The 54,744-nt window shown below is 71.7% G+C and carries 57 protein-coding genes and 1 pseudogene (2 of these 58 only partly in view); 26 read left to right on the top strand and 32 right to left on the bottom strand.

Features of this window, described 5'->3' with window-relative positions:
* Both ACFQ9Z_RS19555 and ACFQ9Z_RS19550 read left to right on the top strand, forming a co-directional pair.
* Window positions 1-323, top strand: partial view of an SGNH/GDSL hydrolase family protein gene (locus ACFQ9Z_RS19555; RefSeq protein WP_383018982.1) — the 3' end only. It extends 3,706 nt beyond the left edge of the window; the window shows 323 of its 4,029 coding nt (coding positions 3,707-4,029); its start codon lies beyond the left edge, outside the window; it ends in the stop codon at window positions 321-323.
* Between the two features lie 73 nt (window positions 324-396).
* On the top strand, window positions 397-849 hold the full coding sequence (locus tag ACFQ9Z_RS19550) for a hypothetical protein (protein ID WP_383018975.1): 453 nt from the start codon (window positions 397-399) through the stop codon (window positions 847-849).
* Here the strand turns inward: ACFQ9Z_RS19550 and ACFQ9Z_RS19545 are convergent.
* From ACFQ9Z_RS19545 to ACFQ9Z_RS19525, 5 genes are all read right to left on the bottom strand, one after another.
* Window positions 748-2,100, bottom strand: coding sequence for an AI-2E family transporter (locus ACFQ9Z_RS19545; RefSeq protein ID WP_383018971.1), 1,353 nt, complete (start codon window positions 2,098-2,100; stop codon window positions 748-750). The genes ACFQ9Z_RS19550 and ACFQ9Z_RS19545 overlap by 102 nt on opposite strands.
* Window positions 2,101-2,250: 150 nt before the next feature.
* Window positions 2,251-2,949, bottom strand: a complete 699-nt coding sequence (locus ACFQ9Z_RS19540; RefSeq protein ID WP_235902256.1) for a transglycosylase SLT domain-containing protein — start codon at window positions 2,947-2,949, stop codon at window positions 2,251-2,253.
* Between the two features lie 399 nt (window positions 2,950-3,348).
* Complete coding sequence (locus ACFQ9Z_RS19535) at window positions 3,349-4,674, bottom strand: PhoH family protein (RefSeq protein WP_383018964.1); 1,326 nt, start codon at window positions 4,672-4,674, stop codon at window positions 3,349-3,351.
* A 385-nt stretch (window positions 4,675-5,059) separates the two neighbouring features.
* A complete protein-coding gene (locus ACFQ9Z_RS19530; protein ID WP_383018959.1) occupies window positions 5,060-5,833 on the bottom strand; it encodes an isoprenyl transferase in 774 nt (257 codons plus the stop codon).
* A 612-nt stretch (window positions 5,834-6,445) separates the two neighbouring features.
* Window positions 6,446-7,234 (bottom strand): methyltransferase domain-containing protein, encoded by a 789-nt coding sequence (locus ACFQ9Z_RS19525; RefSeq protein ID WP_383018953.1) that lies wholly within the window; start codon window positions 7,232-7,234, stop codon window positions 6,446-6,448.
* A 53-nt stretch (window positions 7,235-7,287) separates the two neighbouring features.
* Here ACFQ9Z_RS19525 and ACFQ9Z_RS19520 point away from each other — a divergent pair, with 53 nt between their 5' ends.
* On the top strand, window positions 7,288-7,794 hold the full coding sequence (locus tag ACFQ9Z_RS19520) for a DinB family protein (RefSeq protein WP_383018945.1): 507 nt from the start codon (window positions 7,288-7,290) through the stop codon (window positions 7,792-7,794).
* Window positions 7,795-7,828: 34 nt separating this feature from the next.
* Here ACFQ9Z_RS19520 and ACFQ9Z_RS19515 read toward each other — a convergent pair whose 3' ends face one another.
* Entirely contained in the window at window positions 7,829-8,305 is a 477-nt protein-coding gene (locus ACFQ9Z_RS19515) for a GNAT family N-acetyltransferase (RefSeq protein WP_383018940.1), read from the bottom strand.
* Window positions 8,306-8,509: 204 nt separating this feature from the next.
* Here ACFQ9Z_RS19515 and ACFQ9Z_RS19510 point away from each other — a divergent pair, with 204 nt between their 5' ends.
* Window positions 8,510-8,899 carry a DUF192 domain-containing protein gene (locus tag ACFQ9Z_RS19510; RefSeq protein ID WP_383018931.1) on the top strand — a complete coding sequence of 130 codons (390 nt, stop codon included), beginning with the start codon at window positions 8,510-8,512 and terminating at the stop codon, window positions 8,897-8,899.
* Between the two features lie 68 nt (window positions 8,900-8,967).
* On the opposite strand, the gene ACFQ9Z_RS19505 is transcribed toward ACFQ9Z_RS19510, so the two are convergent.
* From ACFQ9Z_RS19505 to ACFQ9Z_RS19440, 14 genes are all read right to left on the bottom strand, one after another.
* Complete coding sequence (locus tag ACFQ9Z_RS19505; RefSeq protein WP_383018928.1) at window positions 8,968-9,591, bottom strand: OmpA family protein; 624 nt, start codon at window positions 9,589-9,591, stop codon at window positions 8,968-8,970.
* Window positions 9,592-9,598: 7 nt separating this feature from the next.
* The gene (locus ACFQ9Z_RS19500) at window positions 9,599-10,183 is read right to left on the bottom strand and encodes a hypothetical protein (protein WP_383018924.1); all 585 of its coding nucleotides are present in this window, start codon (window positions 10,181-10,183) and stop codon (window positions 9,599-9,601) included.
* Window positions 10,184-10,217: 34 nt separating this feature from the next.
* Window positions 10,218-10,805, bottom strand: a complete 588-nt coding sequence (locus tag ACFQ9Z_RS19495) for a pilus assembly protein TadG-related protein (protein ID WP_383019896.1) — start codon at window positions 10,803-10,805, stop codon at window positions 10,218-10,220.
* Window positions 10,805-11,002, bottom strand: a complete 198-nt coding sequence (locus tag ACFQ9Z_RS19490; protein WP_383018920.1) for a Flp family type IVb pilin — start codon at window positions 11,000-11,002, stop codon at window positions 10,805-10,807. Before ACFQ9Z_RS19490 ends, ACFQ9Z_RS19495 begins: the two co-directional genes overlap by 1 nt.
* Window positions 11,003-11,115: 113 nt before the next feature.
* Window positions 11,116-11,871: a response regulator gene (locus ACFQ9Z_RS19485; RefSeq protein WP_383018915.1), complete on the bottom strand. Its 756-nt coding sequence runs from the start codon at window positions 11,869-11,871 to the stop codon at window positions 11,116-11,118.
* Window positions 11,859-13,346 carry a histidine kinase gene (locus tag ACFQ9Z_RS19480; protein ID WP_383018910.1) on the bottom strand — a complete coding sequence of 496 codons (1,488 nt, stop codon included), beginning with the start codon at window positions 13,344-13,346 and terminating at the stop codon, window positions 11,859-11,861. Before ACFQ9Z_RS19480 ends, ACFQ9Z_RS19485 begins: the two co-directional genes overlap by 13 nt.
* A 20-nt stretch (window positions 13,347-13,366) precedes the next feature.
* Entirely contained in the window at window positions 13,367-14,254 is an 888-nt protein-coding gene (locus ACFQ9Z_RS19475; RefSeq protein WP_383018904.1) for a DUF5936 domain-containing protein, read from the bottom strand.
* Window positions 14,255-14,267: 13 nt separating this feature from the next.
* Window positions 14,268-15,212: a type II secretion system F family protein gene (locus tag ACFQ9Z_RS19470; RefSeq protein ID WP_383018900.1), complete on the bottom strand. Its 945-nt coding sequence runs from the start codon at window positions 15,210-15,212 to the stop codon at window positions 14,268-14,270.
* An 8-nt stretch (window positions 15,213-15,220) separates the two neighbouring features.
* Window positions 15,221-16,558 (bottom strand): CpaF family protein, encoded by a 1,338-nt coding sequence (locus ACFQ9Z_RS19465; protein ID WP_383018896.1) that lies wholly within the window; start codon window positions 16,556-16,558, stop codon window positions 15,221-15,223.
* Between the two features lie 17 nt (window positions 16,559-16,575).
* The gene (locus ACFQ9Z_RS19460; RefSeq protein WP_383018889.1) at window positions 16,576-16,923 is read right to left on the bottom strand and encodes a TadE/TadG family type IV pilus assembly protein; all 348 of its coding nucleotides are present in this window, start codon (window positions 16,921-16,923) and stop codon (window positions 16,576-16,578) included.
* Window position 16,924: 1 nt separating this feature from the next.
* Complete coding sequence (locus ACFQ9Z_RS19455; protein WP_383018880.1) at window positions 16,925-17,308, bottom strand: TadE/TadG family type IV pilus assembly protein; 384 nt, start codon at window positions 17,306-17,308, stop codon at window positions 16,925-16,927.
* Window positions 17,309-17,315: 7 nt separating this feature from the next.
* Entirely contained in the window at window positions 17,316-18,566 is a 1,251-nt protein-coding gene (locus ACFQ9Z_RS19450; protein ID WP_383018875.1) for a CpaE family protein, read from the bottom strand.
* A 12-nt stretch (window positions 18,567-18,578) separates the two neighbouring features.
* Entirely contained in the window at window positions 18,579-19,286 is a 708-nt protein-coding gene (gene cpaB / locus ACFQ9Z_RS19445) for a Flp pilus assembly protein CpaB (RefSeq protein ID WP_383018870.1), read from the bottom strand.
* A gap of 61 nt (window positions 19,287-19,347) precedes the next feature.
* A complete protein-coding gene (locus tag ACFQ9Z_RS19440; protein ID WP_383019893.1) occupies window positions 19,348-20,175 on the bottom strand; it encodes a hypothetical protein in 828 nt (275 codons plus the stop codon).
* 358 nt (window positions 20,176-20,533) lie between these two features.
* On the opposite strand from ACFQ9Z_RS19440, the gene ACFQ9Z_RS19435 reads away from it, so the two are divergent.
* The 10 genes and pseudogenes from ACFQ9Z_RS19435 to ACFQ9Z_RS19390 all read left to right on the top strand — a co-directional run bounded on the left by ACFQ9Z_RS19435 (window position 20,534) and on the right by ACFQ9Z_RS19390 (window position 27,748).
* Window positions 20,534-22,147, top strand: coding sequence for a chitinase (locus tag ACFQ9Z_RS19435; RefSeq protein ID WP_383018867.1), 1,614 nt, complete (start codon window positions 20,534-20,536; stop codon window positions 22,145-22,147).
* Window positions 22,148-22,372: 225 nt separating this feature from the next.
* On the top strand, window positions 22,373-22,804 hold the full coding sequence (locus ACFQ9Z_RS19430) for a hypothetical protein (protein ID WP_383018864.1): 432 nt from the start codon (window positions 22,373-22,375) through the stop codon (window positions 22,802-22,804).
* A 68-nt stretch (window positions 22,805-22,872) separates the two neighbouring features.
* Window positions 22,873-23,517: a hypothetical protein gene (locus ACFQ9Z_RS19425; RefSeq protein WP_383018861.1), complete on the top strand. Its 645-nt coding sequence runs from the start codon at window positions 22,873-22,875 to the stop codon at window positions 23,515-23,517.
* Between the two features lie 245 nt (window positions 23,518-23,762).
* Complete coding sequence (locus tag ACFQ9Z_RS19420; RefSeq protein ID WP_383018858.1) at window positions 23,763-24,290, top strand: hypothetical protein; 528 nt, start codon at window positions 23,763-23,765, stop codon at window positions 24,288-24,290.
* Window positions 24,287-24,946: a hypothetical protein gene (locus ACFQ9Z_RS19415; protein ID WP_383018854.1), complete on the top strand. Its 660-nt coding sequence runs from the start codon at window positions 24,287-24,289 to the stop codon at window positions 24,944-24,946. Before ACFQ9Z_RS19420 ends, ACFQ9Z_RS19415 begins: the two co-directional genes overlap by 4 nt.
* Window positions 24,936-26,423 (top strand): annotated as a pseudogene (locus ACFQ9Z_RS19410) (putative T7SS-secreted protein); the annotation flags it as partial. The gene ACFQ9Z_RS19415 and the pseudogene ACFQ9Z_RS19410, both read left to right, overlap by 11 nt.
* Before the next feature lie 127 nt (window positions 26,424-26,550).
* Entirely contained in the window at window positions 26,551-26,721 is a 171-nt protein-coding gene (locus tag ACFQ9Z_RS19405; RefSeq protein ID WP_383019890.1) for a putative adhesin, read from the top strand.
* A gap of 13 nt (window positions 26,722-26,734) precedes the next feature.
* Complete coding sequence (locus ACFQ9Z_RS19400) at window positions 26,735-27,154, top strand: hypothetical protein (protein WP_383018846.1); 420 nt, start codon at window positions 26,735-26,737, stop codon at window positions 27,152-27,154.
* An 80-nt stretch (window positions 27,155-27,234) separates the two neighbouring features.
* A complete protein-coding gene (locus tag ACFQ9Z_RS19395) occupies window positions 27,235-27,651 on the top strand; it encodes a DUF1266 domain-containing protein (RefSeq protein ID WP_383018842.1) in 417 nt (138 codons plus the stop codon).
* A gap of 28 nt (window positions 27,652-27,679) precedes the next feature.
* Window positions 27,680-27,748, top strand: a complete 69-nt coding sequence (locus ACFQ9Z_RS19390; RefSeq protein ID WP_281296354.1) for a hypothetical protein — start codon at window positions 27,680-27,682, stop codon at window positions 27,746-27,748.
* 9 nt (window positions 27,749-27,757) lie between these two features.
* On the opposite strand, the gene ACFQ9Z_RS19385 is transcribed toward ACFQ9Z_RS19390, so the two are convergent.
* Window positions 27,758-28,165, bottom strand: a complete 408-nt coding sequence (locus ACFQ9Z_RS19385; protein WP_383018836.1) for an ATP-binding protein — start codon at window positions 28,163-28,165, stop codon at window positions 27,758-27,760.
* 207 nt (window positions 28,166-28,372) lie between these two features.
* On the opposite strand from ACFQ9Z_RS19385, the gene ACFQ9Z_RS19380 reads away from it, so the two are divergent.
* The 4 genes from ACFQ9Z_RS19380 to ACFQ9Z_RS19365 all read left to right on the top strand — a co-directional run bounded on the left by ACFQ9Z_RS19380 (window position 28,373) and on the right by ACFQ9Z_RS19365 (window position 32,317).
* Window positions 28,373-29,224, top strand: coding sequence for a helix-turn-helix domain-containing protein (locus ACFQ9Z_RS19380; RefSeq protein WP_383018833.1), 852 nt, complete (start codon window positions 28,373-28,375; stop codon window positions 29,222-29,224).
* A 2-nt stretch (window positions 29,225-29,226) separates the two neighbouring features.
* Window positions 29,227-29,436, top strand: coding sequence for a DUF397 domain-containing protein (locus ACFQ9Z_RS19375; protein ID WP_383018830.1), 210 nt, complete (start codon window positions 29,227-29,229; stop codon window positions 29,434-29,436).
* A gap of 36 nt (window positions 29,437-29,472) precedes the next feature.
* A complete protein-coding gene (locus ACFQ9Z_RS19370; protein ID WP_383018827.1) occupies window positions 29,473-30,729 on the top strand; it encodes a DUF1266 domain-containing protein in 1,257 nt (418 codons plus the stop codon).
* Window positions 30,730-30,958: 229 nt separating this feature from the next.
* Window positions 30,959-32,317 (top strand): M14 family metallopeptidase, encoded by a 1,359-nt coding sequence (locus ACFQ9Z_RS19365; RefSeq protein WP_383018825.1) that lies wholly within the window; start codon window positions 30,959-30,961, stop codon window positions 32,315-32,317.
* Between the two features lie 57 nt (window positions 32,318-32,374).
* Here ACFQ9Z_RS19365 and ACFQ9Z_RS19360 read toward each other — a convergent pair whose 3' ends face one another.
* The 5 genes from ACFQ9Z_RS19360 to ACFQ9Z_RS19340 form a co-directional block, all read right to left on the bottom strand.
* Window positions 32,375-32,926 (bottom strand): hypothetical protein, encoded by a 552-nt coding sequence (locus ACFQ9Z_RS19360; RefSeq protein WP_383018822.1) that lies wholly within the window; start codon window positions 32,924-32,926, stop codon window positions 32,375-32,377.
* Between the two features lie 74 nt (window positions 32,927-33,000).
* Entirely contained in the window at window positions 33,001-34,482 is a 1,482-nt protein-coding gene (locus tag ACFQ9Z_RS19355; RefSeq protein ID WP_383018819.1) for a GntP family permease, read from the bottom strand.
* A 182-nt stretch (window positions 34,483-34,664) separates the two neighbouring features.
* Window positions 34,665-35,075 carry a RidA family protein gene (locus ACFQ9Z_RS19350; RefSeq protein WP_383018816.1) on the bottom strand — a complete coding sequence of 137 codons (411 nt, stop codon included), beginning with the start codon at window positions 35,073-35,075 and terminating at the stop codon, window positions 34,665-34,667.
* The gene (locus ACFQ9Z_RS19345; RefSeq protein ID WP_383018813.1) at window positions 35,072-35,836 is read right to left on the bottom strand and encodes an IclR family transcriptional regulator; all 765 of its coding nucleotides are present in this window, start codon (window positions 35,834-35,836) and stop codon (window positions 35,072-35,074) included. Before ACFQ9Z_RS19345 ends, ACFQ9Z_RS19350 begins: the two co-directional genes overlap by 4 nt.
* Window positions 35,833-37,062 carry a sugar kinase gene (locus ACFQ9Z_RS19340; RefSeq protein ID WP_383018810.1) on the bottom strand — a complete coding sequence of 410 codons (1,230 nt, stop codon included), beginning with the start codon at window positions 37,060-37,062 and terminating at the stop codon, window positions 35,833-35,835. Before ACFQ9Z_RS19340 ends, ACFQ9Z_RS19345 begins: the two co-directional genes overlap by 4 nt.
* A gap of 112 nt (window positions 37,063-37,174) precedes the next feature.
* On the opposite strand from ACFQ9Z_RS19340, the gene ACFQ9Z_RS19335 reads away from it, so the two are divergent.
* Window positions 37,175-38,452, top strand: coding sequence for an amino acid deaminase (locus ACFQ9Z_RS19335; RefSeq protein ID WP_383018807.1), 1,278 nt, complete (start codon window positions 37,175-37,177; stop codon window positions 38,450-38,452).
* An 8-nt stretch (window positions 38,453-38,460) separates the two neighbouring features.
* The gene (locus tag ACFQ9Z_RS19330; protein ID WP_383018804.1) at window positions 38,461-40,071 is read left to right on the top strand and encodes an amidohydrolase family protein; all 1,611 of its coding nucleotides are present in this window, start codon (window positions 38,461-38,463) and stop codon (window positions 40,069-40,071) included.
* 48 nt (window positions 40,072-40,119) lie between these two features.
* Here the strand turns inward: ACFQ9Z_RS19330 and ACFQ9Z_RS19325 are convergent, their stop codons facing one another.
* Window positions 40,120-40,953 (bottom strand): trypsin-like serine peptidase, encoded by an 834-nt coding sequence (locus tag ACFQ9Z_RS19325; RefSeq protein WP_383018801.1) that lies wholly within the window; start codon window positions 40,951-40,953, stop codon window positions 40,120-40,122.
* A gap of 212 nt (window positions 40,954-41,165) precedes the next feature.
* On the bottom strand, window positions 41,166-41,795 hold the full coding sequence (locus ACFQ9Z_RS19320; protein ID WP_383018798.1) for a hypothetical protein: 630 nt from the start codon (window positions 41,793-41,795) through the stop codon (window positions 41,166-41,168).
* Between the two features lie 255 nt (window positions 41,796-42,050).
* On the opposite strand from ACFQ9Z_RS19320, the gene ACFQ9Z_RS19315 reads away from it, so the two are divergent.
* Both ACFQ9Z_RS19315 and ACFQ9Z_RS19310 read left to right on the top strand, forming a co-directional pair.
* The gene (locus ACFQ9Z_RS19315) at window positions 42,051-43,262 is read left to right on the top strand and encodes a pyridoxal phosphate-dependent aminotransferase (protein WP_383018795.1); all 1,212 of its coding nucleotides are present in this window, start codon (window positions 42,051-42,053) and stop codon (window positions 43,260-43,262) included.
* 127 nt (window positions 43,263-43,389) lie between these two features.
* Window positions 43,390-43,809 (top strand): hypothetical protein, encoded by a 420-nt coding sequence (locus ACFQ9Z_RS19310; RefSeq protein WP_383018791.1) that lies wholly within the window; start codon window positions 43,390-43,392, stop codon window positions 43,807-43,809.
* A gap of 293 nt (window positions 43,810-44,102) precedes the next feature.
* On the opposite strand, the gene ACFQ9Z_RS19305 is transcribed toward ACFQ9Z_RS19310, so the two are convergent.
* Window positions 44,103-45,935: a phosphoenolpyruvate carboxykinase (GTP) gene (locus tag ACFQ9Z_RS19305; protein WP_383018788.1), complete on the bottom strand. Its 1,833-nt coding sequence runs from the start codon at window positions 45,933-45,935 to the stop codon at window positions 44,103-44,105.
* Window positions 45,936-46,227: 292 nt separating this feature from the next.
* On the opposite strand from ACFQ9Z_RS19305, the gene ACFQ9Z_RS19300 reads away from it, so the two are divergent.
* The 3 genes from ACFQ9Z_RS19300 to ACFQ9Z_RS19290 all read left to right on the top strand — a co-directional run bounded on the left by ACFQ9Z_RS19300 (window position 46,228) and on the right by ACFQ9Z_RS19290 (window position 48,401).
* Entirely contained in the window at window positions 46,228-46,941 is a 714-nt protein-coding gene (locus ACFQ9Z_RS19300) for a hemolysin III family protein (RefSeq protein WP_383018785.1), read from the top strand.
* 61 nt (window positions 46,942-47,002) lie between these two features.
* The gene (locus ACFQ9Z_RS19295) at window positions 47,003-47,635 is read left to right on the top strand and encodes a TetR/AcrR family transcriptional regulator (protein ID WP_383018782.1); all 633 of its coding nucleotides are present in this window, start codon (window positions 47,003-47,005) and stop codon (window positions 47,633-47,635) included.
* 34 nt (window positions 47,636-47,669) lie between these two features.
* Window positions 47,670-48,401 (top strand): Mut7-C RNAse domain-containing protein, encoded by a 732-nt coding sequence (locus tag ACFQ9Z_RS19290; RefSeq protein ID WP_383018779.1) that lies wholly within the window; start codon window positions 47,670-47,672, stop codon window positions 48,399-48,401.
* Window positions 48,402-48,414: 13 nt separating this feature from the next.
* Here ACFQ9Z_RS19290 and ACFQ9Z_RS19285 read toward each other — a convergent pair whose 3' ends face one another.
* The gene (locus ACFQ9Z_RS19285; RefSeq protein ID WP_383018776.1) at window positions 48,415-50,445 is read right to left on the bottom strand and encodes a thioredoxin domain-containing protein; all 2,031 of its coding nucleotides are present in this window, start codon (window positions 50,443-50,445) and stop codon (window positions 48,415-48,417) included.
* Between the two features lie 267 nt (window positions 50,446-50,712).
* Between ACFQ9Z_RS19285 and ACFQ9Z_RS19280 the strand changes: the two genes are divergently transcribed.
* Window positions 50,713-53,916 carry a tetratricopeptide repeat protein gene (locus tag ACFQ9Z_RS19280; RefSeq protein WP_383018773.1) on the top strand — a complete coding sequence of 1,068 codons (3,204 nt, stop codon included), beginning with the start codon at window positions 50,713-50,715 and terminating at the stop codon, window positions 53,914-53,916.
* 29 nt (window positions 53,917-53,945) lie between these two features.
* On the opposite strand, the gene ACFQ9Z_RS19275 is transcribed toward ACFQ9Z_RS19280, so the two are convergent.
* Window positions 53,946-54,179 (bottom strand): hypothetical protein, encoded by a 234-nt coding sequence (locus tag ACFQ9Z_RS19275; RefSeq protein ID WP_383018771.1) that lies wholly within the window; start codon window positions 54,177-54,179, stop codon window positions 53,946-53,948.
* Window positions 54,172-54,744, bottom strand: partial view of a mycothiol conjugate amidase Mca gene (mca, locus tag ACFQ9Z_RS19270; RefSeq protein WP_383018768.1) — the 3' portion only. The gene runs 309 nt beyond the window's last position; 573 of the gene's 882 nt are visible here — the last part of the coding sequence; its start codon lies off the right edge, out of view — the gene reads right to left on this strand; it ends in the stop codon at window positions 54,172-54,174. Before mca ends, ACFQ9Z_RS19275 begins: the two co-directional genes overlap by 8 nt.

The following is a 54,744-nucleotide window of genomic DNA, read 5'->3' as shown; positions in this document are numbered from 1 at the left end:
AGAAGGACCACAGCTGCTTCCCCGGCGCCTACGAGACCGTGGAGAACGACTGGATCCGGGGCGTCGCCGACAGCCTGGCGACGGAGATGAAGGGAGCCGCCGAGCAGGACGGCGGCACGTGGGCGGTCTTCGCCGACCCGCGGGCCGACTTCGACGGCAAGGCCGCCTGCGGCAGCCCGGAGACCGTCAACGCCCTCGTGGAGAACGGGCGGGAGAAGGCGGACAAGGAGAGCCCGGACGTGTCCATGCAGTCCCTGCACCCCAAGATCGCCGGTGCCCGGATCTACGCGGACACCCTGGAACGGACCCTTCGGAAGCTGTGACCGATCGACCGGCCCGGGGGCCTGAGTACCTGTACTCAGGCCCCCGGGCGTCGTCTACGGAAGGCTGCAGGACATGACCACCCCCCGCACGCAGCCGGCGCCCGCCCTGCCACGGCTGCTGGGCGCCGCCGTCACCGGAGCCGTCCTGGCCGCCGGCGCCCTGGCCTACCTCTCCTGGACCGCCCGGCGCAGTGACCGGATCTGCGGTACGACCGACGGCATCTGCGTCACCGGATGGAACCTGACGGCCGTCCCGCTGCTGTTCGCGCTCTCCCTGGCCGTGCTGCTCTTCGTCTACAAGCGGCTGGGCATCGGGCCGCGGCTCGCCCTCGTCCCGCCGACGCTCCTGCCGGCGCCCGTCCTGCTGGCGGCGGCGCACGCGGCGGCGGGCTGGTGGGCCGTCGCCCTCACGGGCGGGGCCTGGTCATACTGCGTCGCGCTCGCCGCCTGGAACCGGTACCGCCTCCCGGCCGTCGCCGCCTGCGCCGGGCTGCTCCTCGCCGCCCTGGTCGTCCTCTACGGCTGACGGCTCGTCCGGGGCAGCGGCCACCTCCGCCGAGTACGCGCGCAGGTACCCCACCACCGTGTTCGTCACCGCCACCAGCGGTACGGCCACCACCGCGCCGCCGATGCCGGCCACCATGCCGCCGGCCGCCACCGTCAGGACGACGGCGAGCGGGTGGACCCGGACCGCGCGGCCCAGGATGAAGGGCTGCAGGACGTGGCCCTCGATCTGCTGGACGGCGAGGACGACCACGAGGGTCATCAGCGCGGTGAAGACGCCCTGGGTCACCAGCGCCACGATCACCGCGAGCGCGCCGGACGCGACGGCGCCGACCAGGGGGATGAACGAGAACAGGAAGATGAAGACGGCCAGCGGGACGGCCATCGGCACGTTGAGGAAGTAGATGCCGATTCCGATGAATATGGCGTCGATGAGGGCCACCAGCACCGTGCCCCGGACGTAGGCCGTCAGGGTGCGCCAGGCGCGCGGGCCGGCGCCGGCCACACCCGGACGGGCCGCGGAGGGCACCAGCTTCAGGAACCACTGCCAGATGCGCTCGCCGTCGTAGAGCAGGAACAGCGTCGAGAAGAACACCAGCAGGATGCCGGTCAGCGCCTCGACGACGACCTGAACGCCTTCCAGGCCCGCGGACGTTATCTGGTCGGTGTTGGCGCCGATGGCCTCGCGGAGGTTCTTGGCGATCTGGTTGATCTGTTTGTCGGTGACGTGGAAGGGGCTCTTCAGCAGCCAGTTGCGCAGGTCGTCGATGCCGCTCTGGATCTGGTTGGAGAGCGTGTCGATGTTCTCCATGACCTGCCAGGTCACGAACCAGCCCATCAGGCCGATGACGACGAACCCGAGGATCGCGGTCAGCGCGGTCGCCGGACCGCGCGGCACCCCGTGCCGGGTCAGCCGAGCGACCGTCGGCTGGAGCAGCGCGGTGATCAGCAGAGCGATGACGAAGGTGAAGACGACGAGTTGGACGGCGCTGATGACCCGCATCAGGACCCACACGGTGCCGGCCAGGACCAGCAGGCGCCAGCCCGCCTCGGCCGCGACCCGCACGCCCCAGGGCACGGCCTGGGCCGGGTCCGGCCGTGGTCCGGCCGGTGCGGCGGGCCGGGGGACGGGCGGCACTGGGTCGGCGATCCGCTCGGCCACGCGGTCGGACCCGGTGTCCTTCTCCACTTCGGCGCGGCGCTCGTCCAACCGCTCACTCATCTCGGTCAGTCCGGCACCCAGCCGGCCCAGCCACCCTGGCACTCGCGACATGATCCGTCCTCTTCCCCCGCCTCCCGGGTGTACGCCACCGCTCACCGGGGAGCCGTTCGCGTACGACCGTACAGTGCGAAAGCCCCTCCCCCTAGGACGGGGAGGGGCTGCGCGAGGTTGAGCTGGGGCCGGCCGGAGCCGGCGGCCGCTCTAGTACCAGCTGTTGGCCTGCCAGAACGACCAGGCGCCACAGGGGCTGTGGTACCGCTCGTTCATGTAGTTGAGGCCCCACTTGATCTGGGTCGCCGGGTTGGTCCGCCAGTCGGCGCCGGCGGAGGCGTACTTGCCGGCGGGGAGAGCCTGGAAGAGACCGTAGGCGCCGGACGAGGCGTTGACCGCCTGGTAGTTCCAGCTCGACTCGTGGTTCACGATGTTGCTGAAGCACTGGAACTGGTCGGCCGCCACCATCTGACGCGCCATCGCCTGGATCTGCGCCACGGTGTAGCTGCCCTGCACCGGGAAGCTGGAGGAGTCCCGGGTGGAGCGGGTGGCCGCGGCCTTGGCCTCGGCACGCGCCTTGGCGGCGGCCTCGGCCGCCTTCTCGGCGGCCGCCTTCTTGGCGACCGCGGTCTCGGCGGCGGCCTTGCGGGCGGCTTCCTCGGCGTCCTTCTTGGCGCTCGCGTCAGCGGCGATGGCCTGCGCGTCGGCCTGCTGCGTCAGGGACGCGGTCTGCACCTGGGCCTGCTGACCCGCGGGTATGTCCGCGAGGAGCGTGGTGTCGGCTACTGCCGTCGCCTCGGCGTCGTTGTTCTGCGCGGTGCTGCCCGAGGCCACACCCACGACGCTTCCGACGGCGGTGACCGCGGTGGCCGAGGCCACTGCGAATCCCCGGACCGAAATCCGGCTCACACGGTTTCCTTCCAGCATCGCCCGCTTCGGTGACCCTGGCGGACGCAATCGTGCCCCTTGGCACTGGCCTCCCAACTGCGGGGTCACGGGAGGCGCGGGCCCGGTGGGCAACTCCCCTGCGGGGAGCGCCGCGTGGTGCGCGGGCGGCATACGACGACGCTGTGGAGTTGGAGTGGTGCTGCTGTGGTGCCGTACCGCTGGGGGTACAGGTGTGTCGTATGCGGGGCCTGACAGGAGTGAGACTCTGCCGTAACCAGACACCGGGTGGCAATTCCGAGTTGCGTGTGAAAGCTCACACCTCGTTTGCCCCAGCGGTTTTCAGGAAATCCCCACACGCGAAGGCGCCGCCCGGCTAAGCTCATCGGCTTTGCCGGACGGCGCCCCTCGGGCTCATTCCCGTCAGATATGGCCCTCTTCGAGCATTTCCGTCACGAGGGCCGCGATCTGGGATCTCTCGGACCGGGTCAGGGTGACGTGGGCGAAGAGCGGATGCCCCTTCAGCTTCTCGACCACGGCCACGACACCGTCGTAGCGGCCGACCCTCAGATTGTCCCGCTGCGCGACGTCATGGGTCAGAACGACCCGTGAATTGGCGCCGATCCGGGACAGGACGGTCAGCAGCACGTTCCGTTCCAGGGACTGCGCCTCGTCGACGATCACGAAGGCGTCGTGCAGGGAGCGGCCCCGGATGTGGGTCAGGGGCAGGACCTCCAGCATGCCCCGGGCGGTGACCTCCTCGATGACCTCGCGGCTGGTGACGGCGGAGAGCGTGTCGAAGACGGCCTGGGCCCACGGGCTCATCTTCTCGGCCTCGGAACCCGGCAGATAGCCCAGTTCCTGCCCGCCGACCGCGTACAGCGGCCGGAAGACCATCACCTTCTGGTGCTGACGCCGCTCCAGGACCGCCTCCAGGCCCGCGCACAGCGCGAGCGCCGACTTGCCGGTGCCGGCCCGGCCGCCCATCGAGACGATGCCGACGTCCGGGTCGAGCAGCAGGTCGAGCGCGATGCGCTGCTCGGCGCTGCGGCCCTTGATGCCGAACGCCTCCCGGTCGCCGCGCACCAGCCGGACGTTGCCCTCGGCGGTGACCCGGCCGAGCGCCTTGCCGCGCTCGGACTGGATGGTCAGGCCGGTGTGCACGGGGAGGCCGGAGGCCTCCGGCACGTACACGTGACCCTCCTCGAACAGGGTGTCCACCTGTTCGCCCGGAAGCGTCAGTTCGGACATCCCGGTCCATCCGGAGTTCTCCGTGATGGCGAGTTCGGCCCGGTACTCCTCGGCCAGCAGGCCGACCGAGGAGGCCTTGATCCTGAGCGGCAGGTCCTTCGAGACGACGGTGACGTCGTACCCCTCGGCCTGCAGGTTGCGGGCCACCGCGAGGATGCGCGAGTCGTTGTCCCCCAGGCGGTAGCCGGTGGGCAGCACGCTGGGGTCCGAGTGGTTGAGCTCGACACGGATCGTTCCGCCCAGTTCCCCGATCGGGATGGGGGCGTCGAGGCGGCCGTTCTTCACCCGGTAGTCGTCCAGCAGGCGCAGCGCCTGACGGGCGAAGTAGCCGAGTTCGGGATGGTGCCGCTTGGCCTCCAGTTCCGTGACCACCACGACGGGCAGCACGACCTCGTGCTCGTCGAAGCGGGTCAGGGCGTTGGGGTCGGCCAGCAGGACGCTGGTGTCGAGAACATACGTGCGCCGATCGGGCTTGTGGCGCTTTGTGCTGGTCACCACGGAAGGACGTACCCCCTCGGATGAGGTCGGGGAGCGACGAAGCGGAAGCCGGGCCGGGAGGGCGGGAGCATTGCGACCGGTCCCCGGCTCCCGCGCAGGGCGGGCCGGACACCGGACCTCCGCGGCTGCTTCCGAGCGGTGACCGCACGGTCGGGCTGGTGCAAAGGGCCTCCCGGGCGGACGGCCCCGTGCCGCCCGCTGAGATCCGACACCCGTGGTTCGGGTGTCGACCTGCTTCCCTTATGCCCTCCAAAAAGCGCCACCATGCAGAAGTGGCCGACAGCGAGCCGGTGAACTCCTTGTTACTTCCGGCCCAACCGGGGTATACGGGACGCCCCGCCGGTACGGTGGCCGGCGGGGCGTGAGGTGTGGGCGGCGTGCGGCGTCAGCCGCCGTAACGGCGGTGACGTGCGGCGTAGTCGCGCAGCGCGCGCAGGAAGTCCACCTTGCGGAAGGCCGGCCAGAACACCTCGCAGAAGTAGTACTCCGAGTGGGCGGTCTGCCAGAGCATGAATCCGGACAGCCGCTGCTCACCGCTGGTGCGGATGACGAGGTCGGGGTCGGGCTGGTCGCCGGTGTAGAGGTGACGGCCGATCATGTCGACGTCGACGGACTCGGCGAGGCTCTCCAGCGTCCCGCCCTTGTCCTGGGCGTCGAGGAGCAAGGAGCGCACGGCGTCGGCGATCTCCTGGCGGCCGCCGTAGCCGATGGCCACGTTGACCACTATCCCGTCGACGTCGGCGGTGCTCTCCTCGGCGTCCTTGAGGACCTGCTGCATCCCGGCCGGCAGCAGGTCGCGGGTGCCGACGTGGTGGACGCGCCAGCGGCCGTCGGCGGCGAGCGCGCGGACGACGTCCTCGATGATGCCGAGGAGCGGGACCAGCTCCTCCTGCGGGCGGTCGAAGTTGTCGGTGGACAGCAGCCACAGGGTGACGACCTCGACGTCCGTCTCGGTGCACCAGCCGAGGAACTCCCCGATCTTCTCGGCACCGGCCCGGTGGCCGTGGACCGTGGTGGAACCGGCCGCCTTCGCCCAGCGCCGGTTGCCGTCCATGATGACGCCGATGTGCTTGGGCACCTGAGCGTGGTCCAGGTGGCCTTCCACCCGGCGTGCGTAGAGCCTGACGAGCAGGCCGCGCAGCTTGTCGCGCAGGTTCACGGGAAAGACCCTTCGGGTTCGGGCGGGTTTCGAGCGTACCCCTGCCGGCGGCTCGCCCCCGAGGTGGGGACGCCGGCCCCCTGCCAGGTGGTTCCCGAAGAAAAACGGGCCGGTCCGTGGGGGGGAGACGGACCGGCCCGAGGGGGGGTTTCCACCATAACCCTTCGTAAGGGCCGGCGCGTGCATCGGCGGGGCACAACTACTCTCCGGAATCATTCGGCGACGCCCAGGTGTGCGCGGAACGCTGTATTCGGGGCGGTTCCGTGACCGGTTCACAGCGGATTCCCAGGGAAAACGCGGCGCGATCGGCGGGATCGAGAGGGTTTGGGCCATCCTGGTGAACGTTCGGCGAGTTGCCCCGGGGTCCCTCCGACGGGCTACCCCGGGAGCGAACGGCGGCTTGACGGCCCGACCGGGGCTCGCGCGGTGCGTCGCGGCACCGCGCGGCCCCCTCCACCGCACGCTGCCGCCCGCGCCGCTTTGCTGGCGCGAATAACCTTGGCCTGAACCTATGTGACGGATGGGGCGGATGTGAAGCGCCCCCGATAACGATGTGGAAACCCCGGGGGAAGCACGGGTGAACCCGGCGCCGGAACGCCCGGCTCCGCCTCCCTACCGGGAGGCCGGCTTGCGGGCGTCGAAGAGGTGCCGCGCGCTGTGCGCCACGAACGGCCCGTCCTTCTCGATCCGCTCGTGCAGGGCGCGGAGCCGGGGCCGGTACTCCTCCACCGTGAAGCCCGGGACCATCCAGACCACCTTGCGCAGGAAGTGCACGACGGCGGCGATGTCGTGGAACTCCATCCGCAGCCGCTCCGCCCGCAGCTCCACGACCTCCAGCCCGGCCGCCTCGGCGTCCTTGCGCTCGCCCTCGGGGTCGCGCCCCCGGCGCGCGGACTCCGGCTGGGGCCCGCGGAAGTACTCGACCAGCTCGAACACGCTGGCGGGCCCGACGTGCTGGGCGAAGTAGGTGCCGCCGGGCCGCAGCACCCGCGCGATCTCCGCCCAGTGCGGGGTCACCGGGTGCCGGCTGAGCACCAGGTCGAAGGCTCCGTCGGCGAACGGCAGCGGCGCGTCATCCGCTGCCGCCACGACCACCACGCCCCGCGGCCGCAGCAGGGCGGTGGCCCTGGCGATGTTCGGCGGCCACCCCTCCGTGGCGGCGACGAGGTGCGGCCGGTCCGGTTCCGCCCGGCCCAGCGCGAAGTCGAGCACCTCGCCGCCCCCGGTCTGGACGTCCAGCGCGGCCCCGGCCCGCGCCAGCCGCTCGCCCGCCGACCGGGCGTACCCCCACGAGGGCCGTGCCTCGTCGGCCCGGCCCTCGAACCAGGAGAAGTCCCATCCCTCGGTGGGAACGGCGGCGCCCTCGGCCACGAGGTCCTCGAAGGAGCGGCTGTCTGTCATGGAAGTCATCGTCGCAGCCCCGTTGTCATCGCGTCCTGCTAATTTCCGCGTCCATGACGAACACACCCGCCGGCGCCGCCGACGAGAAGGGCATCCTGCGCACGAGCCTGGACCGCCACCGGGACGCCGTGCTCTGGAAGCTCGACGGCCTGGACGACGAACAGCTGCGCCGCCCCATGACGCCGACCGGGACCAGCCTGCTGGGCCTGGTCAAACATCTGGCCTCGGTCGAGTACGGCTGGTTCGTGGGGACGTTCGGCGGCGAGGTGGAGCCCCTGTGGTTCGACCCGTACACGGAGGAGGACCTGCGGATCGCCCCCGACGAGACGACGGACCGCATCGTCGCCTTCCACGGCCGCGCCCGCGCCGCCGCCGACCGGATGATCTCCGAGCTGCCCCTGGACACCCTGGGCCGCCCCGCCTGGCGGGACCAGCCCGTCTCCCTGCGCTGGACCCTCGTCCACATGACCACGGAGACGGCCCGGCACGCCGGTCACATGGACATCCTGCGGGAACTGATCGACGGCGCCACGGGCGACCGCCGTCCGGCGGCCGGCTGACCGACGGGGGCCGGTGCGGCACCGGCCCCCGGCCTCACGCGGGAGGACGCCGGAGCGCGAGCACGGCGAACACGTCGTCGCCGTCCCGGTCCGTGCCCACGTGTTCGAAGCCGTGCTTCTCCAGCAGGCGGACGGAGGCGGTGTTCCCCGAGAAGGGGTCGGCGTACAGGGGGCGTACCCGCTCCAACTCCAGGAAGAGGCCGAGGGCACGGGTTCCCACGCCGCGCGCCCAGTAGGGGCGGCCGAGCCAGTAGCCGACGAATCTGCGCCCGTCCTTCGCGGTCCAGGAGACGACGCTGCCCGCCACCTCGCCGTCGACGGTGACCGTGCGCACCAGGCTGTCGGGGTCGCTCAGGATCCGTCCCCGCCAGTGCTCCAGGAAGGCGTCCAGCGGCCGGGGAGTGAACCTCGACCGCCGGACGGCCTCCGGGTCGTTCTCGTAGACGTGGAGGACGTGGAGGTCCTCGTCCCTGACTTCACGCAGACGCACTTCGTCGTGTTCGCCGGTCATGCGGTGCAGTGTGGCAGCCGCCGCTGACAGCGCCGGCCCCGCTCAGCCGGCGCACCGCAGCGGCCACCGCAGCCGCGTCTCGCGCGACGCCCGGGTCCGGCACGGAATCCAGCCCCCCGCTGGCGGGTTCCGTGTCCGGCCGGACGGCGGGGTTGCCTTTCCCGGGGCTCCGCCGGGTACGGTCGCCGCGGAGGTGGGCTCGGGATGGCGCGCTGGCAAAACGGACGGGGCAGGCTGGTGGTCCGGCCGAGCGGAGGCGGGGCCGCGGTCACCGTCCCGCTGGAGCTGGCGACGTCCTACCGGGCGCGCACCCGGGGCCTGCTGGGCCGTGACTCGCTCGCCGGGGCGCTGCTGCTGTCCCCCGCGGGCAGTGTGCACACCTTCCGCATGCGCTTCCCCATCGACGTCGCCTACCTCGACCGCCGGCTCACCGTCCTGGCCGTGCGCACCATGCCGCCGGGCCGCCTGGGCCTCCCCCGCCTCCGCTCCCGCCATGTGCTGGAGGCGGAGGCGGGAGTCATGGCGGGGTGGGGGCTGGTGGCGGGGGCGCGGGTCGAGATCGAGAGCGGGGGCGGGGGCGGGGGCGGGGGCTAGCGGGTGCAGGCGCCGGGACTTGGCTGCGGGTGGGGCCGGTCGGGTCGCGTGGTCCCCGGTGATTCGGGTCAGTTCTCCGTGCGCGGGAAGGAGACCTCCACGCGGCGGTTCTTCTTCCTGCCCGCCTCCGTCGAGTTGTCGGCGATGGGGTACTGCTCGCCGTAGCCGCGTACTTCGAAGGTGACGTTCGGGTCGTTCAGCTCCTGGTCGAGGACGGCCTGCACCGCGTTGGCGCGCTGCCTGGACAGGACGTCGCCGTGGGCGGAGGAGCCGAGGTCGTCGGTGAAGCCGAAGACGCGGACCCGGGTCGCGTTCTGCTTCTTGATCTCGTCGGCGATCGTCGCGATACGGGCCTTCGCCTCGCCGCCCAGCTTGGCGCTGTCCTTGCCGAAGAGGACCTCGGCCTGCAGGGCGAAGGTGACGTCGGCGTTGGTGTCCTCCCGCCGCTCGTCCCCGCTCTGGTCCTCGACGACCGACTTGATGTCCAGCACCTTGGGCTCGGCGAGGGTGGCCCCCTCGGGCAGCTTGAGGTCCGGGTCGGTGGGGTCGACCTTCACGGGGGCGGTGGCGGAGGGTTCCGTGCCGGGGGGTTCGCTGGGGGAGGTGTCGTCGGCGCGGGCCAGGGAGAGGTTGGCGGCCGCGAGGAGGACGGCTGTGGTGAGGGTGAGGGTGAGGCGGGGCGTGGTGGTCACTTCTGCCTCACCCGGAGATCTGGATGGTGGCGGCCGGGAAGGTCGGCAGTTGGAAGTCCACTTCGGAGGTGTTCTCCGGGGGCGCGGGGAACTGCATGAACACCGAGAGATCGTCCCCGGGTTTGAGTGTCGAGAAGCCAGTCGTGGTCAATGGGCGGCCATCCGTGTCCCGCAGCACGTAGTACCGCTTCTTACCCTGGGGATCGATCAGGGTGGCCCCTCCAAGGGACCTGCCGTTTCTGATGATCTCCGTTTCGTTGCCACTCAGGGCGGAGGGAATGACAAGGTTCTTGGCCCCGTCGTTTTTCAGGACGCCGTTCACGGTCACGAACCCGCCGCCATCACGCTGTGCGGAGGTAATCGACAGGTACAGCCCGTCCGAACCTTTCAACTCCGCCAACGGTTCGTTCGACTGACCTTCCTGCGCGCTCGCGTTTGATCCGCCGGACGCGGCGGCTGACGCCGAGTGTTCAGGCTTCTTGGGGTCGTCCCCTCCGCCGCCACCGCAGCCGGCCGCACTGAGGGCCAGACCGGCCGCGACGGTCAGCGCGACCATCCCCCTGTTGGCCTTCCCTGTGAACCGAATACTCATGGCTCTGCTTCCTTCTGTACGCGTCGTTCGCTTGTCAGTCGGCGAGGTGGACGTCGAAGAGGTCCTCGGGCCCAGGGAGGTCGGTCAAGTCGTCCGGGTTCAAATCCCAGTCGCGACCCCTGCAGACGAGTCGCGGCAACGTGTCGTCGGCTTCGTCACCGGCCAGTTCGAACGAGCAGAGAGGATCGATCACAGCCCTGGCAGATGCCGTCGACTGGACGTGCTCCGTGCCGGGAACGACGGACTTCCCTACCGTCTTGTTCGTCTTGGCATCGACCGTGAAGGTGAGGGGCGTCGGCGAGTCGCAGTGCACTTCCGCGTCGTTCTGCGAAGCCAGTTGATCAGCACGCCAGCAGGAGGGCCCCAGGTCCACTGTGCCGTCGAAGATGGCCTGCCATTTGGTCGGGTCCAGTACGTCCTCCGCCCACCTGGCCGCGAGCTGATCACGCCTGTTCTGGGCTGCGGCGAGAGCAGCCGCGTCGGCCGCGGTCTGGGCACCGCCGCGATTCACCGCGGCTTGTCCAACAGCGAGGTAGGCCAGCGCAAGAAAAAGCAGACCTGCCACCACCGTGATGTAGATGGGGAAGGCCTGCCCCGAGTCGCCCAGGGGACGGAGGCGAATCAGCCTCCGGTGACTTCGGCGATCTTCTGCGTGATCGCGTCGTAGATCGACTGACCGATGCTCGTTCCCGTGATCGCCAGAACGATCGCCACGACCACTGCGATGATGCCGAGGTACTCCACCGCCGTCTGTCCCCGGTCGTTGCGGGCGGCGCGAGCCCACAGACACGCAACAGTGGTGTTGAACCATTCGCTCATGGCGTTCCCCTCCAAGGTCGCCTCCGATCCTGACAACGTACGGCGGGACGTCCCGCCTCCCAGAGGGCCCCTGGGCCCAACCGAGGGCCCAATCACTCCCCCGCGTCTCCACCTCACGCCACCCCCAGCCACTTGGCCGTCGCCTGGGACCTGGTCGTGCTGTGGAGCTTGGCGAAGATACGGTTGATGTGGTTCTTGACGGTCTTCTCGCTGATGAAGCAGGCGGCGGCGATCTGCTGGTTGGTCATGCCGGACGCGATGAGGTCCATGATCTCCGCCTCCCTGCCGCTCAGTTGGAATCGCGACCGGTACGACTGTCCCACACCTGGTTGCAGTTGCGAAAGGTTTTGAGGTGGAATTTCGCCTACGGCAGGCGGCAGTTCGTGCTCCATATGTGCAGGTGCACTCTCCCGCAGCCCCGCCACCAACGCCCGCGCCGCTCCCGGCGTCACGTGCGGCCGTCCCTCCCGTACGTCGCGCACCGCCCTCACCAGCTGCTCCGCGGTGAACTCACCGTGCACCAGGTAACCCCCCGCCCCCAGTCGCAGCGCCTCCCGCACCGTCTCCGTCTCGTGGCTGTACGTCAGCATCATGACCGGGGCCAGGCGGACCAGGTGGGGCAATGCCGAGATTCCGTCGACGCCGGGCATGCGCACGTCGAGGAGGACGACGTCGGGACGGTGGAGCAGTGCCGCCTCGTACGCCTCACGGCCGTCCGCCGCCTCCGCCACCACGGTGGTGTCCTCGCGGTCGGAGAGGAGGGCGGTGAGGCCCGCGCGGATGACCGGGTTGTCGTCGGCCACCACCAGGCGCAGGGGGGCCGTGACGGTGGCCGGCGGGAAGCCGGGGCCTGGGTTCAGCCGCTGCATCGGGGTGCCTCCTTCTCGGGGTCGTGAGTTCGGGGGTTCGAGGGTTCGCGCGTTCGGGGGTTCGAGGGGCCGGGGGTTCGGGAGGCCGGGGGTTCAGGGGTACCGGACCCGACCCTTTCGGGCGGCGCGGGGACGGCGGGGTGTCCCTCGGGCCGCAGGGGCAGTTCCACCCTGACCTCGGTGCCTCGTGCGTGGCCGCCGCGCCCGACGCGGATGCGCGCACCTGCCGCGGCGGCCCGTTCGACCATGCCGAGCAGGCCGAAGTGGCCGGAGCGGCGCAGGTCGTCGAGAGTCGTGCCGGGTGGCAGACCGGTGCCGTCGTCGTGCACCGACAGCCGGAGCATGCCGCCCTCGACTCCCGCCGCCAGCTCCACGCGGGTAGCCGACGCGTGCCGGTGGGCGTTCTCCAGCGCCTCCGTGACGATGGCGAGCAGGTGGCGGGCGAGGGGCGGCGGGAGGGCGGGCAGGGGGGCCCGGCCGTCGTCCGAACGGCGGCACGCGGCGGGCAGTCCGGTGCGGGCCGTGAAGTCGGCGGCGCGGGCCGTCGCCTCGGTCCAGAGGTCGGTGGGGGCCGGCGCCGCCGGGGTGTCCTCGCGGCGCAGGTCCTCCAGGAGTTCCCGGGACTCCGCCGCCGCCCTGCGGGCCGAGCGGGACACCAGGTCGGCCTGGCGGCGGACTCGGGCCGGGTCCGGGGCTTCGGCCGACGCGGTGGCCGCCAGGCCGTCGGCCGCGAGGGCCACGCCGTACAGGGTCTTGGCCACCGAGTCGTGCATCTCGCGGGCCAGCCGGGCCCGTTCCGCGTGCACCGCCTCCGTCGCCGCCAGCCGGGCCTGTACCGCCGTGAGCGCCTGCGTCGCGGCTCCGTAGCGCAGCATCAGGTTGCGCAGGGTCGAGCCCATCGCGCCGGTGACGACGCACAGGCCGGGCAGCAGCAGTGACTCGGCGACTCCCGCCCGCTGGTCGGCCTTCAGGGTGGCGTGGACCAGCAGGAGGATCAGGGACTGCAGCGAGGCGAAGCAGGCCGCGCCCCGCCAGCCGTAGACCAGCCCGGCGAGCAGCGGGGTGCAGACGCTGACGTAGGCGAGGGTGGTGTCCGGGCCCGCGGAGATCAGCGGCAGGGAGCCGAAGAGGGTGTCGGCGGCCAGCAGGCTGGGGTGGCGCAGCAGGAGGGGGCCGAAGCGTTCCCAGTCGCGGAACAGGACGTAGGACACCATGAAGGTGACGACGACGGCCGCGCCGACCAGGCGTACGCCCAGGCCGGGGGACGCGTTGAGCAGGGCGGCCGGGGCCGCCAGCACGATCATGGCGAGGCGGAACCCGAAGACCTGCCGGCACATCGCCTGCAGGGCGCGTATCTGCAGCTTCTCCGGGTCGGGCGCGGAGGAGGCACCCCTGGGGCCCACGCCCGCGTCCGCATGTCCCCCCGCCCGCCCGCGCCAGTGCCGGCGGCCCGTGGCGCCCCTCGCCGGCGTCATGGTCGTCACCCCGTCCCCGCCTACTCGCCCGTCAGGGAGCCGAAGTCGACGCCGGAGCCCAGCAGCAGGCCCGCGCCCAGGAGCAGCATCGTCGCCGGGACCATGAAGGTGGTGATCATCAGCGTGGCCTTGGGGACCGCGCGGGCGGCCTTGCGGCGGGCGTTCTGGGCGTCCGTGCGGCGCATGTCCTTGGCGAGGGCGACGAGGGTGTCGACGATCGGGGCGCCGAGTTCCTCGCCCTGCTGCAGGGCCGTCACGAACATCGCCACCTGCTCGGAGTCGTTGCGGCGCCGCAGTTCCGCGAAGGCCTGGCGGCGGCTGACGCCGAGGTCCATCTGGCGCAGGGTGATGCGCAGTTCGTCCGCCCAGGGGCCCTCGTAGCGGGTGGCCACCCGGTCCAGGGCCTGGCGGAAGCCGAGTCCCGCGCTGACCACGACCGCGAGCACGTCCAGGAAGTCCGGCAGGGTCCGCTCGATGACGTCCTTGCGGACGCGGATCGCCGACCAGATGCCGACCTCCGTCCAGAACGCCCCGAACAGCAGCAGGAGCAGGGCCACGAACCACTGGCCGCGCAGCAGGAAGACCAGGAAGCCGGCGCCGCCGAGCGCGCCGTACACCGCGCGGCGGGCGGCGTAGCGGTCGATGGTGAGGCCGCCGGGGTTGCCCGCGAGGTCGATCCGGCGGCGGTACCGGGCGACCAGACGGGGGCCCATCAGGCGGAGCACGAAGGGTGCGTAGCGCATGCCCATGCGGTCGATCACGGAGTCCACCGCGCCGGTGCGGGTGGCGCCGACCTCCAGGGCGAGCGCCAGGTCGCCGGGGAGTTTCGCGTCCGCGCGGTACATCCGGATGCCGGCGAAGGCGCCCCAGACGCCGAGGCCCATCAGCAGGGCCAGCAGGTATGCCATCAGGTCGGTCCCCTCACACGTCGATGCGGCTCATGCGGCGGATGAGGACGAATCCGACGGCGTACATGGCGAACGCGATGATCACGCAGGCCTGGCCGACCGGGGAGCCGGTCATGCGGTCGAGCGCGCCGTCCTTGACCCCGTTCATCAGGAACAGCGCGCCGACGCCGAGGACGGGGACGGCGTACGACGTCATCGTCACCTGGGAGAGCTGGGTGCGGATCTCGCGCCGGGTCTCCTTGCGTTCCTCGAGGGTCTCGGTGAGGTTGCGCAGGGCCGACACGACCTGGCCGCCGGCCCGGTTGGACAGCACCAGCGTCGTGACGAGCACGACCAGTTCGCGCGAGGGCAGCCGGTCCGCCAGTTCGCCGAGCGCGTCGTCGAGGGAGTGGCCGATGGCGAGCTGGTCGGCGACCTTGGCCAGTTCCTCGCCCGCGGGCGCCTCCAGTTCCTCCGCCGCCATGCCGAGCGCGGTGCGCAGCGCGAGACCGGCCTGGGTGGCGTTGGCCAGGATGCGGGCCAGTTCCGGGAGCTGGTTGATGAAGCGCTCGATGCGTTTCTGCCGCTGCCAGTTGAGGAACTGGACGGCCGCCCAGATGCCGAGCAGCCCGGCGAGCGGGCCGAAGAAGGGGGCCAGGGTGGCCTGTCCGATGAGCCAGAGCGCGGCGACCGCGGCGAGCATGTAGGCGAAGAACTCGCCCGGGGTGACGTCCAGGCCGGTCGCCGCGAGCCGCAGCTCCAGTTTCCGGCCGAGTGCCGTGCGGCGCAGCCGGCGGTCCAGGGTGCGGAAGCGGCGCCGGCGGCCGGGGCCGGAGTCGGCTCCGGTGTGCGCGAGCCGGTCGATGAGGGCGGCGCGCTGGGCCCGGCCCGAGGCGTAGGTGTGGATGCCGACGACGGCCAGGACGCAGGTCAGCAGGGCGACACCGGTGGTGAGCTGTACGAGCGTGCGCAGTTCCATGGGGGGTCCTACCTGGCTTCTCGGGTGGCGAGCTGTTCCGCGAAGTGGGCGACGCCGAAGGCCTGCGGAATCGGCTGGCCCGCCATGTGGAGGCGGTCGGCGGTGCGCCGTGGCAGCGGGTGGTACTCGAAGGTGCCGTGCACCTGGCCGTCGGCGGTCATGGGCCGGGCGTGGAACCGGGCGGCGGTGGCGAGCCGGTACGGGTCGCCACCGTGGCTGTCGAGCAGGGCGATCTCGGTGATCCGGCGGGCGCCGTCGGCGAACCGGGTGAGCTGGACGATGACGTCGACGGCGCTGTTGATCTGGTCGTGCAGCGCCACGAAGGGCACCTCGACGTCGGACATGGAGGCGAGGGTCTGCAGCCGGGTGAGGGCGTCCTCCGCGCTGTTGGCGTGCACGGTGGCGAGGGAGCCGTCGTGGCCGGTGGACATCGCCTGGAGCATGTCGAGCGACTCGCCGCCGCGGACCTCGCCGACCACGATGCGGTCGGGTCGCATGCGCAGGGAGTTGCGCACCAGTTCCCGGATGGTGACCTGGCCCTTGCCCTCGACGTTCGGCGGGCGTGACTCCAGCCGGACGACGTGGGTCTGCTGGAGCTGGAGTTCGGCGGAGTCCTCGATGGTGATGATGCGCTCGTGCGCCGGGATGAGCCCGGACAGGGCGTTGAGCAGGGTCGTCTTGCCGGTGCCGGTGGCCCCGGAGACGATGATGTTGAACTTCGCCTGCACCAGCCCGGCCAGCAGGAACACCATGGGCTCGTCGAGCGAGCCGAAGCCGGTCAGCTCCCGCAGGGTGAAGGAGCGCGGGAAGCGGCGGATGGTGAGGGTGGGGCCGGTCAGGGACAGCGGCGGGATGATGACGTTGACCCGCTCGCCGGAGGGCAGCCGGGCGTCCACCATCGGGTTGGACTCGTCCACCCGGCGGTTGACCGTCGAGACGATCCGCTCGATGGTCTGCATGAGCTGGTCGGCGGAGGCGAAGCGCAGCGGCAGCTGCTCGACGCGCCCGCCGCGTTCGACGAAGATCGCGTCCGGGCCGTTCACCATGATCTCGGTGACGGAGGGGTCCTCGAGGAGGGGTTCCAGGATGCCGAGGCCCAGCGCCTCGTCCACCACCCGCCGGATGAGCTGGGCGCGCTCCGCCGTGGAGAGCACCGGGCCCTCGCGGCTGATGATGTGCCCGAGCACCCGCTCCAGCCGTGCCCTGCGCTCGGCGGCGGCCAGCGAGCTCATCTCGGCGAGGTCGATCTCCTCCAACAGCTTCGCCCGGTAGGAGGCGACCAGGTGCCCGTCCTCGCCCCGGGTGCCGTGCTCCTCGGGGGAGTTGATGCGTGCCCGCAGGCTCATGGGTTCGCTTCTCCTCGTCAGTGGTCGAGGGGCATGGTGGCGGACTTCTCGGCGGGGTCGAAGTGCCAGCCCGGGACGATCGAGGGGATGGAGACGGAGGCGGTGACGGTGACCGAGCCGGCCCCGCCCCCGCTCGCGCCGCACGTCACGGTCAGCCCGCCGCTGACGGCCTGCGCGCACGCCGCCTGGGCGGACTGCCCCAGCGACTCGGCCCGCGCCCCCGCCCGCGCGGCCGTGCCGGCCTGCTCGGCGGCGTAGGCGATCGCCCCGATCTGGAAGCCGGCCATCCCGACGATCAGCAGGACCGGGATGAACCCGAGGTACTCGACGGCCACCTGGCCCCGGTCGCGTCCGCTGCGTGGCATGTCAGTCCTTCACCTCCTCGACGGCGCCGGCGTGGCCGTGCACCGTGACGGGGAAGTCGACGGAGCCGGGGAAGAGGACGGGGACCTTGATGTCGACATCGGCGGTCACATAGCCGGATGCGCTGCAGGTCACCGACGCACCCCCCTTCCACGCCCCGGACAGGTGCGCCAGGCCGGCCGCCTGGCACGCGGCCTGACGCTCACCACCCCGGTGCGCCGCCGTCCCCGCCCGCACACCCTCGTCGGCAGCATTCCCCGCGAGCGTGTAGGCGTACCCCACGAGCACGCACTGCCACATCAGCACCAGCGTCAGCACGATCAGCGGGGTCATCCCCAGGAACTCGACGGCGACCTGGCCCCGGTCGTCCCCGCGCAGGCGTCTCATCGGCCCCTCACTCCTTCCGCCGCCGGAAGCTCACCGATCCCCGGTCGCCGCGCGACCGGCCGCCGCCCCGGTGGGAGGCGCCCTCGGGCGTCTTCGCCAGCCCCAGTTCCCCGGCGAGCGCCCACAGGGACTGCTTGACGGTGCTCCTGGCGTCGAGTTCGTGGACCCGGCCCGCGTCCACGACGGCCTGCAGTTCCTTGAAGTTGGCGGGTACGGCCGTGCGCGCCACCGCCGTGCCGGTGATCCGCTGCACCAGCGGCGGCTGGATCTCCGTGCTCCGGGTGTGCCGGTTGACGACGGCCGTCGTCTCCTCCGCCTTGCGGATCTGCAGCCGGTCCCACATGCGGACGGTCCGCTTGGCCGCGCGTACGGCGACCACGTCGGGGGTGACCACCAGCAGCGCGGTGTCGGCCGTCTCCACCGCCGCCGCGCCGGCCGCGCCGAGCTGGGCCCCGCAGTCCACGACCACGACCTCGTAGCGGGCGCGCAGGGCGCCGATGATCTGGCGGGCGGCCCGGTCGGTGACCTCCTCGCCGCGTTCGCCCTCGGCCGGGGCGAGGAGCAGGGCCAGCCCCGAGTCGTGGCGGAAGACGGCGTCGGCCAGGACCCGCGGGGAGATGTCGTTGATGGCGGCCAGGTCCACCACCGAGCGGCGGAACTGGACGTCCAGGTAGGAGGCGATGTCGCCGGTCTGCAGGTCGAGGTCGACCAGGGCGGTGGGCCGGCCGGAGGCCTGGGCGGCGAGCGCGAGCTGGATGGCGGTCAGGGTCGCGCCGACGCCTCCCTTGGCGCCGCTGACCGTGACGACCGTGCCGCCGGCCCCGCCGAACGTGTCGGCGCCGTGGCCGAGGTGGCGGCGTACGCCGGTCGACCACTGGGCGACGGCCTGCACCCGGTTGGCGAGTTCCTCGTACGACAGCGGGAGCGGGACCAGGCCGCGGGCGCCGGAGTCCATGGCGGCGGCGAACAGGCCGGGGCTCGCGTCGGTGGTGACGAGGATGACGCCGACCGCCGGGAAGCGCAGGGCGACCTCGCGGATCAGCTCAAGCGCGGGTACCGGGCCGATGCGTTCGTGGACGACGACGACTTCGGGCAGTTCGTCGACCGACTCGGCGGCGAGCCGGGCGAGGGCGTCGACCAGTTGGGTGGAGTCGGTGACGGGCGGCTGCGGTTCGGCGTCGGGGAGCTGGCTGAGCAGGGTGACGAGGGAGCGGACGGCGTCCGGGTCGGCGCCGGCCGGGAGGATCCTGGTGGGCATGCGGACCGCCTCTCACTTGTCCGTCGCGAGTTCGTAGGTGCGGTCCTTGTCCGGGACGCCGGTCTGGCCGCCGGGCGCCACCAGGGCGAGCCGGACCCGCTGGGCGAAGGACTCGGCGTAGGTGATCCGCTGGGCGTCGAGGGTGGACAGCGCGAAGGTGATCGGGACGGCCTCGGTGGGCTGCTGCCGGTCCTTGCCGGTGTCGGGTTCGAGCGCGGTGATCCGGCCGACGTCGAGGACCCGGGCGTTGGTCACGATGATCTTCGACTGGTCGGGGTCGCCCTCCTTCTTTCCCTCGAAGGTGGCATAGACGTTGACGCGCGAACCGGGGGTGATCTTGCCCGCGACCCCGGTCGCCGCGTCGATCATGATGGCGACCTCCTGCTGGCCCGGCTGGAGGTCGGGCCGGTCCACGATCATGTCCGTCTGCAGCAGGGAGCCGGCCCGCAGGGTGGTCACGGCGATCTTGCCCCGGATCTGCCGCAGGTCGGTGACGGCGTTGCCGGACAGCCACCGCTTCGGCATCTCGGTCTTCTCGAACTGGCCCGTGTCCAGCGCGGTGTACGGCTTCACGTCGGACCTGACCCGGTAGGCGGTGACCTCGGGCCCGACCTTGGAGTTCACGTCGTGGACGACGGAGAGCACGCCGGCGAACGCGCCGAGAGCGCACAGGACCGACAGGATCAGGAGTATCACGCCGCGGCGCTGACGGGAGTTCATGAGCCGTGCAACCTCATTGGGGGAATCGGTCGAGCGGGATGTGAGCTGGTGTTCGTGCTGGTCAGGCGGGCGTTCGCTGCTCCAGGGCGCGCGGCGCGGGCGGCTCGTGGGCGGGCGGGGTGGCGGAGCAGAACACGCAGCGGTCGCCGAGGACGTCGAGGCCGCACCAGTGGCAGCCGGACTGCCGTACCGAGGTGACCAGCTGGTAGAGGACGGACAGGTCGGCGAGGTAGCTGCAGAACTCGATCAGCCGGCCCGTGCCCCACCAGCGCGCGGACTCGGCGGGCAGCGGGGTCTCGCGCAGCGCGTGCGCGGTCCACTCCTTGGCGAGACCGGTGAGCCAGTCGCTCTGCAGCTGCCCCTTGGCGACCAGCATCCAGGTGGCGAACTCGGGGCCCTTGAGGGTGGCGCCGGGGGCGACCTTGACGAGCTGCGGCTCGGGATGGGCGACGACGGCGAACTGGCTGCCCGGCACCCAGGACTTGGCGTGCGTCTTGAGCCCGACCGGCACCCGGTCCAGCCGGGCGACCGAGCCGAGGACGGCGCCGGCGTGGATGTAGTGGGTGAGCAGCCGGCCCGCCGAGGCGAGCACGCCCGGGCTGAGGTCGCAGGAGGCGAGCTGCCTGAGCTGCCGGGCCAGGACGGCGATGCCGAGCGGCGGGAGTTCGGGCCGGAAGACGGCGATGCGGTCGCTCTCCAGCAGCGAGCGGAGGGTGTGCAGGCGTCGTACGACGGGTTCCGGGGTGGCCTGCGAGCACACGACGACCAGGTACCCGTGCTGTTCCGTCAGCGTGTGCAGCTCGGTGAGGGCGTGCTCCAGCGGGCGCCGGTCGAGGTCGCGCAGCACGACGGCCGGCATGGTCCGTTCGTCCTGCGCCGGCAGCGCCATGTCGGCACTGGTCACGGCAATGGCAGTTGGCACGCGCAGCTCCCCGCTCCTTCACGCCCCGCGGCTCGTCGCTGTCACTCCAGCGCGCCGGGACGACTTCATTGCGTGACTACCTGAGCACTGTAACCACGCCCCGATGACCGGAGAACAGCGTTTGTGCAGCCCGTGTGGAACTCATCGTTCACAAGTGCCTGCAAATACGGACAGGTTGAGCGCCCGGGCGGAGAGGGTTCTGGTCTGGACCTCTTGACAGCCCGATTGGCCTAGACCAACTTGTACGCCAACGGTGGCCACCGTCCCCCGCTCCACCTCCCCACCGACTCCCCCACCGGAGGCCCCTGTGGACCGCGCATCAGCCATGCCATCGGACCGGACCGGACGCAGACGGCGCGCACGCGTCGGCACCTGGTCCGCCGTCACCGCCCTCGCCCTCGCGGTCGCAGGCCTGGCCGCGGCCCCCGCCTCGGCCGCGGACGTCAACAACGCACGCAACGCCGGCTTCGAGTCGGGCCTGGCCAACTGGACCTGTACGGCCGCCAGCGGCACGACGGTCTCCTCCCCCGTCCACTCCGGCTCCTCGGCCCTGAAGGCCACACCGGCGGGCCAGGACAACGCCCAGTGCACCCAGCCGGTGGCGGTGAAGCCCAACTCGACGTACACGCTGAGCGGTTGGGTCCAGGGCGGCTACACCTACCTGGGCGTCACCGGCACGGGCACCACGGACGTCTCCACCTGGACCCCCGACACCGCGTCCTGGAAGCAGCTCTCCGACGGCGGCGGCGGTGGCGACCCGGCCCCCACCGTGCCCGCCGCGCCCGCGGGTCTCACGGTCGCCGGCACGACGTCCTCCTCCGTCTCGCTGTCCTGGTCGGCCGTGTCCGGCGCCACCGGCTACAACGTCTACCGCAACGGCACCAAGGTGACGGCGGTGACGGGCACCTCGGCGACGGTCACCGGCCTCGCCGCGTCGACCTCGTACTCCTTCCAGGTCACGGCGGCCAACTCGGCGGGCGAGTCCGCGAAGTCCGGCACGGTGACGGCGACGACGGCGGCCACCGGCGGTGGCGGCGGGGGTGGCGGCGGTTCGCTGCCGAAGCACGCCGTGACCGGCTACTGGCAGAACTTCAACAACGGGGCGAAGGTCCAGAAGATCTCCGACGTCCCGGCGGCCTACGACATCATCGCGGTCGCCTTCGCCGACGCCACCACCACGCCGGGCGCGGTCTCCTTCAGCCTGGACTCGGCCGGCCTCGGCGGTTACACGGCCGACCAGTTCAAGGCCGACATCAAGGCCAAGCAGGCGGCGGGCAAGAAGGTCGTCATCTCCATCGGCGGCCAGAACGGCACGGTGTCGGTGAGCGACTCGGCCTCGGCGGCGAACTTCGCGAACTCCGTCTACTCCCTGATGCAGACGTACGGCTTCGACGGCGTCGACATCGACCTGGAGAACGGCCTCAACGCGACCTACATGACGCAGGCGCTGCGCTCCCTGTCCTCGAAGGCGGGCTCGTCCCTGATCATCACGATGGCGCCGCAGACGATCGACATGCAGTCGACGTCGAACTCCTACTTCCAGACGGCCCTGAACATCAAGGACATCCTCACGGTCGTCAACATGCAGTACTACAACAGCGGGTCCATGCTGGGCTGCGACGGCAAGGTGTACAGCCAGGGCTCGGTGGACTTCCTGACGGCCCTCGCCTGCATCCAGCTCGAGGGCGGCCTCGCCCCGTCCCAGGTCGGCCTCGGCCTGCCGGCCTCGACGAGCGGCGCGGGCAGCGGCTACGTGTCCCCCACGGTGGTCGACAACGCCCTGGACTGCCTCTCCAAGGGCACCGGCTGCGGCACATTCAAGCCCTCGAAGACCTACCCCGACCTGCGCGGCGCGATGACCTGGTCCACCAACTGGGACGCCTCGTCCGGCAACGCGTGGTCCAACGCGGTGGGGGCGCACGTGCACGCGATGCCGTGAGGTGAGCTCCGGCTGAAGCCCGTCGGCTGCGGACGCCCGGATCCGGGGGGATCCGGGCGTCCGCCGTGCGCGGAGCAGGGGACCGGGCGCTCGCGGGTATCCGGCCCCCGGTGGTCCACCGCCGGCGGTCCGTCCGGGCGGGCGATTTCTGTCGTATGCCTGTGTCTGCACCTCCGCCGGTAGTACGGTCTGATCGGTTGTCAGCAGTTACTCGGGGGGAGCGGGATGACAGGGGTGGAGATCGCGGTCGGCTGCCTGTTCGCATGGGCGGCCCGCAAGGCGCGGCGGGTGGGGGCCCGGGCCGACCAGGAGGCGGACCGCGCCCTGGACGCGGCGATGGACCGGGTGCACGAGGTGGTCAGCGAGAAGCTCGGCCAGGAGACGGCCCTGACCCGCTTGGACGAGGAAGCCGCGGCCGGTCGCGGTGAACCTACGCCCGAGACCCGTCAGTGGCTCCAGTTCGTCCTGCAGGACGCGATCGACCACGACAAGGCCTTCGCCGCGTCGCTCCGCGACGCACTGGACCGGCTTCAGGCCCGGCCCGAACACGCCGCCCAGGGCGCGAACGTTCTGCAAGGCAATGTCTTCCACGGCAACACGGCCTTCCAGATCGGGGACGACGCCCACCAGGTCAACACCTTCGGAACGCAGGAATGACCGTCACCGGACAAGGCGGGGACGGTCCCGGCAGATTCGACCACAACCACCTTCACGGGCCTTCCGGCGTGCAGGTCGGGCCGAACGGCCATCAGTTCAACGCCAACCCCAACATCAATATCCGGCAATCGGGATTCCTGCTGCCGGCCGTCTGCGTCGCCGCGCTGGTCGGAGGGGCCGTCTTCGCGGTCATGGCGCTCGCGCCCTGGAAGGGCGGTTCGCAGGGCGCCGCACCGCCCCCGGACTCGGTCGCGAGCAGGGGCCCCGACGTCACCGCTCAGGCACCTGACTCCCCGTCGGAGCAGGCTCCCGACTCCTCACCGACGACAGCGGTGGCTGCCGCGAGCACGGTCCGGTGGCAGGGGGAGATCAGCATCGGCATGGCGGGGGTGGACCTCGACTCCGTCCCCCCGTCCCAGAGCACCGACGAATCCTATGACGCCGCGCTGTACAGCAGCAGCGACGCACTGATGACGAATCAATCCGGCGCTCCGGACGTGGCGGCGTGGCCCGGCTCCGGAACGCCGAGCAGGAAGCAGTGCGCCGACCAGCTCGCCACGCACGGCGGGTTCATGGCCCAGGCGGCGACCGAGAGCGTGCTGTGCGTCAGGACGCGCACCGGACGCGTCGCCGCCCTGACGATCACCTCGATGGGCGACGTGTTCACCGCCGGCACGGCCAAGGTGACCGTCTGGGAGGCGAAGGACCAGTAGTGCTCGGCCAGGCCCGGGACCACTGGTACGCATCGTCCGGCAATTCCTGATCGGCGCGGGGCGAGGCATGCGCACGCGACGCCGTCGGGCAGGGCCCCGGCCGAACGGCACCTGCATCCAGGGCTCCGGGCGGTCGTGCGTCCGCATCGCCGCATGTCCACCGCGGGACGGATTCGGCCATAGCCCTTTCATCGTGACGGGCACCGCGTTGCTTTCGGCAATGGGCCGGTGTGATGATCCCGGGCATGGCTGATCACGGGGGTGATGGCGGCCGGGCGGAGGAAATACGCAGGTCGTCGCTTACGGGGTACGCGGAGATGACGGGTGCGGAGACGCCCGGCGCGGTCCTGCACGAAGAACGTTCCGCACCTGCCCCGGAAGCCGTCGACGTGCGGCGCAGACGCCGGGAGTTCGCCGCTCTGCTGGGTGAGTTCCGTCGTACGCCCGTGCTGGTGCCGGTGGACGGGGACGAGAACCCGCTGACCGCCGATCAGGGAGGCGTCCGCTGGATCCTGGCCTTCTCGAACGAGCCGGCGCTGGCCCGGTTCGTGTTCGCGAGGGGGGAGGGAGACCGGGAGTGGGCGTACCGGCGGGTGCTGGGCGCCAGGCTGCTGGACGCCGGGGTCCCGGCCGTCGGGGTGCCGTGCGGGGTGGCTCTGGACGCGGCCGACGGGGATGAGGGCGTGCTGTTCCCGCCGGTCGCGGGGATCGTGCCGGACGCGGTGGCCGTAGACCTGGCTGCCCGGGCGGCCTATGAGGAGGCACCGCGGTGAGCGGGGGCAAGGGCGGCAAGGACATCAAGGCCGCGGGGCTGGACGAGATAGCGAAGGGCATCACGCTCACCCTGGCCGAACTCAAGGAGCTTGGCGTCGACAGCCTGGCCGGGGTGGGCCGGGGTTTCTCGAACCTGGAACTCTCCGGCATCCAGTTGGGCCACGAGGATCTGACCGCCAAGTTCAAGTCGTTCTGCGAACGCTGGGAGTGGGGCGTCCGAGGCCTGGTGGCGGAGGGCAACAAGTTCGCCCAGGACGTGGGTCTGTCGGCGGGCACCCTGCACGAGACGGACGAGTACATCAGTGGTGCCATGAAGATCGCATACAACGCGGGAGTGGGTAACCCATACGCCTCCGAGGACGACGTCACCAAGAAGAGCTGGGACGAACTACGCCGGAGCAGCGTCGACTCCGTCACCGACCCCGACTACAGCGGGAAGTCGTTCGACGAGGCCTGGCAAGAGTCCAAGCAGAGCTTCAAGGACGCCGGACGGGACGCCATGACGGGATCACTGGGCCTGCCGACGGGCGTCACGATGGACCGCGTCAACCAGGCGGCCGGGACCAGCGACGACTACAACCGCGTGCTCGACGACATGTGGGGCCCCTCCCCGGAGGAACGCGCGAAGGCGACCGGGCAGGACGGTGAGGGCTGATGGGCGTCCTGGGCGACATCGGCGATGGCATCAACAGCGGAGGTACGGCAAGAACGTCTACGACGCGGGCAAGAAGAAGCTCGGCGAGGGCATCGACAAAGGCAGCGACGTCACCGCCGACGCCCTCGACACGGTCGGCGCTCACGACTGGGCGGACAAGGTCCACCACTACGGAGACCGGACCGCCTCCGCCCTGGGCGCCACGCCGGGCGAGCAGCAGCTCGGCGAGACCGACGAAGCGACCGACCTGATCCACGGTGACGCGGGGGACATCCGGTCCACCGCCAAGCACCTGAAGGACTTCAACATCGCCTTCGACCGGGTCGGCCAGGGCATGCGCAAGCTGGACTCCTCACAGTGGCAGGGCGAGGCGGCCGACGCGTTCCGCAAGAAGTTCGAGATGCACCCGGTGAACTGGCTGCACGCGGCGGACGCCTGCGCCAAGGCGGCGACGGCACTGGAAACCTACGCCGAGACGGTTGTCTGGGCGCAGCAGAAGGCCCGTGACGCGATCGACCTGTACAAGAAGGGCAAGGAGGCCTCGGCGACGGCGAAGGACGCGTACGACAAGCGCGTCACCGCCTACAAGGACGCCGTGAAGTCGGGCGACAAGGAGCCGGGCCCGGACCCCGGCGACTTCGACGACCCCGGTGCGGCGCTCGTCAAGGAGGCCGAGGAGCTTCTCCACGACGCCCGCAAGCAGCGCAACGAGGCCGCCGGCGCCGCCGCGAAGGCGGTCGAGTCGGCCATGGCCCACGCCCCGGCCGAACCGCCCCCGCTGGCCCAGCTGAAGGCGGACGCTGTCGACGGTTACGGCGCCTTCAACACCGAGATGCTCCATGTCGGCGGAGGCATGATCAAGGGCACGGCAGGCCTCTACAGCATGGTCCGCGGCGCCAACCCCCTCGATCCGTACAACCTGGCCCACCCCGCCGAGGCTCTGCAGCACCAGGCCATGACCCTGGCCGGCCTGGTGTCCAGCGCGACGCACCCCGAGCGGACGCTCAAGCAGACGCTCCAGGACTTCGCCAAGGACCCCGCCGAGTTCGGCGGCCGCTTCGTACCCCAGGTGCTCCTGACCGACGGAGCGGGGCTGGAGGCGGGCGGCGTCCGGGCCGCGACCGCGGAGAGACTCGCGATGCGGGACTCGCTGAAGGCCGCTGAGCGGGAGGGGGCGGGAGCCGAGGGCGCGGCCGGGAAGGGCGCGCGGGAGACGGTGGAGGAGGACCCCGCGGCGACCTCCCACGACAAGACCAGTACGCACAGCGACGACACCGACCCGATCAACCTCGCCACCGGCAAGATGTACCTGCCGCAGACGGACGTCACCCTGCCCGGGGTGCTGCCTCTGGTCCTGGAGCGGCGGGTGGAGTCCGGCTACCACCTGGGCCGCTGGTTCGGTCCGTCGTGGTCCTCAACGCTGGATCAGCGTCTGGAGATCGACGCGGAGGGAGTCGTCTTCGTCACCGAGGACGGCCTGCTGCTGGCGTACCCGCACCCCGCACCCGGCCTCCCCACGCTCCCCAGCCACGGACCCCGCCGACCGCTGAACCGAGTAGAAGGCGGATACACGGTCACGGACCCGCAGACCCGCCGCACTCGAGATTTACGGGCCAGGCGAAAAACTCCCCAATTACTCTCTTTTCCCAGGAGATGGATTGAACATACTCGGGGCACCGCGAAATTTGACGGTAAGCGGCGAAACGCGCCTATCAGAGCTGCTGCAACCCAATATGGGACCGGTACACTGGGCAGCCTGTCGATCAGTGTTCTAGCGAAAGGTGAAGAATGACTCACTACGATGATCTATCCGAGTACACATATTTCCCCGACTCAGTCCCCAGCGGGGTAATGGCACTCAATATCGGCTGGCTGGACCCCTCGCAAGAATACACCCACGGAAGCACACCGGACATTCTCGAAAAGAAATTGGAGGACCTTACGTATGGCTCCAGGCAAATGAAGACAAGGGGGTGGCACAGATGTCAGCTCCCTCACGCGAATGGAGAGGATCCATACCCGGCCACAGTGGAGATCTCCGGTACGCGTATCGCTCTCGGCGGAGCCGAGATACGAGTAGTCGCCAAGTCGGGGAATTGGTTGATCGCACCGGACCTGATTCTTCATTACATCAGAGAGCATTCCTACAAGCCGCCTCAGGAATTCATCACCGCAGTAATTGATCACCGGATCGCCCCACAAGTTTAGAAAACAGCTGCCCTGCGAGCAGCACAGCTCGGTGCGGGACCTCGCCCTCGGCCTGCGTCGCACCATCGCACGCGACTTCGGTGGCCACGTTGACGTCGCCTACTGGCGACAGGCGGCCGCCCGGGTCATTCGCTCGAACTCCGGCGCCACGGTCGTGGTCAGTGAGGACGGCGTCACGAAGTCCGAGCAGCCCGAGTCCGAGACCGAGGCTCGGTATCGAAGGGGTCCAACTGCTGATCGGACGCACCACCCGCTGTGAGGCCCGGCTGCGGGCAGATGGCGTACTCGGCGACGGGCGATACGTCTCGTCCGTCGGCGCCTGGGATCTGGGACGGGCCTCGATGATGGCCCAGTGGGGGCTTGGAGCGCGGTTCGGCACGCTGGCCGAGGCCAAAGCCGCCGTGGTTCAGGCGGGGCGAGCGGCTTCCCTGTCGTACAAGTCGTGGCAGGACTTCTCCGCCACATACAATCCTCGGGCGGTGCGTCCACTTCGATGAGGAGGAGTTCGGGGACTGGTACCAGGACATGGTCGAGGCCCATCGCATCCTGATGTCCGACCCCGGCAGCCCCTGGCTCAACGTCCCCTTCCGGTGACGTTTCGGGTCACGCCGCCGTGAGTTCGCACCACACGTACTTGCCCCGGTTCCCGAACCTGGCCGACGGGTGCCAGCCCCAGAAGTCCGCGAACGCCCTGACCAGGGCCAAGCCGCGCCCCTCCTCCCCCAGCTCGGCGACCTCCTCCAGCGGGCGGAACGGCTCCGGTGGGCCGGGGTCCGTGTCCCACGCCCCGATCCACACCACCCCCTCCACCGAGCGGCGCACCCTCAGCGCGGCCGGCCCCTTCGTGTGCCGTACCGCGTTCGACACCAGCTCCGTCGCGAGGAGTTCGGCCGTGTCGACCAGACCGATCAGACCGTGCATCGTCAGGATCAGACGCAGCGTGCGGCGGGAGATCGTCACCGCTCTGAGGTCGTTGGGGATGTAGAGCGTGTAGTCCCAGGTTTCGGGCATGACTCATCCACTCCGGTGAGGGGTTCGGTCCGAGAGCACGCGGTGGCATTGCCGCAGACGCCATGGCAGGACGACGCGGTGCGCTTCCGCAGTGCGTTCTTTTCGCTACGGACAGTAGGGCCATATTTTGGGACCCTGCAAGTGGTTGCCGTAATCTACCCCTCGAACGAGGCGCAGTCGCACAGCAGTTGAGGTCAGGGAGAAGCCATGCCGCGCAGGCAGCAGCCCACCGCACGACAAGAACGCCTGGGCGCTGAGCTGCGGAAACTGCGCGAAGCCGCAGGGCTCAAGGGACGCGAGGCAGCCGCGCTGCTCGGGACCGACTCGGCGCAGATGAGTCAGATCGAGGCCGGCACCGCCGGTGTGAGCGAGGAGCGGGTTCGCCGTCTCGCCGCTTTGTACGCCTGCACGGATGAGGGACTGATCGACGCCTTGGTCGGGATGGCGACCGACCGGACCCGTGGCTGGTGGGAGGACTACCGGGGCCACCTGCCGACGCCCTTCATGGACTTGCCCGAGCTGGAGCACCATGCCAACTACCGCTGGGACGTCGAGTTCCTGCATGTCCCGGGCCTTCTGCAGACCGCCGCGTACGCCCGCTCCCTCTTCGCCTACGTCAATCCGGAGTTCCCGGACGGCGACGTCGAGCGCTGGGTGGAGCATCGGATGAAGCGCAGGGTCATCATCGATCGCGTGGATCCGGTTCCCTACGCAGCGGTGGTCCATGAGGCGGCGCTGCGCATCAGGGTCGGTGACCGAGCTGCAGCGCGCGAGCAGCTCAACCGCGTTCTTGAACTCTCCGAGGCCGACCATGTGACAGTGCGCGTCGTCCCCTTCGATATCGACGGCTTCGGCGGCGCCGGAAGCGCCATGGTGTACGCGGGCGGTCCCGTACCCAGACTGGACACCGTCGTTCGCGATGGCCCCAACGGTCCGGTCTTCGTCGATGCCGAGGCCCAACTCCACAGATATCGAACGCTCTTCCGTAGGGTGGAGGCGGTGTCACTCGACCCCCACCGGTCGCGTGACTTCATCCACCGGCTGGCGAAGGAGCTGTGAGTATGCGGACCCCCGACACATGGCGGAAGTCGTCCTTCTCCGGCGGGGGCCAGGGCGACGCCTGCGTCGAGATCGCCGAAGGCCCCACCCATATATCCGTCCGCGACTCCAAAGCCCCCGCCCGAGCCACCCTCACCTTCGCCGCCCCGTCGTTCACCCCCTTCATCGACGCTCTGAAGGCGCCGGCCGCCGACGCCGGTTCGGTCGAGTAGCCGTACAAAGACCCACAACTCGAGAGAGGCACACCCATGTCGTTCGGTCCGCCGCCCGCGGGGTTCGGGCCTGTCGTGCCGCCTGCCTGGACGCCGCCGACGGAGATCGAGCAGGCCTTGCTGGAGGCCAAGTCGCGCGAGGACTGGACGGCCTACTTCGACACCCTCGCGGACAGCCGGCTGTACTTCGAGATACGGCGTGACGCGGCGGATGCCGGGCCGAGCAGGCTGGTGCCCGTGTTCGGGCACGATCCCCGGGTGGCCGGCGGGCGGATATGGGCCGTGTACACGGAAGGGATGCTGCCCGCGCCGGATCCGCACCGGGTGCTCGACTGGCAGAAGCTCGGGTGGTTCGCCAAGGTGTGGGCGCCGACCGATCCGGCGATGATCGTGGTCAACCCGGGCACCCCGTGCGAGGCCTTCCTGCCCTCCGCGCCGCCGCACTCCGCCGTGTGGGCGCAGCACAGTGCGCGGGAGAGGGCTCCGCTGGACCGGGCCAGGGTGCTCACCCTTCGGGTCGGCGGTCCCCTGGAGGGGCTCGTCGCGCGCGGGCTGGCGTGCGGGGCGCTGCTGATCGTGCGGGACGGGATGGCGTGGAACGCGATGGCGTATCACGGGAACGGCTACCCGGCGGAGCGGCGGCTGCTGCGTGAGTGGTGGGGGGTCGGGAGCCGGGAGGAGTGGCAGGAGCAGCAACAGGCGCTGCTCGACCCCGACGGCGCCAATCCCGTCTGGGAGTTCGCCCTCAATCTGCGGCGGACCATCGCGCGTGACTTCGGTGGGCACGTCGACACCGGTTACTGGCGGGACACCGTAGCCCGGGTGCTGCGTGCGCGGGCCGACGGGGAGACCGTCATCACGCCGGACGGGGTGACCACCACGCCGACCGTTCCCGAGGCGGAGACCGAGGCGCGGATCAAGGGGGTGCAGCACCTCGTCGGCCGTATCACCCGGTACGAGGCCCGCTTCCGGGCCGACGGGATCCTGGACGGGAACGGCTACGTCGGCTCCGTCGACGCCTGGAACTTCGGGCGGGCCTCCGGCATGGCCCGCTGGGGGCTGGCGGCGCGGTACTGCTCGCTGCCGGAGGCGGAGTCCGCCGTCGTGGAGGCGGGCCGGGCCGCCGCGCGGTCGTACAAGTCGTGGCAGGACTTCGCCGCCGGGTACATCCTCGGGCGCTGTCTGCACTTCGACGACGAGGAGTTCGGGAAGTGGTACACGGACATGGTGGACGTCCACCGGGTCCTGATGTCCGATCCCGAGAGCCCCTGGCTCACCGTTTCCTTCAAGTGAGGCCGTAGCGGCGGCTCCGACGGGTTTCGGACGGAGCCCGCACCCCTGCAGACCCTCTCTTGACCTGATCATGCCAACGTCGGACGATGAGCGCCAGCCCCGCACAGCGGACTCACAGCTACCGGCTCCCCGTGTCCGCACCCGCACGTCGCACTGAAGCACCCCGGCTCCCAGCTCCACTCCCCCACTTCCGGCGACCCCGGAATCCCTGGAGACCCAAGGAGAGTTCATGCGACTTCGCATCCGCGGCTCCGGCGCGCGCGGCGGCAGGCGTACCGCCGCACTCGGCGCGCTGCTGGCCCTCGCTCTCGCCGCACCCGTCCCGGCCACCGCCACGCACGCCACCGCCGAGAGCGCCCGCAAGACCGCCCCGGCGTCCGGTGCGGACGTCCGGCAGTACGAGATCCATCGGAGTACGGATCCCGTGACGCGTACGGCCGTCCAGGCCACCGGTGTCACCGTCGACGAGGCCGGCGAGGAGACCGTGGTGGTCTCCGGACGGGCCGACCAGATCCGGCGGCTGCGCCGGCTCGGTTACGACGTCACCCCCCTGGGCTCCGCGCCCGACCGGGCCGGCGACCGCGGCGAGCAGCGGCTGTACGACTTCCCGAGCGCCGACTCGGAGTACCACAACTACGCCGAGGCGAACGCCGAGATCGACCAGCGGATCGCCGCCCACCCGGACATCATGAGCAAGCGGGTGATCGGGAAGTCGTACCAAGGCCGGGACATCGTCGCCGTCAAGGTCAGCGACAACGTGGGCACCGACGAGGACGAGCCGGAGGTGCTGTTCACCTTCCACCAGCACGCCCGCGAGCACCTGACCGTCGAGATGGCCCTGTACCTGCTGCGCGAGTTCGCCGCCGGGTACGGAAGCGACTCCCGGATCACGAATCTCGTCGACGGCCGGGAGATCTGGCTGATCCCCGACCTCAACCCGGACGGCGGCGAGTACGACATCGCCACCGGCTCGTACCGGTCGTGGCGTAAGAACCGGCAGCCCAACTCCGGTTCCTCGTACGTCGGGACCGACCTCAACCGGAACTGGGACTACAAGTGGGGCTGCTGCGGCGGGTCGTCGGGCTCGAAGTCGTCCGAGACCTACCGCGGTTCGGCCGCCGAGTCCGCGCCCGAGGTGAAGGTCGTGTCCGACTTCGTGCGCAGCCGGGTCGTCGGGGGCAGGCAGCAGATCAGGGCCGGCATCGACTTCCACACCTACAGCGAGCTGGTGCTCTGGCCGTTCGGGTACACCTACTCGGACACGGCGACCGGGATGACGGCGGACGACGCGGCCGCGTTCAAGGCCGTGGGACAGAAGATGGCGGCCAGCAACGGGTACACCCCCGAGCAGTCGAGTGATCTCTACATCACCGACGGGTCGATCGACGACTACCTGTGGGGCACGCAGAAGATCTTCGACTACACCTTCGAGATGTACCCGACCTCAAGCCGGGACGGCGGCTTCTACCCGCCCGACGAGGTGATCGAGCGGGAGACCTCCCGCAACAGGGACGCGGTGCTGCAACTGCTGGAGAACGCGGACTGCATGTACCGGTCCATCGGGAAGGCCGCCCAGTACTGCGGCTAGGGGTGTTCGCGTGGGACGGGGCGCCGGTTCCTTCCGGCACCCCCGTCCCACGCGGTCCTACGCCTCTTCGAAGTACGCGTCGAGCACCGCGTCCAGCTGGGTCTCCCACTCCTTGAAGCGGGACCTGGACGTCGCCTCGATCTCGATGGGGTACCAGCGGCGGTCCGGCGTGTGCACCGTGATGGTGAACCGCTTGCCGAAGCGGGCGGACTCCGTCTCGACCGCGGCGATCTCACCCCAGTGGAACTCGCAGGCCTCCTCGTCCAGGCGGAGGCGGACGCCGCGGCGGTCGGCCTCGAACCGGGCCCGGCGGTCGGCGGCCTCGAAGACGGGCGCGCCGTCCTCGGGTCCGCTCTCCTCGGCCGGTTCCTTCTCCGGCTCCGCGGACGCCGGTTCGGCGGACGCCTCCACGGGATCCGGGGTCGCCGGCTTCGCGTCCTCGGTGCCGGTCGCGGTGCCGGTACCGGCCGCAAGCCCGGCGTCCGCCGGTTCCGGTTCCGGTTCCGTCGCCGGTGCGGTGATCCCCGGGATGAAGGCCGGGTCGAAACCGGCGCCCTTGACGGGCTCGCCCTTCAGGGGCTGGCTGCTCGATCCTATGCGCTGGTCCACGGCGGCAGTATGGACGACATTCCTGTGCCGGAACCAGTCAGCTCGCTCTTCACATCGGTTCCCGCAGGTCACACTTACACGAACAGGCTCACCACCCCGGCCACCGCGAACCCGGCGACGGACAGCACCGATTCCAGGACCGTCCAGGTGCGCAGCGTGTCCCGCTCGGTGATGCCGAAGTACTTGGCGACCATCCAGAAGCCGCCGTCGTTGACGTGCGAGGCGAAGATGGAGCCGGCCGACACGGCCATGATGACGAGGGCGACGAAGGCCTGGGAGTGGTGGCCCTCGGTCAGCAGCGGGGCCACGATGCCGGCCGTGGTGACGATGGCGACCGTGGCCGAGCCCTGGGCCACCCGCAGCACCACCGAGATCAGATAGGCCAGCACGATCACCGGCAGGCCCACGCCGTCGAAGGTGTCCGACAGGGCCTGCGCCACCCCGCTCGCCTTGAGGACCGCGCCGAAGACACCGCCCGCGCCGACCACCAGCAGGATGTTTCCCACCGGCTTGAGCGACGAGGTGGACACCGCCTCCAGGGACTTGCGGGACCAGCCGCGCCGGATGCCGAGGAGGTAGTAGGCGAGCAGCAGGGCGAGGGTGAGGGCGACGAAGGGACTGCCCGCGAACTCCAGCACCGAGCGGCCCGCGGAGGGGTCGAGGGCGATGGAGGAGAAGGTGGCCGCGAGGATCAGCACCAGCGGCGTGCCGATGATGGTGAGGACCGTGCCGAGCGGCACCGGCTGCTCCTGCGGCCGCACGCCCTGCGCGCGCTGCTCGGCGAGGACGGCCTGCCGTGCCTCTTCGGAGGCCTCGACCATGTCCTGCGGTACGGCGACGAAGATCCGCCTGCCGATCCAGGCGGAGTACGCCCAGGCGGCCAGGACGGCGGGGACGCCGCAGACGATGCCCATGAGGACGACCCAGCCGAGCTGGACGTGCAGCAGGCCGGCGGCGGCGACCGGACCGGGGTGCGGCGGCAGGAACGCGTGGGTCATGGACAGGCCGGCGAGCAGCGGCAGGCAGTACAGCAGGATCGACCTGCCGCTGCGCTTGGCGGCGGCGTAGACGATCGGGGCGAGCACGAAGATGCCGACGTCGAAGAAGACCGGGATGCCGAAGATCAGGCCGGTCAGGCCCATGGCGAGGGGGGCGCGGCGCTCGCCGAACAGGCCGAGCAGGCGGGAGGCCAGCACCTCGGCGCCGCCGCTGACCTCCAGGATCGCGCCGAGCATGGTGCCGAGTCCGATGATGATCGCGACATGGCCGAGGATGCCGCCCATGCCGGACTCGATGGTGGAGACGGCGTCGGAGCGCTGGACCGTGCCGAAGAGCTCGGTGACCGAGAGGCCGGCCAGCAGGCCGACGGTTATGGAGACCGCCAGGAGGGCGACGAACGGCTGCAGCCGGACCTTGATGATCAGGAAGAGCAGCAGGACTATGCCGATGGCGGCGACGGTGAGGAGTCCGGCGGTGCCGTCGACCAGGAGGAGCAGGCCTCCGGTGTGGGGTGGGGCGGCGGGCGCGGGGGCGGATGCGGCGAGCGAATGGGACATACGGGGGTCCTCTTCGTGAATCCATACTGCTTTCGGGCAGGGGGGATCGCGGCTCGGCGCCGCGGGTGCGATGCCGAACCGTGTGCCGTGCGCGTGCTGGTGGTGCGAGGTGGGAGGGTGGCCGGAGGGCGGCCCCAGGGGCGGGAGTGCCGGCGCCGGAGGAGGGCGGCGCCGGGCCGGCGTCAGCCGAGGACGGCGAGGGCGTCGATCTCGACGAGGAGGCCGGGGGGCAGTCCGACGTAGACCGTGGTGCGGGCGGCGGGCGGCTGGGTGAGGTTCTGCTCGCCGAAGTAGGTGTTGTAGATGTCGTTCATCTCGGCGAAGTGGTCCACGTCGGTGAGGTAGACACGGATCATCATCACGTCGTCCCAGCCCGCGCCGCCCTCCTCGAGGATGGCCTTGACGTTGGCGAGGGTCTGCAGGGTCTGCTCGCGCAAGGTGGGACCGGCGGGCGTGGGGGGCTTGCCCTCCTCGGCGGGCAGGAAGCCGACCTGGCCGGCGACCTGGAGGATGTTGCCCTTCCTCACCCCGTGGGAGAACCTCGCGGGCGGGGTGGTGTGGGTCTTCGGGGTGAGCGCGGTCTTCTCGGTCATACGGGGGTGCCCTTCACTGGCGTTCTTCCGGAGTACTCGCCGCTGATCGCGTCCGCGGTACGGCGCACCTGCGGGAGCAGGGTGAGGAGTTCCTCGGCGGTGACGACGACGTTCGGCGCGGACACCGACATGGCGGCGACGACCCGGCCGTCGGCGCCGCGGACGGGGGCCGCGACGCAGTTGATGGACTCCTCGTGGCCACCGAGGTCGGTGGCCCAGCCCTGTTCGCGCACCTGCTCCAACTCCCGCAGGAACGCGGTGGCGTTGGGGGTGGAGCGGGGCGTGTAGAGGGGGTAGTCGAGCTGGTCCGCGAGGGCGCGGCGCTCGGGTTCGGGGAGGTCGGCGAGGAGGAGTTTCGCCACGGCCGCCACGGTGATGGCCACCGGCTTGCCGATCCGCGAGTACATCCGGACGGGGTAGCGGCTCTCCACCTTGTCGATGTAGAGCACCTCGTTCTCCTCGTGGACGGCGAGGTGCACGGTGTGGCCGCAGGCCTCGTTGAGCCGGACCAGGTGGGGGTGGGCGATCTCGCGGATGTCGAGGTTCTCCATCGCCTCCTGGGCGAGGGCGAAGAGGCGTGCGCCGAGCCGGTAGCGCTGGTCGGACTGGCGGTAGACCAGGCCGTGCTCGTGCAGGGTGCGCAGGAGTCGCAGGGCCGTCGACTTGTGGACGCCGAGGCGGTCGGCGACCTGACCGAGGTCGGCGGGGCCCTCGGCGAGCAGCGGCAGGATGCTCAGGGCGCGGTCGACGGTCTGACTCATGGGGTGTTCGCCTCCTCCGGGGCCCGCTCGGCCTGTGTCCAGCCGGGGCCGAGTCGAAGTCTCCCCCATGCCTCGTCGTCGAGGGCGGCCAGGCGGTCGGCGTGGCCGCGGCCGGGCGGGGCGGCGAGGTCGGCGGGGTTGGTGAGGGCGGCCGCCGCCATGAGGTGGCCGTGCCGCAGGCGGTGCTTCACCGGCAGGCCGCGGAGGGTGGCGGAGAGGAAGCCGGCCGCGAAGGCGTCACCGGCGCCGACGGGGGCGACGACGTCCACGTGCGGGGCCGGTTCGAAGACGGGCGGGGCTGGCTCGCAGGCGGGCGCAGCCGGCTCGCAGGCGGGCGGGTCCGTGGCGGGCCGCGGGACGCTCGCGGGGCTCGGAGCCGGGGCGCCGCAGCCCGCGCTGCCCCGCTCCCGGCTCCGGTCGGGCAAGGTGGCGCCCGTCGCCCCGGCGGCCGGGCCGCCCGCGGCCGGGCGGAGGAGCTCGCCCGCGCCGTCGCGCGTGAACGCCGTCGCGCCCTGTGCCGCCTGTTTGACGACCAGCAGGGCCGGTTCGGGGAGCAGGGCGCGGATCGCGGCCGGGCCGCCCGTGACGCCCCAGGTGTGCTCCGCCTCGTCCTCTCCCACGAACACGACGTCGGCGGCCCGGGCCAGTTCCAGCAGCACTCCGGCCCCGTCGGCGGCGGCCCACAGGCCCGGCCGGTGGTTGACGTCGAAGGAGATGAGCGGGCGGCCGGGACGGGGCGCCGTCAGTTCGCGCATCAGCTCCAGGCACTGCGGGGACAGCGCCGCGGTGATGCCGGACAGGTGCAGTACGCGGCCCGCGCGTACCGCCGTCAGGTCCGTGCCGGTCACGGACATCGCGGAGGCGGCCGAGCCGGCCCGGTAGTACGCCACCTCGTGCGCGTCGGTGGCCCGGTCGGCCGCCGTGCGGAAGTAGACGCCGGTGGGGCGGGCCGGGTCGGTGCGGACGGAACCGGTGTCGACGCCGTACCCGGCGATCCGCGCCACCAGGTGGTCCCCGAAGCCGTCCGCGCCCACCCGGCTCACCCAGCGCGTGGAGTGGCCGAGGGCGGCCAGTACGCAGGCCACGTTGGACTCCGCGCCGCCGATGCCCCGTTCGAAGGAGGGGACGTCGGCGAGGCGGCCCGGCCGGGTGGGCAGGAAGGCGACCATGGACTCCCCGAGCGTGACGACATCCACGACGTTCACGGTGGTGGGGCTCCTCGTCATCCTGGGGCCGCGGCTTTCGTTGACCCTGTGTCGGCCGAGATGCTAGACAGCACTGAGCGACATACGCAATGGGCGTTGCATAGGATGCAACGCACCGGATCAGGAGGGTCACATGCCCCGCGAAACCGGCACCGAAGCGCTCGCCCGTCTCGCCGAGGAACGGGTGGACCACCGCTTCAAGGGCCTCCCGCCGGACGCCGAGGGCCTGACCGTCGCCGAGCTGGCCGCCCAGCGCCGCAACCTCTTCACCGGCGGGTTCACCACGCCCGTCCTCGCGCTCTCCGCCGAGCGGCTGGAGCACAACCTGGCGCTCATGGGGACGTACGCCGAGCGGCACGGCCTCGCCTTCGCGCCGCACGGGAAGACCTCGATGGCCCCGCGGCTCTTCCAGCGGCAGATCGAGCACGGCGCCTGGGGCATCACGCTCGCGGTGCCGCACCAGGTGTGGGTGGCCCGGGCGTTCGGCGTCGAGCGGATCTTCCTGGCCAACGAGCTGGTGGACCCGGCCGCGCTGCGCCAGGTCGCCGGCGAGCTGGCGGCCGACCCGGGCTTCCGTTTCGTCTGCTACGTCGACTCCGTGCGCGGGGTCGGGCTGATGGACGCGGCCCTGCGCGGGGCCGCCCGCCCGGTGGACGTCGTGGTGGAGCTGGCCGCGGGCGAGGGGGCCCGTACCGGGGTGCGCACGGAGGCGGAGTGCGCGGCCGTCGCCGACGCCGTGGCCGCCGTACCAACCCTGCGCCTGGTCGGGGTCGCGGGGTACGAGGGTGAGGTGCCGCGGGCCGACACCGCGCGGGTGACGGCCTACCTGCGGCGGCTGACGGCGCTGGCCGCCGACTTCGACGGCAGCGGCCGGTTCGCCGGGGTGGACGAGATCGTGGTGAGCGCCGGCGGCAGCGCGTGGTTCGACGCGGTGGCCGACGTGTTCGCGGAGATCCCCGAACTGTCCGCTCCCGTGCTCAAGCTGCTGCGGTCGGGCGCCTACGTCTCGCACGACGACGGGCACTACCGCAGGCTCACCCCCTTCGCCCGCGTCCCCCAGGAGGGCGCGCTGGAGCCCGCGTTCCGGCTGTGGGCGCAGGTCGTCTCCCGGCCCTCCCCCGAGCAGGCCTTCGCCAACGCGGGCAAGCGGGACGCGGCCCACGACCTGGACCTGCCCGAGGCCCAGGTGGTGCGCCGGGACGGCGCCGAGCGCCCGGCCGACGGGGTCACCGTGACCGGCCTGTCCGACCAGCACGCCTGGCTGCGCACCACCGGGGACGCGGACCTGGAGGTCGGCGACTGGGTCGGCTTCGGCCTGTCCCACCCCTGCACGTCGTTCGACAAGTGGCAGCTCATCCCGCTGGCCGAGGCGGACGGGACGGTCGTCGACTACATCCGCACCTTCTTCTAGGGGGCATCGTGGAGGAGCTGGTCATCCGGGACGCGGACGTCGTCGACGGCAGCGGCGCGGACTCCTACCGCGCCGACGTGGTGGTCGACGGGGGCCGGATCGTCGCCGTCGTCAAGGAGGCCGCGGCGACCGGCTGCCAGCGGCCGCGGGCGCGCCGGGAGCTGGACGCGGAGGGCCTGGTCCTGGCCCCCGGCTTCATCGACATGCACGCCCACTCCGACCTGGCCCTGCTGCGCGACCCGGACCACAGCGCGAAGCTCGCCCAGGGCGTCACGCTGGAGGTCGTCGGACAGGACGGGCTGTCGTACGCGCCGGTGGACGACCGCACGCTGGAGGAGGTCCGCCGGGCGATCACCGGCTGGAACGGGTACGGGGACGACGTCGAGCTCGACTGGCGCACGGTCGGCGAGTACCTGGACCGCCTCGACCGGGGGATCGCCGTGAATGCGGCCTACCTGGTCCCGCAGGGCACGGTCCGCGCGCTGGCCGTCGGCTGGGAGGACCGCCCGGCGACCGGCCGGGAGCTTGAGCGCATGCGGCAGTTGGTGGCGGAGGGCCTGGAACAGGGCGCCGTCGGCCTGTCCTCCGGACTCACCTACACGCCCGGCATGTACGCCGACGACGCCGAACTGACCGAGCTGTGCCGGGTGGTGGCGGCCTACGGCGGCTACTACTGCCCGCACCACCGCTCCTACGGCGCCGGCGCCCTGGAGGCGTACGCCGAGATGGTGGAGCTGACCCGGAAGGCCGGCTGTGCGCTGCACCTGGCCCACGCGACGATGAACTTCGGCGTGAACCGGGGCCGCGCGCCCGAACTCCTCGCCCTGCTCGACCGGGCGCTGGACTCCGGCGCCGACGTCACCCTGGACAGCTACCCCTACACCCCCGGCTGCACCACCCTCGCCGCGCTGCTGCCGAGCTGGGCGGGCGCGGGCGGGCCGGAGCGGATCCTGGCCCGGCTCGGCGACCCGGCGACCGCCGGGCGGATCCGGCACGACCTGGAGGTCACCGGCTCGGACGGCTGCCACGGCGTGCCGGTGGAGTGGGACACGATCGAGATCTCCGGGGTGACCGTCCCGGCCCTGTCGGACCATGTCGGCCGTACCGTGCGGGAGTCGGCGGACGCGCGCGGCGAGGATCCCTGGACCACCGCCCGCCGGCTGCTCGTCGAGGACCGGCTCGGCACGACGATCCTCCAGCACGTCGGCCACGAGGAGAACGTCCGCGCGATCATGCGGCACCGCGCCCACACCGGCGGCTCCGACGGCATCCTGCGGGGCGCGAAGCCTCATCCGCGCGCCTACGGCACCTTCCCCCGCTATCTCGGGCACTACGTGCGGGAGTCGGGTGTGCTGACGCTGGAGGAGTGCGTAGCCCACCTCACCGGTCGGCCCGCGGCCCGGCTGCGGCTGCCGGACCGGGGTCTTGTGCGCGAGGGGTACCGCGCCGACCTGGTGCTGTTCGACCCGGACACCGTCGCCTCGGGCGCCACCTTCGCCGAGCCCCGGGTGCTCCCGGAAGGCATCCCGTACGTGCTGGTCGACGGCCGTTTCGCGATGGAGGAGGGCCGCCGCACCGACGTGCTGGCGGGCCGGTCGGTGCGCCGGACGCCGGTGTGAGCGCCCGGGCCGGGACACGGCCCGGGCGGGACACGGCCCCGGCCCCGGCTACGGCTTGGGCAGGGTGCAGCCGGACGCGCTGAGGTTCAGCTTGTTGCCGGTGGTGAAGCAGGCCGGGATGTTGTAGGTCTCCTCGGCGTAGTTGATGCCCTGCCGGACGGTGACGTTGCCGCTCTGGTCGACCTCGCAGGGGTTGTTCTCGGTGCAGCGCTGGCCGTCCTCGTTGCCGGTGTTGTTGACGGCGACGACCTTGCCGGTGGCGGTGTCGATGACCGGCGAGCCCGAGGTGCCGCCGATGGTGTCGCAGGCGGAGGTGTAGCGGACCGAGTCCTTCCAGGTCCAGTCGCCCTCCTTCAGGCGGTACACGAACCCGTCGATGTCGCAGCTGTAGATGCGCTTCCAGTAGCCGGAGACGACCTTGATGGCGGTGCCGGCGACCGGGTGGGTGTCCTGCACGGTGAGCGGGCTGATGCCGTAGGAGTTCCTGATCGCCGCGTAGGTGGTGGTGGTGCGGTAGATCGTGACGTCGGTGTCCGTCATGGTCGAGTAGACGACCTGGTTGGCGCGGAGCGTCGCCACCTTGGTACCGGAGGAGTTCAGCAGGCCGAAGGTACGGCTGGAGGACTGGCCGGTGATGACCTGGCCGGGCGAAGGGAAGCCGGTCTCCAGGCAGTGGCCGTTGGTCAGCACGAGCGCCGGGTCGGTGTCCGCGGAGCCGGGGAAGCGGATGACGGAGCCGGAGCAGTTGCTGAGCGAGACGGTGCCGGCGAAGTTGACGGTCACCGCGGCGGCCGCTTCGGGCCTCGGCGCGGCGGCCGCCGGGGTCGCGCCCAGCCCGGCGATGGCCAGGGAGGAGAGCGCGGCCAGGAGAGGCTTGTTCATGTGGGGGTCCCCTCTTACGACTTGGGCGACCGGAGATCTTCCGGTCGCCTCGCGTATTTGTCATGAGCATTCTCATGAGAGGGGCGTGCGGGGGCAAGCAGTTGTGTGCGACGACGTGTCCGCCTGGGGCATACGCGCACGTTTGTCGGACGGCGGGCCGCAACTCACCGGCGATCACTACCCACTTGGCGGCGACCTACGGCCGCCTGCCGCTACCGGGGGCGCTTCGTCGCGCCGTGGCCGTGCCCCCGGCCGCCGCCCGGGGTGCCCCAGCCGGACTCCGTCGGCGTGGCGGACGAGGGCGTGGGCGTCGGGCCGGCGGTGACGGCGGAGGCCGTGGCGGCCGGGGAGCCGGGCGCGGCGGACGTGGCGGACGTGGCGGATACCGTGGGGCGGCCGGTGGCGGTGGCCGCCGGACCGTCCGCGACGGGCGCGGTGGACGACGGCGTCACGGGCAGTTTCGACCCGGCGGCGGGCGGGCTCGACGCGGGGCCGGAGGAGTCCGCGGGGATGGTCGCGGCGCCGGGGACGCGTGCGGGCCCGTCGCTCGCGGGACGCGCTCCGGACGGCGCGCCGTCCGGCCAGGCGAGCACCGCGATCAGCGCCGCCGCGCCGGCCGCGCCGAGACCGCCGGCGAGGACCGCCGTCCGGCGGCGGGCGGGCGCCTGCCGCTTGCGCCGCCGGTCCCGGCGGCCGCCGGCCTCCCCGCCCGCGCCCGGCGCGGGCGGGGACAGCGCGGGCAGCTCACGGGTCTCGTCGTAGGCGTTCTGCCAGCCGTGCGCGACGGCGGGGTCGGCGTACTCGTCGTACGACGGGGCCGGGGCCGTCCCTGGGTGGTACACGTTCGGCTGAACCTGCGGCCCGCCGTCGCCACCGTGCGCCTCGTACAACCCCAGTCCTCCCCTTGCCCTGCCGTTTCCGCGCCGCCCCCTGTCGCACCAGGCACATCAGCGGCCCCGGCGCACCGGCATCGCGGCGCATTCTAGGGAGGCGGGCGACTTCTGGGACAGCTACCGCCGATAACGAGGCAATCCAGACCGTCTCAAGTGGCGGAAGACACCACCCGTGAGCCGTTACCGGGTCGTAAGCTCACGGGCATGCAGGTGATCCAGTCGACCAAGCTCGCCAACGTCTGTTACGAGATCCGGGGCCCGGTTCTCGAGGAGGCGATGCGCCTGGAGGCGGCCGGGCACCGCATCCTGAAGCTCAACACCGGCAACCCGGCCGCGTTCGGCTTCGAGTGCCCGCCGGAGATCCTCGAGGACATCCTGCGCAACGTCTCCGGCGCCCACGGCTACGGCGACGCCAAGGGCCTGCTGGCCGCCCGGCGCGCGGTCGTGATGCACAACCAGACCATCGGCATCGAGACGGACGTCGAGCACGTCTACATCGGCAACGGCGTCTCCGAGCTGATCGTGATGGCGATGCAGGGCCTGCTGGACGACGGCGACGAGGTGCTCGTGCCGGCGCCGGACTACCCGCTGTGGACGGCGGCGGTCTCGCTGTCCGGCGGCACGGCCGTGCACTACCGCTGCGACGAGCAGTCCGACTGGATGCCCGACCTCGCCGACGTCGAGCGCAAGGTCACCGACCGCACCAAGGCGATCGTCATCATCAACCCGAACAACCCCACGGGCGCGGTGTACGACGAGGCGGTGCTCAAGGGCCTGACCGACATCGCCCGCCGGCACAACCTGCTGGTCTGCTCGGACGAGATCTACGACAAGATCCTCTACGACGGCGCCACCCACACCCCGACCGCGAAGGTCGCTCCCGACCTGCTGACCCTGACCTTCAACGGCATGTCCAAGGCCTACCGGGTGGCCGGCTACCGCGTCGGCTGGATGTCGATCTCCGGCCCGCGCGCCCACGCCGACTCCTACATCGAGGGCCTGACCATCCTGGCGAACATGCGCCTGTGCGCGAACATGCCGGGCCAGCACGGGGTCGTGGCCGCGCTCAGCGGCCGGCAGACGATCAACGAGCTGGTGCTGCCGGGCGGACGCCTGAAGGAGCAGATGGACGTCGCCTACGAGCTGCTGACCCAGATCCCCGGCGTGAGCTGCGTCCGGCCCAAGGGCGCCCTGTACCTCTTCCCGCGCCTCGACCCCCAGGTCTTCAAGATCAGGGACGACCGGCGGATGGTGCTGGACCTGCTGCGCCAGGAGAAGATCATGGTCGTCCAGGGCACCGGGTTCAACTGGCCGGAGCCGGACCACTTCCGGGTGGTGACCCTGCCGAGCGCCGGCGACCTCCGGGACGCGGTGACCCGGATCGGGACCTTCCTGGACGGCTACGGGCAGCCCTAGGGCCGCTCACCGGCCTCCCTGCGCCCCGCCGGCGGCAGCCGGGGGACCGCGGCTCGTGACGCGACTCAACTTTAGACGAAATCCAAGCTAGGATGGCTTCCTGTCAGCGCACAGGAGGCCATCCCCCATGTACGAGCCGATCCGCACCAAGTCGGTCCACAGCACGATGGCCGGCGAACCTTCCGACTTCCCCCACCGTTCGCGCGAGGAGGAGCTGGACATCCAGCTCGCCGGTCATCTCGCCGCCCTGCTCGCCGTCACCGACGACCTGCGCGCCCTGACCCCCTCCGCCGACCTCGAGGCGGCCGCCGAGCGGCTCGCCGGCCAGGTGTCCCGGCTGCGCGGCGGGCGGGCGCCGCTGCGCGCCCAGCCGTCCGCCGCCGGCGAGGCCACGGGACTGCACCGGCGGGCGCACGCCCTCGCGGGCCGCGCGCTGGTGGTCGCCGCCTCCCGCGCCGACACGGCGGCGGCGATCCTGTCGGCCGAGCGGATGGACGCGCACGCCGCCGCCCTGGCCGGGCCGAAGGCGCTCAGCCAGGCCCGCTGACCCCGCCCGGGGTCCCCGAACGGCCCCGGTCCGCGCGCACCCTGCAGCGACGCGCGGACCGGGCGCCACAACACCTCCCCCGGCCCGCCCGGGCTCGGCGCCGGAGGCCCCCGGCCGGGCCGGGGGCCCCGCGGCCGGGGTCGCTCGCGCCCGCGGCCCGCGCGGGGGCGAGACAGCGCGACGGGGCCCCGCACGTCTTTGTGCGGGGCCCCGTCGGGGTTGTCACCACGGCCGGCCGTGACGATCGCTGGTCAGGGCATCCGGACCGGCCGTGGAGTCATGGGGTGCGGGTCTCAGCCCAGGCGCTGCACCAGCGCGCGGTACTGGTCCCACAGTTCCTTCGGCGTGTGGTCGCCGAAGGTGTCGAGGTGCTCGGGGATCAGGGAGGCCTCCTCGCGCCAGACCTCCTTGTCGACCGTGAGCAGGAAGTCCAGGTCGGCGTCGGACAGGTCGAGGCCCTTGGTGTCCAGCGCCTCCTTGGTCGGCAGGATGCCGATCGGGGTCTCGACTCCCTCGGCCCGGCCGTCCAGCCGGTCCACGATCCACTTCAGCACGCGGCTGTTCTCGCCGAAGCCGGGCCAGACGAACTTGCCCTCGTCGTTCTTGCGGAACCAGTTGACGTAGTAGATCTTCGGCAGCTTGGACTGGTCCTTGTCCTTGGCCACGTCGACCCAGTGACCCATGTAGTCGCCCATGTTGTAGCCGCAGAACGGCAGCATGGCGAACGGGTCGCGGCGGAGCTCGCCGACCTTGCCCTCGGCGGCGGCGGTCTTCTCGGAGGCCACGTTGGCGCCCAGGAAGACACCGTGGTTCCAGTCGAAGGACTCCGTCACCAGCGGCACCGCGCTGGCCCGGCGGCCGCCGAAGAGGATCGCCGAGATCGGCACGCCCCTGGGGTCCTCCCACTCCGGCGCGATGATCGGGCACTGCGCGGCCGGGGTGGTGAAGCGGGCGTTGGGGTGTGCGGCGGGCGTCCCGGACCCGGGCGTCCAGGAGTTGCCCTTCCAGTCGGTGAGGTGGGCCGGGGTCTCCTCCGTCATGCCCTCCCACCACACGTCGTTGTCGTCGGTGAGCGCCACGTTGGTGAAGACCGAGTTGCCCCACAGCGTCTTCATCGCGTTGGCGTTGGTGTGCTCGCCGGTGCCGGGGGCGACACCGAAGAAGCCGGCCTCCGGGTTGATCGCGTACAGGCGGCCGTCCTCGCCGAAGCGCATCCAGGCGATGTCGTCGCCGATGGTCTCCACGGTCCAGCCGGAGATCGTCGGCTCGAGCATGGCGAGGTTGGTCTTGCCGCACGCGCTCGGGAAGGCGGCGGCGACGTACTTGGACTCGCCCTGCGGCGGGGTGAGCTTGAGGATCAGCATGTGCTCGGCCAGCCAGCCCTCGTCACGGGCCATGACGGAGGCGATGCGCAGCGCGTAGCACTTCTTGCCGAGCAGGGCGTTGCCGCCGTAGCCGGAGCCGTAGGACCAGATCTCACGGTCCTCGGGGAAGTGGGAGATGTACTTGGTGGAGTTGCACGGCCAGGGCACGTCCTCCTGGCCCGGCTCCAGCGGGGCGCCGACGGTGTGCACGGCCTTGACGAAGAAGCCGCTGTCGCCGAGCTCGTCGAGGACCGGCTGTCCCATGCGGGTCATGGTGCGCATGGAGACCGCGACGTAGGCGGAGTCGGTGATCTCGACGCCGATCGCGGAGAGCGGGGAGCCCAGCGGGCCCATGCAGAACGGGACGACGTACATCGTCCGGCCCTTCATCGAGCCGCGGAAGATGCCGCCCTCGCCGCCGGAGCCCTGGAATATCTCCCGCATCTCGGCCGGGGCCTTCCAGTGGTTGGTCGGGCCGGCGTCCTTCTCCTCGGCGGAGCAGATGAAGGTCCGGTCCTCGACGCGGGCGACGTCGGTGGGGTCGGAGGCCGCGTAGTAGGAGTTGGGGCGCTTGATCGGGTCGAGCTTGCGGAAGGTGCCCTTCTGGACGAGCTCCTCGCACAGCCGCTCGTACTCGGCCTCGGATCCGTCACACCAGACCACGCTGTCCGGCTGCGTCAGTTCGGCGATCTCGTTGACCCACGAGACCAGTTCCTGGTGGTTGGTGGGGATACCGGTGGGAGCCGCGATGTCGCGCGCCACGATTGCTCCTAGATGAGGGATTTTTTGTCTTGTCGCCCCGTGGGGGCCGCGACCCGGATGCTTCACAGTCTCGACTGCCTGGCGCTCATCCGGTGCCGACCGCACTCATTTGATCATCCGATTCTAGTGCCCATCTGTCCAGAGGGCATCACAGGTGAGCGACGTGAGGAAAGCCACGGTTACCGCGGTTCTTTGCGTACACATGAAGTTCGACAGAAGGACTTTTTGCGTTGGGGCGCTCACGGGGGCGCGCTGACACGCGACTTACGGGGCCGTAGGTACCATGCCGGGCATGACTGCGCCTGTCCCCGACGCGCCCACGGACACGCCGGCCGCCGGCCACGGTCCCGTGGCGCTCTCCCTGCCGCACCCGGTCAAGCCGAGGCTGCGCGGCTGGCTGCACCTCGGCATGTTCCCCGCCGTACTCGTCGCGGGCCTCGTGCTCACCGCGCTCGCCGACTCCAGCAGGGGCCGGATCGCCTGCGGCATCTACGCCCTGACGGCCTGCCTCCTCTTCGGCGTGAGCGCGCTCTACCACCGGGGCAACTGGAGCCCGCGGATGGACGGCGTCCTGCGCCGCCTGGACCACGCCAACATCTTCCTGATCATCGCGGGCACCTACACGCCGCTGGCCATGCTGCTCCTGCCGGGCGCCAAGGGTCAGTGGCTGCTGTGGGGCATCTGGGCGGCGGCCGCCGCCGGCATCGTCTTCCGCGTCTTCTGGGTCGGCGCCCCGCGCTGGCTGTACACGCCCTGCTACATCGCGATGGGCTGGGCGGCCGTCTTCTTCCTGCCCGACTTCATGCGCACCGGCGGCATCGCCGTCCTGGTCCTGGTCGTCGTCGGCGGCCTGCTGTACAGCGCCGGCGGCGTGGTCTACGGCATCAAGCGGCCGAACCCCTCACCGCGCTGGTTCGGCTTCCACGAGGTCTTCCACGCCTTCACCCTCGCCGCGTTCGCCGTCCACTACGCCGGCATCTCCCTGGTGGCGTACCAGCACGCGTAGGCGCCTGCCGGGCCGCCGCGCGGATGGTCACCCCCTTGCCGGATGCCGGACAATGACCCGCATGACGGCAGCACCCTCCCCCCTCTCCCCCGCCGGCCGTCCCCGGCCGGGCCTGCGCGAACGCAAGAAGATCAAGACGCGCGAGGCGATCCGCGCCGCGACGTACGCGCTGGTCGAGGAGCAGGGGTACGAGGCCACGACGATCGAGCAGATAGCCGGGCGGGCCGAGGTGTCGCCGTCGACCGTCTTCCGCTACTTCCCGACCAAGGAGGACATCGTCCTCACGGACGAGTACGGCCCGCTGCTGGTGCGGGAGTTGCGGTCCCGGCCGGCCGGCGAGCCGTGGACGGACTCGCTGCGGTACGCGATGGACAGGGTCATCGACGCGATGACGCGGGAGGACCCCGAGGTGCTGCGGACGCGGGCGCACCTCGGCGTCCGGGTCCCCGCCGTCCGCGCCCGGATGGTGGAGAGCGTGTCGCGCACCGGGCGCCTGCTGCGCGGCGCCCTCGCCGAGCGGACCGGTCTCGACCCGGACGGCCTGGAGGCGCGCGTCCACGCGATGTCCCTGGCCGGCGGCATGATGGAGGTCTGCATGGCCTGGGCGGAGAACGACTTCGAGGGTGATCTGCGCGACCTCGCGCGGCGGGCGCTGGACGTCCTGGAGCACGGTCTGCCCACCGGAGGACCCTGAGCCCGGGCGCTCCGCGGCGTGACATCCTGACCGGGTGAACGGTCCCGAGATCCACGTCGAGTTCGCCTCGGCCCTGGCCCTGTTCCTGCCGAGCGGACGGCGCGGGGGACCCATCGCCATCGCCACCGACGGCGTCTCGTCCCTCGGTCACGTCGTCGAGTCGGCGGGCGTCCCGCTGACCGAGGTCGGGTCCCTGCGGGTCGGCGGCCGCGAGGTGCCGGCCGGGTACGTCCCCGTCGCCGGCGACTCGGTGGAGGTCCGCCCCGTCGTACGCCCCCAGCGGGTACCCGGCGCCCCGCTCCGCTTCCTCCTCGACGTCCACCTCGGCACCCTCGCCCGCCGGCTGCGCCTGCTCGGCGTGGACGCGGCGTACGAGTCGACCGACATCGGCGACCCGGCGCTGGCCGCGCGCTCGGCCGCCGAGAGGCGGGTCATGCTCAGCCGCGACCGGGGCCTGCTGCGCCGCCGCGAGCTGTGGGCCGGGGCGTACGTGTACAGCACCCGCCCCGAGGAGCAGCTCCGCGACGTCCTCGAACGCTTCGCCCCCGGCCTGCGCCCCTGGAGCCGCTGCACCGCCTGCAACGGCCTGCTGGCCGAGGCCACCAAGGAGGAGGTCGCCGACCAGCTCCAGCACGGCACCCGGCGCACCTACGACGTCTTCGCCCGGTGCGGCGACTGCGGCCGCGCCTACTGGAAGGGCGCGCACCACGACCAGCTGGAGGCCATCGTGGAGCGCGCCCTCGCGGAGTTCAGCGGCCGGTCCTGACGCCGCCCGGCGCTCAGCCGGTGTTCAGCGCCCGGCCCAGCCGCCCGGGGTCCGTCGTCGGGGCGTCGCAGGTGAAGTTCCGGCAGACGTAGGCGGCCGGCCGGCCGTCCACCAGCGGGCGGTCGGCGAGCAGCGGGAACTCCTCGCCGCCGGGGGGCCCGGCCGCGACCACCGCGCCCGGCGCGGTGCCGAGGAGCGCGGTGCGGTGCAGGAGCGCCGTCGCCTCGTCCGTGAGGGACGGGCCGACCACCGCCACCTCCCGGGGCCCGTCGAGCAGCGCCTCGGCGACGGCCAGCCCCCAGCCGATGAACCGGGGCACCCGCGGGCCCAGCGCCCCGACGACGCCGAGCGCCCGCTCGGCGGCGGTGCGGTGGGCCTCGGAGCCGGTGTGGGCGGCGTAACCCAGCAGGGCGCCCGCCGCGGCGCTCCAGCCGGACGGGGTGGCGTTGTCGGTGGGGTCCTGCGGCCGGCGGATGAGCTGCTCGGCGTCGACGGCGGTGTCGTACAGGGCGCCGCCGTCGGGGTCGCCGAAGCGGGCCGGCACCTGGTCGAGGAGCAGCCCGGCGAAGTCGAGCCACGCCCCCTCCCCGGTCACGGAGGCGAGCGCCAGGAAACCCTCGGCGACGTCGGCGTAGTCCTCCAGCACCCCGGCGTTGGGCCCCACCCGGCCGTCCCGGCTGGTGCGGGCGAGGTGGGCGTGCTCGTCCAGGTGCACCCGGACCAGCAGGTCGGCGGCCGCGACGGCAGCCCTGACCAGGTCGGGCCGGTCGAAGTAGGCGCCTGTCTCGGCGAGCGCGGCGATCGCCAGCCCGTTCCAGGCGGCGACGACCTTGTCGTCCCGGCCGGGGGCGGGCCGCCGCTCCCGCCGGGCCAGCAGGCGCTCCTTGACCGACGCCACCTGCTCGGCGTCGAACACACCCTCGGTCTGCGGCAGTTGCAGCACCGACCGGCCGTGCTCGAAGGTGCCCTCCTCGGTCACGCCGAAGTACTGCTCGGCGAGTGCGGCCTCCTCGCCGAGCACCTCGCGCAGCTCCTGGGGCGTCCAGACGTAGTAGGCGCCCTCGACATGGCGCCCGGTCCCGTCGTCGCTGTCCGCGTCGAGGGCCGAGGCGAACCCGCCTTCACCGGTGCGCAGTTCGCGGACCATGAAGTCGGCGGTCTCCAGCGCGACCCGCCGGGCGAGACCGGAGCCCGTCGCCCGCCACAGGTGCGCGTACACCCGGCACAGCAGGGCGTTGTCGTACAGCATCTTCTCGAAGTGCGGCACGACCCAGTCGCGGTCCACGGAGTAGCGGGCGAAGCCGCCGCCGAGCTGGTCGTAGATCCCCCCGCGCGCCATCCGCTCACAGGTGTCGGACGCCATCTGCAGGGCGCCCTCGGCGCCGGTGCGCGCGTGGTGGCGCAGCAGGAACTCCAGCACCATCGACGGCGGGAACTTCGGCGCACCGCCGAATCCGCCGCGCTGCGGGTCGTACTCCCGGGTGAGCGCGAGCAGCGCCTGGGCGAGTTCCTGCTCGCCGGGCGGCCGGGCGGCCTGGGGTGCCAGCTCCCGCTGGGAGAGGTCCCGCACGATCTTGCGCGCGACCTCGGCCACCTCGCCGCGCCGGTCGGCCCAGGCCCGCTGGACGCCCTCAAGCACCTGCCGGAAGGAGGGCATGCCGTGCCGGGGCTCGGGCGGGAAGTAGGTGCCGAAGTAGAAGGGCTCGGCGTCCGGGGTCAGGAACACGGTCATGGGCCAGCCGCCCTGACCGGTGGCGGCCTGCACGGCCTCCATGTAGACGGCGTCGACGTCGGGGCGTTCCTCGCGGTCGACCTTGACGCTGACGAAGTGCTCGTTCAGGTAGTCGGCCGTGGCCTGGTCCTCGAACGATTCACCGGCCATGACGTGGCACCAGTGACACGACGAGTATCCGACCGACAGCAGAACGGGGACGTCACGCCGTCGCGCCTCGTCGAAAGCCTCCGGCGACCAGGTCCACCAGTCGACCGGATTGTCGGCGTGCTGAAGCAGGTAAGGCGAGGTCACACCAGCCAACCGGTTCATACCCCCCACCCTCTCACAGCGCCCCGCCCCGTCGGTGGGGCCCGCGCGGGGGTGTCCGCACGCCGCCCCGGGCGGGCGCGGGCACCCGGCGGCACGCAACCCCGCACGGGTGAGAAAGGCGCGCCGTGACGGCCGCCGAAACCGCCCGCTCACCGGGGAGTTGCCGGGAGATCCGCACCCACCCGCTGATCGTCGCCCCCTCGCCAAGCCGTCGCCCGCGAAGGACACTCTTGGGTGGACGAGTTGTCGCCGACAGGGGGACGGGACATGCGGGACGGCCATCGGGCGGAGGCCGAGCGGCTGCTGGCGCGGGCCGTGGACGAGGAGGTACGGCGCTCCGGCGGCCGGACCGACGGGCAGCTGCTGCTGTCGCGGGCGCGCGGCGCGCTGGACACCATGGCGCTCAAGGCCGCCGAGGAGTACGAGAGCTACGTCCGCGCGCTCGATGAGGCCGAGGCCGGCCGGCTCACCTTCGGCCAGCGCTACGCCCGCGAGGGCGCCGGAACGGCGTTGCTGGTGGCCGCCGTTGCCGCGGTGGCGGCCGCCGTCGCCGACCTGTCCCTGGGCACCGGCGCCGGCACGGCGCTCGGCGCGGGCGTCACGGTGGGCGTGGTGGGCGCCGCCGCGACGGTGGCGAAGGTGGCCGGCTCCCATCTGCCGGCCGCCCACCACCGGGCGGGCGCGGCCGGTCAGCCCGGGGGCCCGGAGCAGCTCAGGCTGCAGTGGCTCACCGCGCTGGAGGTACGCGGCATCCGCCCGTTCCTCGACCAGCAGCGGGTGATCACCGCCTCCACCGGGCCGAAGAAGAAGACCGGCCCGGCGCTGCGCGGCGCCGACAAGAGCGCGGCGGCCCGCAGGCGCACGGTGCTGGAGCAGTCCTTCGGGCAACTGCCCGAGCCGGACGGGCCGTTCGCGGGCCGCCGGACGGAGCTGGCGCGGATCAGGCAGTGGGCGCAGGCCGCCCGGGCGGCCACCGAGACCCGGCCGACGGTGGTCGTGCTGCACGGCGAGCCCGGCGTGGGCCGCACGACGCTCGCGGTCCGCGCGGCGCACGACCTGAGGGACCACTTCCGCGGCGCGGTCGTCGTGGACCTGCGCGGCGGCAGCCGGGACGAGCCGCCGCTGCCCGTCCGGGACGCGCTGCTGCACCTGCTGAACCGGCTCGGCGCGCCCCGCGAGCAGTTGCTGTTCCGTGAGCGCTCCTCCCCGGACCAGCAGGTCAAGCGGCTGTCCGAGCTCTACCACCGGCACCTGACCGGTCTGCCGGTGACGATCGTGCTGGACGACGCCTCGGACCCGGAGCAGGTGCGCGCCCTGGTGCCCGAGCACTCCGACAGCCTGGTGCTGGTCACCGCCCGCGGTCCGCTCGAGCTGCCCGCTGAGCTCCGCGCCTGGGTGCACCACCTGCCGGTGCGGGAGCTGGACGCGGCGGGCGCCGAGGAACTGCTGGCGGCGACGGCGCGGGACGCCTCGGGGCCGTACGACGCCGAGTCCGCCGACCGGGTCCGCCGGCTGTGCGGCGGGCTGCCGCTCGCGCTGCGCGTCGCCGGCTCCTCGCTGGGCCCGCGTTCGCCCCGGCAGCTCGCCTCCGACCTCGGCGCGTACGGTCCGGTGGAGCCGGTGGAGCGGGCGCTGTGGCTGCGCTACACCGACCAGCCGGACCCCGCGCGCCGGCTGCTGCGCAGGCTGGCGCTGGCCGGCCGGTCCTCGCTCGGCGCGGCGGCGGCCGCCGCCCTGCTGGCCACCGACGAGGCGGAGGCCACCCGGCATCTGGGGGCCCTCGCGGACGCCGGTCTGATCGACCACGTGCGCGGCAGCCGCTACCGGCTGCACGACCTGGTGCGGGCCTTCGCCCGGGCCCGGCTGCTGGACGAGGAGGACCCGGCGGAGCGGACGGCCGCGCAGGAGCGGCTGATCGTCAACTACGCCGAGCTGGCCGACTCGGTGCTGCGCCTGGTCGACGGCAACATGTCGACGCGCTCGAACCAGTTCGGCGGGCACGGCTTCACCTCGCTGGACGAGGCGCTGCGCTGGCTGGACGACGAGTCCAGCTTCATCACGGCCGCCCTGCGCCAGGCCGAGGGCGTGGACCAGGCCGCCGTGCAGAACCTGCTCGGCGCCCTGTGCGACTACTGCCTGCTGCGCGGCGACCTCTACCGCCTCGGTGAGATCAGCGAGCTGGCACAGGCCGTGGACCAGGGGCTGCTGCTGCGCTCGGTGCAGTGGCGCACCGGTATCGCGGCCCGGCAGCTCGGCGAGCTGGACAAGGCGCGCACCACGCTGGCCTCCGTGGTCGACCTCTACCGGGAGGCCCACCACGACGCGGGCGCGGCCCGCGCGCTGTGCTCCCTCGGGATCACCCTGCACCACCAGGGCAACCTCACCGAGGCCGCGGCCCGGCTGCAGGAGGCACTGGACCTCCAGGCGGACGAGGAGCTGGCGACCGACCGGGCCTGGACGATGCACGCGCTGGCCGCGGTGCAGCGGGACCGGGCCCGGCTGCCGGAGGCGCTGGACCTGCTCACCCGCTCACTGGTCCTGCACCGGCAGGGCGGCTCCCTGCACGGCGAGGCCTGGGCGCACTTCCAGCTCGGCCAGCTCGCGCTGCGCATGGGCGACGTGCCGAAGGCGGAGACGGAGCTGCGGGCCGCCCTGGAGCGCTACGGCCAGACGCACGACGCGCGCGGCGAGGCCTGGGCGCTGACCCAGCTCGCGCGGGCACGGCTGGTGGCCGGGGACCCCGGCCCCGCGGTGGAGGACCTGCGCCGGGCGGCGGCGCGGCACCGGGAGAACGAGGACGCGCGCGGCGAGGCCTGGACGCTGTTCCACCTGGGGCAGGCGCTGGAGGAGGCCGGGGACCTGGACCGGTCGGTCCGGGAGCTGGAGCGGTCCCGGCAGATGTTCTCCCGGATGCGGGACGTCTACGGCCTGGCCTGCGCCCGGCACCACTCGGCGCGGGTCACCCGGGACCAGCGGGCCGCGCAGACCGGCTCACTGCGCAACTCGGGCTTCGCCCGGCAGCTCCTCGTCGACGCCCGCGCCGACTTCCAGCGCATCGGCGTAGCGCACGGCGAGGCGTGGACCTGTCTGGAGCTGGCGGTGGTGGACGCGGGCAACGCCCGGATCCAGCAGGCGCTCGAACTGTGCGACGAGGCGCTGAACCTGTTCACGTCCTACGGCGACCGCCGCGGCGAGGACTGGGCGCGGTTCCTGCGCTGCACCCTGCTGCCGTACGCGGCGCCGGGCGGTGTGGAGGTGGGTACGGCGGTCGCGCAGGAGGAGCTGGCCCAGCTCGCCCGCGCCTCGCACCCGGCGCGGGACGAGAAGCTGGACGAGTGGGTGCCGGCCTACGCGCTGCTGCTGGAGCGGGGCGTGACGCTGGAGGCGGGCTGGCAGGCGTGGCGTCTGCGCATGACCCCGGACCGCCACGCCCGGGAGGTGATGGGAGTGGCGGTTCCGGCGCGGAACTGAGCCCCCGGCGGGGGCCGGGTTCCCGGGGGTCAGCCCTGCGGCGCCTTGGATTCGGCCTTCTTCTCGGCCTCGGCGTCGGGGGCCTCCTTGAAGTCGACCTTCTGCATCTGCTTGTTCATCGACTTCATCAGGCCCCACACGGCCACGGCCATCACCGCGAAGACGATGAAGCCGAGGACGCCGGGGGTGACCTTGTTCTCGTCGACCTCCTTGGCGAGGGGGACGAGATGCGTCAGTGCCAGGCTTGCGCTCATGTCAGGCATTGTCGCGGATGCCCGCGAAGAGGTCGTCCTCGGGGAGGGAGGTGTCGACGAGAGACTTCGCCAGTTCGTACTCCTCCGTCGGCCAGACCTCCTTCTGCAGGTCCATCGGCACCCGGAACCAGCCGCCGTCGGGGTCGATCTGCGTGGCGTGGGCGATCAGCGCCTTGTCGCGGACCTCGAAGAAGTCCGCGCACGGGACGTGCGTGGTCAGCGTGCGCTCGACCCGCTCGAACTCCTTCCAGCGCTTGAGCCAGTCCCCGTAGGGCGACTCGAGGCCGCGGTCGAGCATCGCGTGGTGCAGCGCCTCGGTGCGGGGGCGGTTGAAGCCCTGGTTGTAGTAGAGCTTCTGCGGCTGGTGGACGGGCCCGTACTCGGCCTCCGGGTACTTCTCGGCGTCCGCCGCGCCCTCGAACGCCACCATCGAGATCTTGTGGGTCATGATGTGGTCGGGGTGCGGGTAGCCGCCGTTCTCGTCGTAGGTGGTGATCACCTGCGGGCGGAAGGAGCGGATCTGCTTCACCAGCTCGCCGGCCGCCTTGTCGACGTCCTCCAGGGCGAAGCAGCC

The organism is Streptomyces sp. NPDC056580, assembly GCF_042793175.1.
Lineage (GTDB): Bacteria > Actinomycetota > Actinomycetes > Streptomycetales > Streptomycetaceae > Streptomyces.
This window is presented reverse-complemented; position numbering and strand designations above follow the sequence as displayed.

Excerpts from the sequence above, each read along its gene's own strand:
- ACFQ9Z_RS19510 (WP_383018931.1), top strand. The coding sequence starts at position 8,510 with ATGGCGCGCTGGCAAAACGGACGGGGCAGGCTGGTGGTCCGGCCGAGC.
- ACFQ9Z_RS19435 (WP_383018867.1), top strand. The coding sequence starts at position 20,534 with ATGCCATCGGACCGGACCGGACGCAGACGGCGCGCACGCGTCGGCACC.
- ACFQ9Z_RS19485 (WP_383018915.1), bottom strand. The coding sequence starts at position 11,871 with ATGCAGCGGCTGAACCCAGGCCCCGGCTTCCCGCCGGCCACCGTCACG.
- ACFQ9Z_RS19400 (WP_383018846.1), top strand. The coding sequence starts at position 26,735 with ATGACTCACTACGATGATCTATCCGAGTACACATATTTCCCCGACTCA.
- ACFQ9Z_RS19470 (WP_383018900.1), bottom strand. The coding sequence starts at position 15,212 with ATGGAACTGCGCACGCTCGTACAGCTCACCACCGGTGTCGCCCTGCTG.
- ACFQ9Z_RS19550 (WP_383018975.1), top strand. The coding sequence starts at position 397 with ATGACCACCCCCCGCACGCAGCCGGCGCCCGCCCTGCCACGGCTGCTG.
- ACFQ9Z_RS19340 (WP_383018810.1), bottom strand. The coding sequence starts at position 37,062 with ATGACGAGGAGCCCCACCACCGTGAACGTCGTGGATGTCGTCACGCTC.
- ACFQ9Z_RS19350 (WP_383018816.1), bottom strand. The coding sequence starts at position 35,075 with ATGACCGAGAAGACCGCGCTCACCCCGAAGACCCACACCACCCCGCCC.
- ACFQ9Z_RS19465 (WP_383018896.1), bottom strand. The coding sequence starts at position 16,558 with ATGAGCCTGCGGGCACGCATCAACTCCCCCGAGGAGCACGGCACCCGG.
- ACFQ9Z_RS19375 (WP_383018830.1), top strand. The coding sequence starts at position 29,227 with ATGCGGACCCCCGACACATGGCGGAAGTCGTCCTTCTCCGGCGGGGGC.
- ACFQ9Z_RS19365 (WP_383018825.1), top strand. The coding sequence starts at position 30,959 with ATGCGACTTCGCATCCGCGGCTCCGGCGCGCGCGGCGGCAGGCGTACC.
- ACFQ9Z_RS19515 (WP_383018940.1), bottom strand. The coding sequence starts at position 8,305 with ATGACCGGCGAACACGACGAAGTGCGTCTGCGTGAAGTCAGGGACGAG.
- ACFQ9Z_RS19285 (WP_383018776.1), bottom strand. The coding sequence starts at position 50,445 with ATGAACCGGTTGGCTGGTGTGACCTCGCCTTACCTGCTTCAGCACGCC.
- ACFQ9Z_RS19545 (WP_383018971.1), bottom strand. The coding sequence starts at position 2,100 with ATGTCGCGAGTGCCAGGGTGGCTGGGCCGGCTGGGTGCCGGACTGACC.
- ACFQ9Z_RS19500 (WP_383018924.1), bottom strand. The coding sequence starts at position 10,183 with ATGAGTATTCGGTTCACAGGGAAGGCCAACAGGGGGATGGTCGCGCTG.
- ACFQ9Z_RS19325 (WP_383018801.1), bottom strand. The coding sequence starts at position 40,953 with ATGAACAAGCCTCTCCTGGCCGCGCTCTCCTCCCTGGCCATCGCCGGG.
- ACFQ9Z_RS19480 (WP_383018910.1), bottom strand. The coding sequence starts at position 13,346 with ATGACGCCGGCGAGGGGCGCCACGGGCCGCCGGCACTGGCGCGGGCGG.
- ACFQ9Z_RS19440 (WP_383019893.1), bottom strand. The coding sequence starts at position 20,175 with ATGGCGCTGCCGGCGCAGGACGAACGGACCATGCCGGCCGTCGTGCTG.
- ACFQ9Z_RS19450 (WP_383018875.1), bottom strand. The coding sequence starts at position 18,566 with ATGCCCACCAGGATCCTCCCGGCCGGCGCCGACCCGGACGCCGTCCGC.
- ACFQ9Z_RS19275 (WP_383018771.1), bottom strand. The coding sequence starts at position 54,179 with ATGCCTGACATGAGCGCAAGCCTGGCACTGACGCATCTCGTCCCCCTC.
- ACFQ9Z_RS19345 (WP_383018813.1), bottom strand. The coding sequence starts at position 35,836 with ATGAGTCAGACCGTCGACCGCGCCCTGAGCATCCTGCCGCTGCTCGCC.
- ACFQ9Z_RS19430 (WP_383018864.1), top strand. The coding sequence starts at position 22,373 with ATGACAGGGGTGGAGATCGCGGTCGGCTGCCTGTTCGCATGGGCGGCC.
- ACFQ9Z_RS19460 (WP_383018889.1), bottom strand. The coding sequence starts at position 16,923 with ATGCCACGCAGCGGACGCGACCGGGGCCAGGTGGCCGTCGAGTACCTC.
- ACFQ9Z_RS19370 (WP_383018827.1), top strand. The coding sequence starts at position 29,473 with ATGTCGTTCGGTCCGCCGCCCGCGGGGTTCGGGCCTGTCGTGCCGCCT.
- ACFQ9Z_RS19475 (WP_383018904.1), bottom strand. The coding sequence starts at position 14,254 with ATGGCATACCTGCTGGCCCTGCTGATGGGCCTCGGCGTCTGGGGCGCC.
- ACFQ9Z_RS19525 (WP_383018953.1), bottom strand. The coding sequence starts at position 7,234 with ATGACAGACAGCCGCTCCTTCGAGGACCTCGTGGCCGAGGGCGCCGCC.
- ACFQ9Z_RS19455 (WP_383018880.1), bottom strand. The coding sequence starts at position 17,308 with ATGAGACGCCTGCGCGGGGACGACCGGGGCCAGGTCGCCGTCGAGTTC.
- ACFQ9Z_RS19520 (WP_383018945.1), top strand. The coding sequence starts at position 7,288 with ATGACGAACACACCCGCCGGCGCCGCCGACGAGAAGGGCATCCTGCGC.
- ACFQ9Z_RS19310 (WP_383018791.1), top strand. The coding sequence starts at position 43,390 with ATGTACGAGCCGATCCGCACCAAGTCGGTCCACAGCACGATGGCCGGC.
- ACFQ9Z_RS19420 (WP_383018858.1), top strand. The coding sequence starts at position 23,763 with ATGGCTGATCACGGGGGTGATGGCGGCCGGGCGGAGGAAATACGCAGG.
- cpaB (WP_383018870.1), bottom strand. The coding sequence starts at position 19,286 with ATGAACTCCCGTCAGCGCCGCGGCGTGATACTCCTGATCCTGTCGGTC.
- ACFQ9Z_RS19300 (WP_383018785.1), top strand. The coding sequence starts at position 46,228 with ATGACTGCGCCTGTCCCCGACGCGCCCACGGACACGCCGGCCGCCGGC.
- ACFQ9Z_RS19355 (WP_383018819.1), bottom strand. The coding sequence starts at position 34,482 with ATGTCCCATTCGCTCGCCGCATCCGCCCCCGCGCCCGCCGCCCCACCC.
- ACFQ9Z_RS19295 (WP_383018782.1), top strand. The coding sequence starts at position 47,003 with ATGACGGCAGCACCCTCCCCCCTCTCCCCCGCCGGCCGTCCCCGGCCG.
- ACFQ9Z_RS19380 (WP_383018833.1), top strand. The coding sequence starts at position 28,373 with ATGCCGCGCAGGCAGCAGCCCACCGCACGACAAGAACGCCTGGGCGCT.
- ACFQ9Z_RS19335 (WP_383018807.1), top strand. The coding sequence starts at position 37,175 with ATGCCCCGCGAAACCGGCACCGAAGCGCTCGCCCGTCTCGCCGAGGAA.
- ACFQ9Z_RS19280 (WP_383018773.1), top strand. The coding sequence starts at position 50,713 with ATGCGGGACGGCCATCGGGCGGAGGCCGAGCGGCTGCTGGCGCGGGCC.
- ACFQ9Z_RS19315 (WP_383018795.1), top strand. The coding sequence starts at position 42,051 with ATGCAGGTGATCCAGTCGACCAAGCTCGCCAACGTCTGTTACGAGATC.
- ACFQ9Z_RS19490 (WP_383018920.1), bottom strand. The coding sequence starts at position 11,002 with ATGAGCGAATGGTTCAACACCACTGTTGCGTGTCTGTGGGCTCGCGCC.
- ACFQ9Z_RS19385 (WP_383018836.1), bottom strand. The coding sequence starts at position 28,165 with ATGCCCGAAACCTGGGACTACACGCTCTACATCCCCAACGACCTCAGA.